Source organism: Streptomyces mayteni, assembly GCF_054783955.1.
This window is the reverse complement of the sequence record NZ_BAAGPR010000041.1, coordinates 1-56,698: the sequence shown is the minus strand read 5'-3', so window position 1 is coordinate 56,698 and position 56,698 is coordinate 1. Positions and strand designations below refer to the sequence as shown.

49 protein-coding genes, 2 tRNA genes and 2 riboswitches are annotated in these 56,698 nt (G+C 73.6%); of the genes, 17 read left to right on the top strand and 34 right to left on the bottom strand.

Features of this window, described 5'->3' with window-relative positions; all coding sequences use genetic code 11:
- Positions 1–39 precede the first annotated feature (39 nt).
- Positions 40–1,380, bottom strand: coding sequence for a UDP-glucose dehydrogenase family protein (locus ACYVPE_RS19445; protein ID WP_461034913.1), 1,341 nt, complete (start codon positions 1,378–1,380; stop codon positions 40–42).
- A 147-nt stretch (positions 1,381–1,527) separates the two neighbouring features.
- On the opposite strand from ACYVPE_RS19445, the gene ACYVPE_RS19440 reads away from it, so the two are divergent.
- Positions 1,528–2,688: an acyl-CoA dehydrogenase family protein gene (locus tag ACYVPE_RS19440; protein ID WP_461034912.1), complete on the top strand. Its 1,161-nt coding sequence runs from the start codon at positions 1,528–1,530 to the stop codon at positions 2,686–2,688.
- Between the two features lie 54 nt (positions 2,689–2,742).
- Here ACYVPE_RS19440 and ACYVPE_RS19435 read toward each other — a convergent pair whose 3' ends face one another.
- A complete protein-coding gene (locus ACYVPE_RS19435; protein ID WP_461034911.1) occupies positions 2,743–3,189 on the bottom strand; it encodes a MerR family transcriptional regulator in 447 nt (148 codons plus the stop codon).
- 39 nt (positions 3,190–3,228) lie between these two features.
- On the opposite strand from ACYVPE_RS19435, the gene ACYVPE_RS19430 reads away from it, so the two are divergent.
- Positions 3,229–3,873 (top strand): class I SAM-dependent methyltransferase, encoded by a 645-nt coding sequence (locus ACYVPE_RS19430; RefSeq protein ID WP_461034910.1) that lies wholly within the window; start codon positions 3,229–3,231, stop codon positions 3,871–3,873.
- A 49-nt stretch (positions 3,874–3,922) separates the two neighbouring features.
- Here the strand turns inward: ACYVPE_RS19430 and ACYVPE_RS19425 are convergent, their stop codons facing one another.
- Positions 3,923–4,684, bottom strand: coding sequence for a TetR/AcrR family transcriptional regulator (locus ACYVPE_RS19425; protein WP_461034909.1), 762 nt, complete (start codon positions 4,682–4,684; stop codon positions 3,923–3,925).
- A 107-nt stretch (positions 4,685–4,791) separates the two neighbouring features.
- On the opposite strand from ACYVPE_RS19425, the gene ACYVPE_RS19420 reads away from it, so the two are divergent.
- Both ACYVPE_RS19420 and ACYVPE_RS19415 read left to right on the top strand, forming a co-directional pair.
- Positions 4,792–5,769 carry an ATP-binding cassette domain-containing protein gene (locus ACYVPE_RS19420; RefSeq protein ID WP_461034908.1) on the top strand — a complete coding sequence of 326 codons (978 nt, stop codon included), beginning with the start codon at positions 4,792–4,794 and terminating at the stop codon, positions 5,767–5,769.
- Positions 5,766–6,557 (top strand): ABC transporter permease, encoded by a 792-nt coding sequence (locus ACYVPE_RS19415; protein ID WP_461034907.1) that lies wholly within the window; start codon positions 5,766–5,768, stop codon positions 6,555–6,557. The genes ACYVPE_RS19420 and ACYVPE_RS19415 overlap by 4 nt, the downstream gene beginning before the upstream one ends.
- 97 nt (positions 6,558–6,654) lie before the next feature.
- Here the strand turns inward: ACYVPE_RS19415 and ACYVPE_RS19410 are convergent, their stop codons facing one another.
- The 4 genes from ACYVPE_RS19410 to ACYVPE_RS19395 all read right to left on the bottom strand — a co-directional run bounded on the left by ACYVPE_RS19410 (position 6,655) and on the right by ACYVPE_RS19395 (position 11,069).
- Complete coding sequence (locus tag ACYVPE_RS19410) at positions 6,655–7,410, bottom strand: M23 family metallopeptidase (protein WP_461034906.1); 756 nt, start codon at positions 7,408–7,410, stop codon at positions 6,655–6,657.
- A gap of 5 nt (positions 7,411–7,415) precedes the next feature.
- A riboswitch (cyclic di-AMP (ydaO/yuaA leader) is annotated at positions 7,416–7,582 on the bottom strand.
- A 622-nt stretch (positions 7,583–8,204) separates the two neighbouring features.
- Positions 8,205–9,386, bottom strand: a complete 1,182-nt coding sequence (locus ACYVPE_RS19405; protein ID WP_461034905.1) for a dipeptidase — start codon at positions 9,384–9,386, stop codon at positions 8,205–8,207.
- The gene (gene purE / locus ACYVPE_RS19400) at positions 9,383–9,895 is read right to left on the bottom strand and encodes a 5-(carboxyamino)imidazole ribonucleotide mutase (protein ID WP_461034904.1); all 513 of its coding nucleotides are present in this window, start codon (positions 9,893–9,895) and stop codon (positions 9,383–9,385) included. The genes ACYVPE_RS19405 and purE overlap by 4 nt, the downstream gene beginning before the upstream one ends.
- A gap of 25 nt (positions 9,896–9,920) precedes the next feature.
- Positions 9,921–11,069 carry a 5-(carboxyamino)imidazole ribonucleotide synthase gene (locus tag ACYVPE_RS19395; RefSeq protein WP_461034903.1) on the bottom strand — a complete coding sequence of 383 codons (1,149 nt, stop codon included), beginning with the start codon at positions 11,067–11,069 and terminating at the stop codon, positions 9,921–9,923.
- Between the two features lie 64 nt (positions 11,070–11,133).
- On the opposite strand from ACYVPE_RS19395, the gene ACYVPE_RS19390 reads away from it, so the two are divergent.
- Complete coding sequence (locus tag ACYVPE_RS19390; RefSeq protein WP_461034902.1) at positions 11,134–11,631, top strand: GtrA family protein; 498 nt, start codon at positions 11,134–11,136, stop codon at positions 11,629–11,631.
- 103 nt (positions 11,632–11,734) lie between these two features.
- Here the strand turns inward: ACYVPE_RS19390 and ACYVPE_RS19385 are convergent, their stop codons facing one another.
- From ACYVPE_RS19385 to ACYVPE_RS19370, 4 genes are all read right to left on the bottom strand, one after another.
- On the bottom strand, positions 11,735–12,988 hold the full coding sequence (locus tag ACYVPE_RS19385) for an ATP-binding protein (protein WP_461034901.1): 1,254 nt from the start codon (positions 12,986–12,988) through the stop codon (positions 11,735–11,737).
- 15 nt (positions 12,989–13,003) lie between these two features.
- Positions 13,004–13,681: a response regulator transcription factor gene (locus ACYVPE_RS19380; protein WP_461034900.1), complete on the bottom strand. Its 678-nt coding sequence runs from the start codon at positions 13,679–13,681 to the stop codon at positions 13,004–13,006.
- Between the two features lie 58 nt (positions 13,682–13,739).
- A complete protein-coding gene (locus ACYVPE_RS19375) occupies positions 13,740–14,243 on the bottom strand; it encodes an ATP-binding protein (RefSeq protein WP_461034899.1) in 504 nt (167 codons plus the stop codon).
- 225 nt (positions 14,244–14,468) lie between these two features.
- Positions 14,469–14,849 carry an STAS domain-containing protein gene (locus ACYVPE_RS19370; protein ID WP_461034898.1) on the bottom strand — a complete coding sequence of 127 codons (381 nt, stop codon included), beginning with the start codon at positions 14,847–14,849 and terminating at the stop codon, positions 14,469–14,471.
- A 246-nt stretch (positions 14,850–15,095) separates the two neighbouring features.
- Here ACYVPE_RS19370 and ACYVPE_RS19365 point away from each other — a divergent pair, with 246 nt between their 5' ends.
- The gene (locus ACYVPE_RS19365) at positions 15,096–16,013 is read left to right on the top strand and encodes an RNA polymerase sigma factor SigF (RefSeq protein WP_461034897.1); all 918 of its coding nucleotides are present in this window, start codon (positions 15,096–15,098) and stop codon (positions 16,011–16,013) included.
- 153 nt (positions 16,014–16,166) lie between these two features.
- Positions 16,167–16,865: an MOSC domain-containing protein gene (locus ACYVPE_RS19360; RefSeq protein WP_461034896.1), complete on the top strand. Its 699-nt coding sequence runs from the start codon at positions 16,167–16,169 to the stop codon at positions 16,863–16,865.
- A gap of 13 nt (positions 16,866–16,878) precedes the next feature.
- On the opposite strand, the gene hutI is transcribed toward ACYVPE_RS19360, so the two are convergent.
- The 4 genes from hutI to hutU form a co-directional block, all read right to left on the bottom strand.
- Positions 16,879–18,066, bottom strand: a complete 1,188-nt coding sequence (gene hutI, locus ACYVPE_RS19355; protein ID WP_461034895.1) for an imidazolonepropionase — start codon at positions 18,064–18,066, stop codon at positions 16,879–16,881.
- Between the two features lie 89 nt (positions 18,067–18,155).
- Entirely contained in the window at positions 18,156–19,502 is a 1,347-nt protein-coding gene (locus ACYVPE_RS19350) for a formimidoylglutamate deiminase (RefSeq protein WP_461034918.1), read from the bottom strand.
- On the bottom strand, positions 19,499–20,683 hold the full coding sequence (locus ACYVPE_RS19345; protein WP_461034894.1) for an allantoate amidohydrolase: 1,185 nt from the start codon (positions 20,681–20,683) through the stop codon (positions 19,499–19,501). Before ACYVPE_RS19345 ends, ACYVPE_RS19350 begins: the two co-directional genes overlap by 4 nt.
- 323 nt (positions 20,684–21,006) lie before the next feature.
- Entirely contained in the window at positions 21,007–22,734 is a 1,728-nt protein-coding gene (gene hutU, locus ACYVPE_RS19340; protein WP_461034893.1) for a urocanate hydratase, read from the bottom strand.
- Between the two features lie 130 nt (positions 22,735–22,864).
- On the opposite strand from hutU, the gene ACYVPE_RS19335 reads away from it, so the two are divergent.
- On the top strand, positions 22,865–24,193 hold the full coding sequence (locus ACYVPE_RS19335) for a type III PLP-dependent enzyme domain-containing protein (protein ID WP_461034892.1): 1,329 nt from the start codon (positions 22,865–22,867) through the stop codon (positions 24,191–24,193).
- 10 nt (positions 24,194–24,203) lie between these two features.
- Here the strand turns inward: ACYVPE_RS19335 and ACYVPE_RS19330 are convergent, their stop codons facing one another.
- Both ACYVPE_RS19330 and ACYVPE_RS19325 read right to left on the bottom strand, forming a co-directional pair.
- A complete protein-coding gene (locus ACYVPE_RS19330) occupies positions 24,204–24,656 on the bottom strand; it encodes a hypothetical protein (protein ID WP_461034891.1) in 453 nt (150 codons plus the stop codon).
- A 61-nt stretch (positions 24,657–24,717) separates the two neighbouring features.
- Positions 24,718–25,569, bottom strand: coding sequence for a MurR/RpiR family transcriptional regulator (locus ACYVPE_RS19325; protein WP_461034890.1), 852 nt, complete (start codon positions 25,567–25,569; stop codon positions 24,718–24,720).
- Positions 25,570–25,690: 121 nt separating this feature from the next.
- On the opposite strand from ACYVPE_RS19325, the gene ACYVPE_RS19320 reads away from it, so the two are divergent.
- A complete protein-coding gene (locus ACYVPE_RS19320; protein WP_461034889.1) occupies positions 25,691–26,140 on the top strand; it encodes a hypothetical protein in 450 nt (149 codons plus the stop codon).
- A gap of 313 nt (positions 26,141–26,453) precedes the next feature.
- Here the strand turns inward: ACYVPE_RS19320 and ACYVPE_RS19315 are convergent, their stop codons facing one another.
- Complete coding sequence (locus ACYVPE_RS19315) at positions 26,454–27,836, bottom strand: cystathionine beta-synthase (RefSeq protein WP_461034888.1); 1,383 nt, start codon at positions 27,834–27,836, stop codon at positions 26,454–26,456.
- 137 nt (positions 27,837–27,973) lie between these two features.
- On the opposite strand from ACYVPE_RS19315, the gene ACYVPE_RS19310 reads away from it, so the two are divergent.
- From ACYVPE_RS19310 to ACYVPE_RS19295, 4 genes are all read left to right on the top strand, one after another.
- Entirely contained in the window at positions 27,974–29,008 is a 1,035-nt protein-coding gene (locus ACYVPE_RS19310) for an SGNH/GDSL hydrolase family protein (RefSeq protein WP_461034887.1), read from the top strand.
- Between the two features lie 661 nt (positions 29,009–29,669).
- Positions 29,670–30,890, top strand: coding sequence for an acetyl-CoA C-acetyltransferase (locus ACYVPE_RS19305; protein WP_461034886.1), 1,221 nt, complete (start codon positions 29,670–29,672; stop codon positions 30,888–30,890).
- A 296-nt stretch (positions 30,891–31,186) separates the two neighbouring features.
- On the top strand, positions 31,187–32,116 hold the full coding sequence (locus ACYVPE_RS19300) for a hypothetical protein (protein ID WP_461034885.1): 930 nt from the start codon (positions 31,187–31,189) through the stop codon (positions 32,114–32,116).
- 3 nt (positions 32,117–32,119) lie between these two features.
- The gene (locus ACYVPE_RS19295) at positions 32,120–32,464 is read left to right on the top strand and encodes a hypothetical protein (RefSeq protein WP_461034884.1); all 345 of its coding nucleotides are present in this window, start codon (positions 32,120–32,122) and stop codon (positions 32,462–32,464) included.
- 104 nt (positions 32,465–32,568) lie between these two features.
- Here ACYVPE_RS19295 and ACYVPE_RS19290 read toward each other — a convergent pair whose 3' ends face one another.
- Positions 32,569–33,426, bottom strand: a complete 858-nt coding sequence (locus tag ACYVPE_RS19290; RefSeq protein ID WP_461034883.1) for a Bax inhibitor-1/YccA family protein — start codon at positions 33,424–33,426, stop codon at positions 32,569–32,571.
- 448 nt (positions 33,427–33,874) lie between these two features.
- Positions 33,875–33,956, bottom strand: a tRNA-Leu gene (locus ACYVPE_RS19285).
- A 377-nt stretch (positions 33,957–34,333) separates the two neighbouring features.
- Between ACYVPE_RS19285 and ACYVPE_RS19280 the strand changes: the two genes are divergently transcribed.
- Positions 34,334–35,113, top strand: a complete 780-nt coding sequence (locus ACYVPE_RS19280; protein WP_461034882.1) for an ABC transporter ATP-binding protein — start codon at positions 34,334–34,336, stop codon at positions 35,111–35,113.
- 107 nt (positions 35,114–35,220) lie between these two features.
- Complete coding sequence (locus ACYVPE_RS19275; protein ID WP_461034881.1) at positions 35,221–37,767, top strand: ABC transporter permease; 2,547 nt, start codon at positions 35,221–35,223, stop codon at positions 37,765–37,767.
- A 3-nt stretch (positions 37,768–37,770) separates the two neighbouring features.
- Here ACYVPE_RS19275 and ACYVPE_RS19270 read toward each other — a convergent pair whose 3' ends face one another.
- The 10 genes from ACYVPE_RS19270 to ACYVPE_RS19225 form a co-directional block, all read right to left on the bottom strand.
- Positions 37,771–39,081 carry a class I SAM-dependent methyltransferase gene (locus ACYVPE_RS19270; protein WP_461034880.1) on the bottom strand — a complete coding sequence of 437 codons (1,311 nt, stop codon included), beginning with the start codon at positions 39,079–39,081 and terminating at the stop codon, positions 37,771–37,773.
- A 179-nt stretch (positions 39,082–39,260) separates the two neighbouring features.
- Positions 39,261–40,652, bottom strand: a complete 1,392-nt coding sequence (locus ACYVPE_RS19265; RefSeq protein WP_461034879.1) for an NAD(P)/FAD-dependent oxidoreductase — start codon at positions 40,650–40,652, stop codon at positions 39,261–39,263.
- Between the two features lie 344 nt (positions 40,653–40,996).
- Positions 40,997–41,968 carry a Ppx/GppA phosphatase family protein gene (locus tag ACYVPE_RS19260; RefSeq protein WP_461034878.1) on the bottom strand — a complete coding sequence of 324 codons (972 nt, stop codon included), beginning with the start codon at positions 41,966–41,968 and terminating at the stop codon, positions 40,997–40,999.
- On the bottom strand, positions 41,965–42,516 hold the full coding sequence (locus ACYVPE_RS19255; RefSeq protein ID WP_461034877.1) for a DUF501 domain-containing protein: 552 nt from the start codon (positions 42,514–42,516) through the stop codon (positions 41,965–41,967). Before ACYVPE_RS19255 ends, ACYVPE_RS19260 begins: the two co-directional genes overlap by 4 nt.
- 59 nt (positions 42,517–42,575) lie before the next feature.
- Positions 42,576–43,088 carry an FtsB family cell division protein gene (locus tag ACYVPE_RS19250; RefSeq protein ID WP_461034876.1) on the bottom strand — a complete coding sequence of 171 codons (513 nt, stop codon included), beginning with the start codon at positions 43,086–43,088 and terminating at the stop codon, positions 42,576–42,578.
- A 107-nt stretch (positions 43,089–43,195) separates the two neighbouring features.
- Positions 43,196–44,476 carry a phosphopyruvate hydratase gene (eno, locus tag ACYVPE_RS19245; protein ID WP_461034875.1) on the bottom strand — a complete coding sequence of 427 codons (1,281 nt, stop codon included), beginning with the start codon at positions 44,474–44,476 and terminating at the stop codon, positions 43,196–43,198.
- 257 nt (positions 44,477–44,733) lie between these two features.
- Positions 44,734–45,453, bottom strand: coding sequence for a transglycosylase family protein (locus ACYVPE_RS19240; RefSeq protein WP_461034874.1), 720 nt, complete (start codon positions 45,451–45,453; stop codon positions 44,734–44,736).
- 3 nt (positions 45,454–45,456) lie between these two features.
- Positions 45,457–45,591, bottom strand: a riboswitch (cyclic di-AMP (ydaO/yuaA leader).
- A 328-nt stretch (positions 45,592–45,919) separates the two neighbouring features.
- Positions 45,920–46,831 (bottom strand): transglycosylase family protein, encoded by a 912-nt coding sequence (locus ACYVPE_RS19235; protein ID WP_461034873.1) that lies wholly within the window; start codon positions 46,829–46,831, stop codon positions 45,920–45,922.
- A 218-nt stretch (positions 46,832–47,049) separates the two neighbouring features.
- Positions 47,050–48,336 (bottom strand): cytochrome P450 family protein, encoded by a 1,287-nt coding sequence (locus tag ACYVPE_RS19230; protein WP_461034872.1) that lies wholly within the window; start codon positions 48,334–48,336, stop codon positions 47,050–47,052.
- A gap of 19 nt (positions 48,337–48,355) precedes the next feature.
- Positions 48,356–49,738: a sensor histidine kinase gene (locus ACYVPE_RS19225; RefSeq protein ID WP_461034871.1), complete on the bottom strand. Its 1,383-nt coding sequence runs from the start codon at positions 49,736–49,738 to the stop codon at positions 48,356–48,358.
- Between the two features lie 154 nt (positions 49,739–49,892).
- On the opposite strand from ACYVPE_RS19225, the gene ACYVPE_RS19220 reads away from it, so the two are divergent.
- Both ACYVPE_RS19220 and ACYVPE_RS19215 read left to right on the top strand, forming a co-directional pair.
- Positions 49,893–50,738, top strand: a complete 846-nt coding sequence (locus ACYVPE_RS19220) for a hypothetical protein (RefSeq protein ID WP_461034870.1) — start codon at positions 49,893–49,895, stop codon at positions 50,736–50,738.
- 25 nt (positions 50,739–50,763) lie between these two features.
- A tRNA-Gln gene (locus tag ACYVPE_RS19215) sits at positions 50,764–50,835 on the top strand.
- A gap of 21 nt (positions 50,836–50,856) precedes the next feature.
- Here the strand turns inward: ACYVPE_RS19215 and ACYVPE_RS19210 are convergent.
- From ACYVPE_RS19210 to ACYVPE_RS19195, 4 genes are all read right to left on the bottom strand, one after another.
- Positions 50,857–52,122 (bottom strand): serine/threonine-protein kinase, encoded by a 1,266-nt coding sequence (locus ACYVPE_RS19210; RefSeq protein ID WP_461034869.1) that lies wholly within the window; start codon positions 52,120–52,122, stop codon positions 50,857–50,859.
- Positions 52,119–52,703 (bottom strand): hypothetical protein, encoded by a 585-nt coding sequence (locus tag ACYVPE_RS19205; RefSeq protein WP_461034868.1) that lies wholly within the window; start codon positions 52,701–52,703, stop codon positions 52,119–52,121. Before ACYVPE_RS19205 ends, ACYVPE_RS19210 begins: the two co-directional genes overlap by 4 nt.
- A gap of 89 nt (positions 52,704–52,792) precedes the next feature.
- Entirely contained in the window at positions 52,793–54,652 is a 1,860-nt protein-coding gene (locus ACYVPE_RS19200; protein WP_461034867.1) for an N-6 DNA methylase, read from the bottom strand.
- Positions 54,653–56,135: 1,483 nt separating this feature from the next.
- A partial coding sequence (locus tag ACYVPE_RS19195; protein ID WP_461034866.1) for a carboxyl transferase domain-containing protein occupies positions 56,136–56,698 on the bottom strand: 563 nt, incomplete at its 5' end.

Here is a 56,698-nt window from a genome sequence, read left to right as displayed (position 1 = left end):
TGAGCCGAATGCGGAATAGTTGAGGAACAATTGAGAAATTCAGGCGGTGGGTCGGCCGAGCGCGCGGTACGTCCAGCCGGCCTTGCGCCACAGCGCGGGGTCGAGCGCGTTGCGGCCGTCGAGCACCTGGCGGTCGGCGACCAGCTCGCCGAGGGCCGCCGGGTCGAGCTCGCGGAACTCCCGCCACTCGGTGAGGTGCAGCACGGCGTGGGCGCCGCGGATCGCCGCGGCGGCGGTGTCCGCGTAGCGGAGGGTGGGGAAGACGCCGCGGGCGTTGACCATCGCCTTGGGGTCGTAGACGGTGACCTCCGCGCCCTGGAGGTGGAGCTGTCCCGCGATGTTGAGCGCCGGCGAGTCGCGGACGTCGTCCGAGTCGGGCTTGAAGGCGGCGCCGAGCACGGCGACCCGCTTGCCGAGCAGCGAGCCGCCCAGCGTCTCCCTGGTCAGCTCGACCATGGCGGCGCGGCGGCGCATGTTGATGGAGTCGATCTCGCGGAGGAAGGACAGCGCCTCGGCGGCGCCCAACTCGCCGGCGCGGGCCATGAAGGCGCGGATGTCCTTGGGCAGGCAGCCGCCGCCGAAGCCGATGCCGGCGCGCAGGAACTTGCGGCCGATGCGGTCGTCGTGGCCGAGGGCCTCGGCCAGCGTGACCACGTCGCCGTCGGCCGCCTCGCAGATCTCGGCCATCGCGTTGATGAAGGAGATCTTGGTGGAGAGGAAGGCGTTGGCCGCCGTCTTGACGAGCTCGGCGGTCGGCAGGTCCGCGGAGATGAAGGGGGTGCCGGCGGCCAGCGGGGTCGCGTAGACCTCACGGAGCAGCGTCTCGGCGCGCTCGCCGGTGACGCCGACCACGATCCGGTCGGGGCGCAGGGTGTCCTCGACGGCGAAGCCCTCGCGCAGGAACTCGGGGTTCCACGCCAGCTCGGCGTCGGCGCCGGCCGGGGCCAGCTCGGCCAGCCGGCCGGCGAGCCGGGCCGCGCTGCCGACCGGCACGGTGGACTTGCCGACCACCAGGGTGGGGCGGGTGAGGTGCGGGGCCAGGGCGTCGACGGCCGCGTCGACGTAGCTCATGTCGCAGGCGTACTCGCCCGGCTTCTGCGGGGTGTTGACGCAGACGAAGTGGACGTCGCCGAAGGCGGCGACCTCGGCGGGCGACTCGGTGAACGAGAGCCGGCCGGTGGATCCCGGCAGCCCGGCGACGTGCTTGCGCAGCAGCTCGTCGAGCCCCGGCTCGTACATCGGGGCCTCGCCGCGGGCGAGCCTGGCGATCTTCTCCGGGACCACGTCGAGCCCGAGCACCTCGAAGCCGAGCTCGGCCATGGCCGCCGCATGGGTGGCGCCGAGATAACCGAGGCCGATGACCGTGATCTTCGGAGACATGCCCACGAGCATAGCCCTCGGGGGTGAAGGCCGGTTGTCGGGAAGCTCACCTGTCGGCGGCGGTCTCCCCGCCCTACGATGCGGGTACGGCTACAAGTTACTTAACAGTCATTAGCATCGTGGCTAGTCGACGAGGAGTGGGAGCACGTGGCAGGAGACGCGGATTTCGAGCTGTACCGTCCGGCTGAGGAGCACGACATGCTCCGGGAGTCCGTCCGCTCGCTGGCCGAGGCGAAGATCGCCCCGTTCGCCGCCGAGGTGGACGAGCAGGCCCGCTTCCCCCAGGAGGCCCTGGACGCGCTGGTGGCCAACGACCTGCACGCCGTGCACGTGCCGGAGGAGTTCGGCGGGGCGGGTGCCGACGCGCTGGCCACGGTGATCGTGATCGAGGAGGTGGCGCGGGTGTGCGCCTCGGCCTCGCTGATCCCGGCGGTCAACAAGCTGGGGTCGCTGCCGGTGATGCTCTCCGGCTCCAAGGAGCTGAAGGCCCACTACCTGACGCCGCTGGCCAGGGGCGACGCGATGTTCTCGTACTGCCTCTCGGAGCCGGACGCCGGCTCGGACGCGGGCGGCATGAAGACCCGGGCGGTGCGGGACGGCGACCACTACGTGCTGAACGGCGTCAAGCGGTGGATCACCAACGCGGGTGTCTCCGACTACTACACGGTGATGGCCGTGACCGACCCGGAGAAGCGCACCCGCGGCGGGATCTCGGCCTTCGTGGTGGAGAAGGCCGACGCGGGCGTCTCGTTCGGCGCGCCGGAGAAGAAGCTGGGCATCAAGGGCTCGCCGACCCGCGAGGTCTACCTCGACAACGTGCGGATCCCGGCCGACCGGATGATCGGCGCCGAGGGCACCGGCTTCGCCACGGCGATGCGCACCCTCGACCACACCCGGATCACCATCGCCGCGCAGGCGCTCGGCATCGCGCAGGGCGCGCTCGACTACGCCAAGGGGTATGTGCGGGAGCGTAAGCAGTTCGGCAAGCCGGTCGGCGACTTCCAGGGCGTGCAGTTCATGCTGGCCGACATGGCGATGAAGCTGGAGGCCGCCCGCCAGCTCACCTACGCGGCGGCCGCCAGGTCGCAGCGCGAGGACACCGACCTGACGTTCTTCGGCGCCGCGGCCAAGTGCTACGCCTCCGACGCGGCGATGGAGATCACCACCGACGCCGTCCAACTGCTCGGCGGCTACGGCTACACCCGCGACTACCCGGTGGAGCGGATGATGCGGGACGCCAAGATCACCCAGATCTACGAGGGCACGAACCAGGTCCAGCGGATCGTCATGGCGCGCAACCTGCCGTAACCGCGCCGCCGGAGGTGCGGGCCCGGGCGGGAACCGCCCGGGCGCCGCCGGCTCTCAGTGGGTGTGGGCCTCGTGGAGCGGCGCCCCGGCGAGGCGGGCGGCGAGCACGTCGGCGAAGGTGGGGCAGCCGCCGATGTGGTCGTGGGGGCAGGCGAGACCGTGGGCGACGGCGGTGCGGGCCGCCTGGGCGCGGGCGATGAGCTCGTCGAGTTCGGTGAGCTTGCGCCGGTGCAGCTCCCGCCGGGCGTCCGGTTCCTCGGCGCGGGCGGCGACGAACGCCCTGGCCTCGCGCAGCGTGAAGCCGACGTCCCTGAGCAGCAGGATCAGGCCGACCACGGCCACCGCCGAGGCCGGGTAGCGGCGTTGGCCGGCGATCCGGGCCGGGGCCGGCATGACGCCGAGCTCCTCCCAGTAGCGGAGCGCCGAGGTGGCGACCCCGGTGGCCCTGGCCAGCTCGCCGATCGTCAACCCCGCGGCGGGCGGGGCATGTTCATCAGCCATGTTGCGTTCAAGGCTACTTGAAGCCCTTGACTGGCGCCCATGACAGCGACACCGACGTCTCCCAGGCGGCGCCTCGCCGCCTCCCTCGTGCGCCAGTTCGGCCACCCGCGCGGCCCGGCCGGCCGACTGGTCGGCTGGGTCATGGCCCACCGCTCCTCCAACCGGCGGCGGAGCGAGTGGGTGGTCTCCCTGCTCGACGTCCAGCCCACCGATCGGGTGCTCGAGGTCGGCTTCGGGCCTGGCGTGGCCATCGCGGAGCTGGCCGGCCGCGCCACCCGAGGACATGTCCACGGCATCGACCACTCCGCCACCATGGTGCGCCAGGCCGCCAGAAGGAACGCCGCCGCGATCCGGGCCGGGCGGGTCACGCTGCGGCACGCCTCGGTCGACCGACTGCCGCGCCTCGACGGGCCGTTGGACGCCGTCCTCGCCGTGAACTCGCTCGGGTTCTGGCCGGACCCGGCCGAGCGGCTCGGCGAGCTGCGCGGGCTGCTCCGCGCCGGCGGGCGCATCGCGCTGGCCAGCCAGCCGCGTTGCGCGGGGGCCACCGCCGAGACCACCGCGCTGGCCGGCCGGGAGCTCCAGGATCTGCTCACCGGGGCCGGGTTCGTCGACCCCCGCCTGGAGACCCTGCCGCTGGCTCCGCCGGCCGCCTGCGTGCTGGCCACCAACCCGGCGGCCTGACCGCCCCCCTGGCCGACCGCCCTCCCGGGCACCGGTCAGCGGGCACCGGTCAGGCGGACTCGCGGACGCGCATCAGGGTCGCCGCGCCGTCGAGCACGTAGTCGACGCCGTAGGCGAAGTCGGCGTCCGGGCCGTCACTCGCCTCCTCCGTGAAGGCCCGCGCCGCCACCCTGGCCACCGTCGGGTAGCGGCCGGAGGCGGCGGCCCTGGTGAGCATCCGCCCGTAGAGGACGTTCCAGTCGGCGTACTCGACGCCGAGGCGCGGGGTGGCCCGCTCCATCGTGATCTGGAGGCGGACCTCGTTGAGCACATGGCCGCTGAGGATGGACAGCACGCCCATCATGTCGCCCTCGGTGAGCGACGTGTCCGCCATGGTGGAGAGCGCGGCCTCCATCCAGGCGAGGCTGTTGGGGCCCATCGGCGGCGCGCTGATGGGCACGTCCAGCATCCAGGTCCTGGCGAGCAGCACCTCGCGCTGGGCCTTGGCGAAGGCGGTGAGGCCGCCGCGCCAGTCGGCCGGCCAGTCGGTCGGATCGGGCACGCCCACCGCCATGTCGAACATCAGGTCGAGGAGATCGTCCTTGCTCGGCACGTAGTTGTAGAGCGACATCGTGGTGACGCCGAGCCGCTCGGCGACCCGGCGCATGGAGACGCCGGTGATCCCCTCGGCGTCGGCGATCTCCACCGCGGCCGCCACCACCCGGTCCAGGCTCAGGCTGCCGCGCGGCCCCCGGCTGCCCGGCGGCCGGGTGCGCCACAGCAGATCGATCAGATACGCCGGGTCGCGCCCACTCCCCCGCTCACCAGCCATCCCACTTCCCGTCGTCGCTTACTTCTCGTCGTCGATTGACACGATCCTAGAACCATGTACGGTGTACATACAAACTGTACGGTGTACATAGTTAGAGGGGGGCCGACATGCCCGACCACGCGATAGCGGCCGAGGGGCTGCGCAAGCGGTACGGGGGGAGTTCGGGCCATCAGGCGCTCGACGGGCTCGACCTGACCGTGCCGACCGGCACGGTCTACGGACTGCTCGGGCCGAACGGCGCCGGCAAGACGACGACGGTGCGGGCACTGGCCACGCTGCTGCGCCTGGACGCCGGCCGGGCCGTGGTCTGCGGCCACGACGTCGCCCGCGAGCCGGAGTCGGTGCGCGCCGCGATCGGCCTGACCGGCCAGTACGCGGCGGTGGACGAGCTGCTGAGCGGCCGGCAGAACCTGGTGATGTTCGGCCGGCTCTTCAAGCTCGGCCCCCGGGCGGCCCGCCGCCGCGCCGACGAGCTGCTCGAACGGTTCGGCCTGACGGAGGCGGCCGGGCGCAGCGCCGGGCAGTACTCGGGCGGCATGCGCCGCCGCCTCGACCTGGCGGCCAGCCTGATCCGCACCCCCGAGGTGCTGTTCCTCGACGAGCCGACCACCGGCCTCGACCCGCGCAGCCGCAACCAGGTCTGGGACGCGGTCCGTTCGCTGGTCGCCGGCGGCACCACGGTGCTGCTCACCACCCAGTACCTGGAGGAGGCCGACCAGTTGGCCGAGCGGATCGCGGTGATCGACGGCGGCCGGGTGGTCGCCGAGGGCACCCCTGACACGTTGAAGGGCCTGATCGGCGGCGACCGGGTGGAGGTCGTCGCCCGGCACCGGGGGCAGCTCGCCGCGGTCGCCGAGCTGGTGGCCAGGGTCGGCGAAGGACACCCGCCGGAGACCGACCCCGACACCCGGCGGGTCAGCGTCGCCGTCCGCGACCGGGTGACGGCGCTGACCGAGGTGGTGCGGGCCCTGCACGACGCGGGGATCGGCGTCGAGGACATCGGCACCCGGCGTCCCACCCTGGACGAGGCGTTCCTGCACCTCACCGGCGAGCGCGCGGCGCCCAGGGCCGAGGTGGTGGCATGAGGGCCAGGGCGGCCGTCTCGGACGGCCTGATCATGACGCGCCGCAACATGGCGCACGTGGTGCGCAGCCCCGAGGAGCTGGTCCTCTACTTCGCGCTGCCGATCATGTTCGTGCTGGTCTTCGGCTACGTCTTCGGCAGCGGCATGACCGTGCCGGACGGCGGCGGCTACCGGGAGTTCCTGCTGCCCGGCGTCTTCGCCATGACGATGCTCTACGGGATGGGCGCCACCGGAGCGTCGGTGGCCGTCGACGCGGGGCGCGGGGTGGTGGACCGGTTCCGCTCGATGCCGGTGGCGCGCACCGCGCTGCTCACCGGGCGGGGCATCGCCGACCTGCTGCGGGCGATGCTGGAGATGACGGTGCTGGTGGTCTGCGGGCTGCTGGTCGGCTGGGAGTGGCACCGCGGCCTCGGCCGGGCGCTGCTGGCCGTCGCGCTGGTGCTGGCGCTGCGGGTCGCGATCACCTGGATCGGGATCTACCTGGGCCTGGCGCTGCGCAATCCCGACACGGTGGGGGCGATCGTGTTCCCGCTGGCGTTCCCGATGACCGCGCTCTCCAACGTCTTCGTGGCGCCGGAGCTGATGCCCGGCTGGCTCGGCACCGTCTCGGAGTGGAACCCGCTGTCGGCGACGGTCACCGCGATCCGCGAGCTGTTCGGCAATCCGGGCCTCGGCGGGGGCGGTTGGGCCACCGAGCACGCGCTGGCGCTGGCCATCGCCTGGCCGGTGCTGCTGACCGCGGTCTTCGCCACGCTGGCGATCCGCTCCTACCAGCGGCTCGGCGACTGACCCGGGGTGGGAGAGGGGGGAGACAGGGCCCCGTCGGCGAGGGGGGGGAAGCGCGACGGGGCCCTGTCGTACGGGGGATGTCCTCCGGGGGTGGGCGTCAGATGGTGACGCCGTTCTCCCGCAGATAGGCGATCGGGTCGATGTCCGAGCCGTACTCGGGGCTGGTGCGCACCTCGAAGTGCAGGTGCGGGCCCGTGGAGTTGCCGGTGGAACCGGAGAGACCGATCGGGTCGCCGGCCGAGACGCTCTGCCCGACGCCGACCGAGATCGAGGACAGGTGGGCGTACTGGCTGTACCGGCCGTCGTCGTGACGGATGATGACCTCGTTGCCGTACGCGTTGACCGTGCCGGCGCTGACCACCTGGCCCGAGGTGACGGCGACGACCTCGGTGCCGGAGGCCACCGGGAAGTCGGCGCCGGTGTGGTGGCCCGAGGACCACATGGAGCCGGCCACGCCGTAGGCGGTGCCGATCCCGCCGGTGGTCGGCACGGTGAAGCCGGACGCGGCGGAGTCGGCGGCCGTCTGGTCGGCGGGGGCCGACTGGGTGGCGACGCCGGCGACGTCCAGGCTGAGCTCCTGGCCGGGCTTGATCAGGCGGGGGTTGTCGCCGATGACGTCCTGGTTGGCGGCGTAGAGCGCGCGCCAGCCACCGTCGACGTCGTGGTCGGCGGCGATGGCGACGAGGGTGTCGCCCGCCCTGACCTCGTAGGTCTCGGCCGAGGCGGCCTGCGCGGCGCTGGCGCCGAGCAGCGGCAGGGCGATGCTGGCGCCGCCGACGGTCAGCAGCAGCGTGATGCGGGATATGTGCCGGGCGCGGGCGCGCTGGCGGCGGTGACGTCCGCGTGCGGACATGGGTGAGCTCCTCCTCCACCGCCTACGAGGTGAGCTGTCGGGTTCGGGCCGGAGTCGCCCGGCCACCGACGTGGATCGACGGTGGCTTCACCCCGAGCCGGCGTGCGCGCGGCGCACGACGGCGGAAAGTGGGTCCCCCGCTCCTGCCATGCGGAAGTGGTGCTCGACCGCCGCCGGTGGCAGGACTCGGCGTTCCGACGACGGCTCGCCACGGGATTCGCGGCGCGGGCAGCACCGTAAGCCGAGGAAATCGGACAAGACAAGAAAGGTGGGGCGGGTGGGATGTGACGGACGATACGGGGCCGCTGCGCTGCGCTTTCCCGACGTCACGGAGCGCGACGGGGCCGCCGGCGCCCCCGCCCCAACCCCCGCGGGGCGCGGGCCGCTTGATGCAGCCCACCCACCCACCCCACCGGCGAAGCGGCCCCTCGCGGACGCCCCGAGTGACCTCGGTCACGGCCCGCCCCTCAGGGGCCACTATCACCCAGATCGCCCCCAATGCCGGATTAGCCCTGGCGGGCCATGCCCACCGGCCCGCCGGCGCGGGGCGCCTCCCGCCCGCGCGCGGGGCCGGATGGGCGCGGCCGCACCCGCGCTCGCGTCGGGCTTTCGCGGCGAAGCCGCGAGGCTACGCGCCTGACCACAGCGGGGCCAGTCGACAGCCCCCCGGCGCCTCACGCCGGTCCTGGCCGGCCGGGGCCCTCGCGCGGCGGAGCCGCGAGCGCACGGGCCGGGCCCGACGCCTTCGCGGCGGCCGCCAGGCCGCCCGGCAGCGCGGCGCCGCCGGTCGGGCGTTACCCGTCGATCGTGGCGATCGACGGGCCGCGGCGGGTGGCCACGGCCCGCGCCACCGCCTCCGCGTCCCGCAGGACGCGGACCGCGTTGTGCCAGGTCAGCTTGGCCAGGTCGGCCGGCGACCAGCGGCGCTCCAGCAGTTCGGCGATCAGGTTGGGGTAGCCGGCGACGCTGTCGAGGCCGTCCGGCAGGAACGCCGTGCCGTCGAAGTCGCCGCCGATGCCGAGGTGGTCGACGCCGGCGACCTCCCGCATGTGGTCCAGGTGGTCGGCCACCGTGCCGGCCGTGGCGACCGGCCGTGGGTTGGCCGCCTCGAAGGCGCGCTGCACCCGCATCCCGGCCTCGGTGCCGTCCAGCGGGTCGAGGCCGTTGGCCACCATGTTCTCGTCGGCCCGCCGGGTCCACTCCACGGCTGCCGGGAGCACGAACTTCGGCACGAACGTCACCATCGCCACCCCGCCGTTGCCCGGCAGCGCGGCCAGCACGTCGTCCGAGATGTTCCGCGGGTGGTCGCAGACGGCGCGCGCCGAGGAGTGCGAGAAGATCACCGGCGCCTCGGTGACCCGCAGCGCGTCCCGCATGGTGCTGGCGGCCACGTGCGAGAGGTCGACCAGCATGCCGAGCCGGTTCATCTCCCTGACCACCTCCGCGCCGAACGCGGTGAGGCCGCCGTGGCGCGGGGTGTCGGTGGCCGAGTCGGCCCAGTCGTTGTTCTCGTTGTGGGTGAGCGTCATGTACCGGACACCGAGCCGGTGGAAGGCACGGAGCGTGGCCAGCGAGTTGTCGATGGCGTGGCCGCCCTCGGCGCCCATCAGCGAGGCGATCACGCCGTCCCGCCTGGCCGCCTCCATCTCGTCCGCGGTGGCCGCGGCCCGCAGCCGGTCCGGGTAGCGGTCGAGCAACAGCCGTACCGCGTCGATCTGTTCGAGGCAGGCGCTGACCGCGTGGTCCCCGGCAAGCCGCCCCGGCACATAGACCGACCAGTACTGGGCGCCGACCCCGCCGGCGCGCAGCCGGGGCAGGTCGGTGTGCAGGGTGGCGCTCTGGTCGCCGGCGATGTCCCGCCGGTCCAGGTCGTAGCGGACCTGCTCGCGCAGCGCCCACGGCAGGTCGTTGTGGCCGTCGACGACGGGGTGCTCGGCGAGCAGCGCCCGCGCCTCGGCCAGCCGCTCCGCGCTCACGCGTCCCCCTCGGCGACCAGGGCCCGCAGCCGGCGGCCCTTCGCGGTGGCCTGTTCGTTCAGCCCGCGCTGGAACTCCCGCATCCGCTCCAGCAGTTCCGGTTCGTGGGCGGCGAGGACGCGCACCGCGAGCAGCCCGGCGTTGCGGGCGCCCGCCACCGACACGGTGGCCACCGGCACGCCGGCCGGCATCTGCACGATGGACAGCAGCGAGTCCATCCCGTCCAGGTGCTTCAGCGGCACCGGCACCCCGATCACCGGGAGCGGGGTCAGCGAGGCGAGCATGCCAGGCAGGTGGGCCGCGCCGCCGGCGCCGGCGATGATCGCCTTCAGGCCGCGGCCGGCCGCGGCCTCGCCGTAGGCCACCATCTCGTGCGGCATCCGGTGCGCGGAGACGACGTCGACCTCGTGCGGGACGTCGAACTCGGCGAGGGCCTCGGCGGCGCCGCGCATCACCGGCCAGTCGGAGTCGGAGCCCATCACGATGCCGACCACGGGGGCGCCGCTCATTCGGCGCTGCTCATTCGGCGCTGCTTCATTCTGTGATGACTCCTCGCAGGTAGTCGGCGGCGTGCCTGGCCCGCTCGCGCACGTCGGCCAGGTCGTCGCCGTAGGTGTTGACGTGGCCGACCTTGCGGCCCGGCTTGACGTCCTTGCCGTACATGTGGATCTTCAGCCGCGGGTCGCGGGCCATGCAGTGCAGGTAGGCCGGGTACATGTCGGGGAAGTCGCCGCCGAGCACGTTGGCCATCACCGTCCAGGGGGCGCGCGGCCTCGGGTCGCCGAGCGGGAGGTCGAGCACGGCCCGGACGTGGTTGGCGAACTGGGAGGTGACCGCGCCGTCCTGGGTCCAGTGGCCCGAGTTGTGCGGCCGCATCGCCAGCTCGTTGACCAGCACCCGGCCGTCCACCGTCTCGAACAGCTCCACCGCCAGGTGGCCGACGACGCCCAGCTCCTTCGCCACGCGCAGCGCCAGCTGCTGCGCGGCCAGGCCGAGCTCGTCGGGGAGGCCGGGCGCGGGGGCGATCACCGTGTCGCAGACGCCGTCCACCTGGATGGACTCGACGACCGGGTAGGCGACGGCCTGGCCGTGCGGGGAGCGGACCACGTTGGCGGCCAGCTCGCGGGTGAAGGCGACCTTCTCCTCGGCGAGCACCGCCACCCCGGCCCGGAAGGGACCGGTGGTGGCCGCGGCCTCGGCGGCCGAGCCGACCACCCAGACGCCCTTGCCGTCGTAGCCGCCGCGCACCGTCTTCAGCACCACGGGGAAGCCGCCGACCTCGGCGGCGAACCGCTCGACGTCGGCCGGGTCGGCCACGATCCGGTGGCGCGGGCAGGGCACGCCGAGCTCGGTCAGCCGGGCCCGCATCACGCCCTTGTCCTGCGCGTGCACCAGCGCGTCGGGGCCGGGCCTGACCGCGATCCCCTCCGCCTCCAGCGCCCGGAGATGTTCGGTGGGCACGTGTTCGTGATCGAACGTGATCACGTCGCAACCGCGAGCGAAACCACGGAGCGTGTCCAGGTCGCGGTAGTCGCCCACCACGACGTCCTGGACCACCTGAGCGGCCGAGTCCTGCGGAGTGTCACTGAGCAGCTTGAATCTGATGCCGAGCGGGATGCCCGCCTCATGGGTCATACGGGCGAGCTGACCGCCTCCGACCATGCCGACCACGGGAAAAGTCACACACCCAGCGTATCCGCCGTCCCCCTGGCGAGAGAGCCAGGGAGCGGCTGGCTACGATGCAACCATGAGCGACGGGCTCACGCTCCGCGACCGCCTGGGCGGCGTCGCCCACGAGGTCGTCAAGTTCGGCACCGTGGGTGCGCTCGGCGTTCTCGTGAACGTGATCGTGTTCAACCTGTGTACCCAGGGCGCGGGCCTGGCCCCGGTGCGCTCCGGGGTCATAGCCACCTCGGCCGCGATCCTCACCAACTACGTGGGCAACCGCCACTGGACCTACCGGGACCGGGACAAGAGCGGGCGGAGCCGGGAGGCCAGCCTCTTCCTGCTGTTCAGCGGGGTGGGCATGGTGATCGAGAACGGGGTGCTCGCGCTCTCGCACTACGGCTTCGGCTTCACCTCGGGGCTGGCCGACAACCTGGCCAAGAACGTCATCGGGCTCGGCCTCGGCTCGCTCTTCCGCTTCTGGTCCTACCGCACCTGGGTGTTCCGGGTGGCGGAGGAGACGGCGGAGGAGACGGCGGCGAAGCCTGACCCGCTGGACCGGCCGTTACGGGCCCGCTGAGGGCTATCCCTCGGCCTCCCGGGCCTCCGCGCCCCGCGACTCCGCGCCCCGCGACTCCGCTTCGCGGCTCAGGCCCCTCCCTATGACTGATCCGCTTCGCGGCTCAGGCCCCTCCGTATGACTGATCCGCTTCGCGGCTCAGGAAGAGCGCGAACACCGGCGGCCTCCCCTGCAACAGTTCGAGCCGGCCGCCGTCCGCCTCCGCCAGGTCACGGGCGACGGCCAGGCCGAGCCCCGTCGAGTTGCGCCCGCTGACGGTGCGCTCGAAGACCCTGGCGCCCAGCTCGGTCGGCACCCCAGGGCCCTGGTCGGTGACCTCGATGACCACCTGGTTGCCCGCGGTCCTGGTGCGCAGCGCGACCGTGCCGGTGCCGTGCATCAGCGCGTTCTCCACCAGGCAGGCCAGCACCTGGGAGACCGCGCCCGGGGTGCCGACCGCCCGCAGCCCCGGCTTGCCCGAGTGCACGATGGCGCGGCCCGCGCTGCGGTAGGCGGGGCGCCACTCGTCGATCTGCTGCGCCACGACCTCGTCCAGGTCGAAGCCGACGGCCGAGCCGAGCCGCGGGTCGCGGGAGTTGGTGAGCAGCCGCTGCACGACGTCGGTCAGCCGCTCCACCTGGGTGAGCGCGATGGACGCCTCCTCCTGGACGGTGTCCCGGTCCTCGGTGGCGATGATCTCCTCGAGCCGCATGGAGAGCGCGGTCAGCGGGGTGCGGAGCTGGTGCGAGGCGTCGGCGGCCAGCCGGCGCTCGGCGGTGAGCATCCTGGCGATGCGCTCGGCGCTGGCGTCGAGCACGTCGGCCACCCGGTCGAGCTCGGGGACGCCGTAGCGGCGGTGCCGGGGGCGCGGGTCGCCCGAGCCGAGCCGCTCGGCCGTCTCGGCCAGGTCGAGCAGCGGGGCCGCGACACGGTGCGCCTGCCGGACGGCGAGCAGCAGCGCGGCGGCGACCGCCAACAGCGAGACCACCAGGATGAGGGTGAGCATCCGGTTGACCTCGTCGGTCACGATGGAGCGCGGCTGCTCCACGACGACGGTCTCGCCGTGGGCGCCGGCCTCCTGGGAGCGCATCACGGCGCCGTCGATGGGCTGGCCGATTCTGATCGGTTCGGTGTCGGGCCGGTGGATCACCACGAAGCGGTCGGCGGGCACCGAGGCCCGCAGCGCCTCGGCGGTGATCTCGTCGCCGTTGGCGATGCGGCTCTCGACGTCGGCGAGCAGCCTGGCGGTCTCGGAGTCGAGCCGGTCGCTGGCGCTCGACTCGATCGACCTGGCCTCGATGGTGAACAGGGACACGCCGAAGACCGCGATGACGACGAGCACCACGGCGAGCGTGGAGTTGATCAGTCGACGGCGCACGGAGCAGGCCCCGGCTCAGCTCTTCTCGAAACGGAAACCGACGCCGCGGACCGTCGCGATGTAACGGGGGTTGGCGGCGTCGTCGCCCAGCTTCTTGCGCAGCCAGGAGATGTGCATGTCCAGGGTCTTGGTGGAGGACCACCAGGTGGTGTCCCAGACCTCGCGCATCAGCTGCTCCCGGGTGACGACCCGGCCCGCGTCCCGCACCAGCACCCGCAGCAGGTCGAACTCCTTTGCGGTGAGGTGTAGTTCCTCCTCGCCCATCCAGGCGCGGTGGGACTCGACGTCGATCCGGATGCCGTGCACGGCGGGGGCCGGCGCGGCCTCCGCGGTGCCGCGCCGCAGCAGGGCGCGGACCCGGGCCAGCAGCTCGGCCAGCCGGAACGGCTTGGTGACGTAGTCGTCGGCGCCGGCGTCGAGACCGACCACGGTGTCCACCTCGTCGGCGCGGGCGGTCAGCACCAGCACGGGCAGGGTGAGCCCCTCGGTGCGCAGCCGGCGGCAGACCTCGAGCCCGTCCATGCCGGGCAGCCCCAGGTCGAGCACCACCAGGTCGATGTCCCCGCCGAGCCCGGCACGCAGCGCGGCGGGGCCGTCCTCCCGAACCTCTACCTCGTATCCCTCGCGGCGCAGCGCTCTGGCCAGTGGTTCCGAGATGGACGCGTCGTCCTCTGCGAGCAGTACTCGGGTCATGGTGGTGATGGTAGACGCCCGAGGGTGACCGGACGGGAACAACCGAACAGCTGCCCCGTTACTCTCGGCCATCACCGCAGGCGGGGGGTGCGGCGAGTTCGGCCCAGACCGTCTTGCCCGGCGCTGCCGGCTCCCGGAGCACGCCCCAGTCGAGGCAGAGCCGCTCGACGATGAACATGCCGTGGCCGCCGGGCCGGCCCGCCCGGCGGGTGGTGGCCAGGGCCGGGGTGCCGAGCCCGCGGTCGACCACCTCGACGCGGAGCAGCTTGGGTCCGTGGCCGAGGCGCAGTTCCTCGGGGCCGCCGGCGTGCAGGCAGGCGTTGGTGACCAGTTCCGAGACGACCAGCAGCGCGTCCTCGGCGCAGGCCCGCTGCTCGGCGGTGGCGGCGGGCAGCCAGCCCCAGTCGTGGAGGGCGATCCTGGCGAACTCGCGGGCCCTGGACACGACGCCGGCCGTGCCGACCAGCCGCAGCCTGCGCACCTGGCGGACCAACTCCTCGGGCGGCTCCTCGGCCGGCCCTCGGCCCGGGTCGCCTGCCGGGTACGGTCGGGTGGACCCCATGCACGCTCCCCTCACCGCATCGCCGCGCTGTCGCGTCGTTGGTCTCCTCGGCGCGTTCTCGCCCCTCGAGCGCGCCCGCTCACGCGCCGGTCGTGGTTCCCTCGATCCGGCGCGTGTGGTCTTCTGCCCTGCCGGACGACGGGCACACCCACCAGGTTCCGGCAATCCGAACGCCTCAGTCTGACGCCCCTCACGGCCCGCCGTACAGCGGGCCCCCGGAGCCGGTCAGTCCGCCGGGAGCGCGGCCAGCGCCTCGGCCAGGGTTTCGTGCACGGAGAAGACGGCGCCGGCGCCCGTTATCTCCAGCACCCGGGCGACAATGGGCCGCATTCCCGACAAATGCACCTGCCCGCCGGCGGCCTCGGCCTCGAGGCGTGTGGCGAGAAGCACATTGAGCCCGGTGGAGTCACAGAACTCGAGGCCTGAGCAGTCGATAACGATGCGGTAACGGCCACTGGCGACGCAACCGTGCAGCGACTCGCGAAGCCGCTCGGCGGAGTGGTGATCGAGCTCACCGGCGGGAGTCACCACCGCACCCGCCCCCAGGTGGCGCACATCGACCGTCAGCTGGCGCCGGTGCGAACTGTCCGGCATCGCGCGGTCCATGCAGCCCCCTTCAGTTCGGAGCGCGTTGTTGGCTAGGTTCGAAACCATAGCCGCTGGGCGGCCTGCCCAACACCCGAACAGGACGGACGTACCGCTCAATTCGGGCGTAGCAGACTTGCCATGGCGGCCATAGGACCGATAGGCGTAGAGGGCACACGTTTCCCACGCCGGCTTTGGAGGCGCCGCACTCGCAGTGCACGTCATGGCTTCGGCAGCCATATGCCGAGACGACTACGGAGGACACTTATGTCACCCGCCCCTCGAACCCAACGACCGCATACCGGGGACCCCGCCCCCACGGACGCCGGCCACGCGCCGGAGCCGGCGGCGGAGTCGACCCCGGCGTCGGCTGAGGACGTACTCGCGTCGCTCCCCGACATCCCGCGTTTCGACGAGGTGGCGCCGCTGGACGCGCGCGCGCTCTCCAAGAGCCTCTTCGCGCGGCTGCGGATCCTCGAAGAGGGCACGCACGAGTACGCGTACGTACGCAACACCCTGGTCGAGCTCAACCTCGCCCTGGTCAAGTTCGCCGCCTCCCGGTTCCGCTCCAGGAGCGAGCCGATGGAGGACATCATCCAGGTCGGCACGATCGGCCTGATCAAGGCGATCGACCGCTTCGAGGCCGACCGCGGGGTCGAGTTCCCGACCTTCGCGATGCCGACCATCATCGGTGAGATCAAGCGGTTCTTCCGGGACACCTCCTGGTCGGTGCGGGTCCCGCGCCGGCTCCAGGAGCTCCGCCTCGACCTGGCCAAGGCGGGCGACGAGCTGGCGCAGCAGCTGGACCGCGCGCCGACCGTCGCCGAACTGGCCGAACGACTCCACCTCAGCGAGGAGGAGATCGTCGAGGGCATGGCGGCGTCGAACGCCTACACCGCCAGCTCGCTCGACGCCCAGCCCGAGGAGGACGAGTCCGAGGGCGCGCTCGCCGACCGGATCGGCTACGAGGACCACGGTCTGGAGGGCATCGAGTACATCGAGTCCCTGAAGCCGCTGATCGCCGACCTCTCGCCGCGCGACCGCCGCATCCTCTCGCTGCGGTTCGTCGCCAACATGACCCAGTCGGAGATCGGCGAGGAACTGGGCATCTCGCAGATGCACGTCTCGCGGCTGCTGGCCCGCACGCTCGGCAGGCTGCGCAGAGGACTGATGATCGAGGAGTAGAGCCGGTCGAGAAGTCCGGTGGGTGAGGCGCGCGGCATGCCGCGCGCCTCACCCGTTCCCGCGCGCTTTCCCGGTTTCCGCCGGCTTCTTCCGTGCCCTCGCGAGCCGTTCCGAGCCCGGTGCGGCGGGCCCGCCCGGGGCTATCGTGACGGCATGCCGAGCGACGTTCCCCCCGCCCCGTCCCGAGCCACCGTGCTCTCCGTCAACGTCGGCCGGGCGAGCCGGGCCGCCAGGACGGACACGCCAGGCGGCCTGACCGGCATCGACAAGCGACCGACCGAGGACCCCGTGCTGGTGACGGCGCCAGGACCGATGGGGGTCGGCGGCAGCGGCCTCGCCGGGGACACCATCTGCGACCTGCGCCACCACGGCGGGGACGACCAGGCCGTCTACGCCTACGCCAGGGAGGACCTCGACCGGTGGGCGGAGCGGCTCGGCCGGGAACTGCCGAACGGCGTCTTCGGCGAGAACCTGACCACCTCAGGGGTGGAAGTCAGCGAGGTCCGGATCGGCGAACGGTGGCGCGTCGGCCGGGAGTTGGTGCTCGAAGCCACCTCGCCCCGGGTGCCGTGCAGCACCTTCGCCGACTGGCTGGGCGAGCGTGGCTGGGTGAAGAGCTTCACGGCCGAGGCCGCGCCCGGCGTCTACCTCCGGGTGATCACGCCGGGCGAGGTCCGCGCCGGGGACGGCGTGGAGGTGCTGCACCGGCCCGACCACGAGGTGTCGGTGGCGTTCCTGTTCCGGGCCAGGATGACGGCGCCCGAGCTGCGGCCCCGGGTGCTGGTCGCGGGCGAGGCGCTGTCCGCGGAGTGGCTGGCCAGGGCCAGGACCTGGGCCGCGAAGGCCGGTTAGCGGGGCGAACGGGTCAGCCGCGCGGGCCGACCACCCGGCGGCCCGCCCGCCAGACCTCGGCGACCAGCGGCACGCCGGGGCGGTAGGCGAGGTGGACGGGCGACGGCGCGTCGAGCAGCACCAGGTCGGCGCGGGCGCCGGGGGCCAGCCGGCCGACGTCGGTGCGATCGAGCGCGGCGGCGCCGCCCGCGGTGGCCGACCAGACGGCCTCGTCCGGGGTCATGCCCATCTCGCGGACGGCCACGGCGACGCAGAACGGCATCGAACTGGTGAAACTGGAACCGGGGTTGCAGTCGGTGGCGAGGGCGACGACGGCTCCCGCGTCCAGCAGCCGGCGGGCGTCCGGATAGGGCGCGCGGGTGGAGAACTCGCAGCCAGGGAGCAGGGTTGCCACGGTTCCGCCCTGGCTGGCGGCGAGCGCGTCGACGTCGGCGTCGGTGAGGTGGGTGCAGTGGTCGGCGGAGCTGGCCCCCAGCTCGACGGCCAGCCTGACCCCCGGGCCCGCGGTCAACTGGTTGGCGTGCACCCGGAGTCGGAGCCCGCGCTCGCGGCCGGCCAGCAGGATGGCCCTGGCCTGGTCGCCGTCGAAGGCGCCGCGCTCGCAGAAGACGTCGATCCAGCGGGCGTGCGGGGCGCAGGCGTCCAGCATCGGCCCCGTCACCAGGGCGACGTAGTCCTCGGGGGCGTCCGCGTACTCGGGGGGCACCACGTGGGCGCCGAGATAGGTGACCTCGGCCAGCTCCGCGCTGGCGATCCGCAGCGCCCGTGACTCCAGCGAGACGGTCAGGCCGTAGCCGGACTTGGTCTCGACGGTGGTGGTGCCCTGGCGGAGCATCTCCCGCAGGTAGCCGGCGAGTCGGGCGGTGAGCTCGGCGTCGGTGGCCCGGCGGGTGGCCGCCACGGTGGTGCGGATGCCGCCCGCGGTGTAGGGGCGGCCGGACATCCGGGCGTTGAACTCCTCGGTGCGGTCGCCGGCGTGCAGCAGGTGGGAGTGGGAGTCGACGAAGCCGGGGACGACGGCCCGACCGCCCGCGTCGTGGTGACTGTCAGTGGCGGGTGCTCTACTTGACGTGCCGACCCAGGCGACGCGTTCCCCCTCGACGACGAGCGCGGCGTCCTGGATCGGCCCGAGTGGGCCGGGGCCGAGGGAGGGATCGTTGGTGACCAGGGTGCCGATGTTGGTGATGGCGTGGCTCGGCATGGTGCGGCGCCTCCGGGGGCTTGGCTGGTTCCGTGGAGTGCGGTGCGGCGGCGGGCCGGCCACCGCGGGGGCCGGCCCGCCGCCCCACCTCAGTCGCCGTCCCGCAGCGCCTGGATGGCCTGGTGCAGTCGGCTCGGCACCTCGTGCACCAGTTGGTGCTCGCCGTCCCGCACGATGTGCCGGCCGCCGACCACCGTGTGCCGCACGTCGGCGTTGGTCGCGGCGAACACCGCCGCCTCCAGGGCCAGTTCGTGCGGCGGCCCGGCGGTGCGTACCGAGTCGAGCGCCACCGTGGTCAGGTCGGCGAGCCAGCCAGGCTCGATCCGCCCGGCCTCCGGCCAGCCGAGGGCGGCGTGGCCGTGCTCGGCGGCGGCCCGCACCAGCTGCCCGGCGGTGAAGTGGCCGCGGGCGCGTGAGCGCAGCCGCTCGTCGAGTTCCAGGGCGCGGGCCTCCTCGAGCAGGTCGATCACGGCGTGGCTGTCGCTGCCCAGGCAGAGCGGGCTGCCGGCGGCCCGCAGCCGGGCGGCCGGGCCGATGCCGTCGGCGAGGTCCCGCTCGGTGGTGGGGCAGACGCAGACCCGGGTGTCGGAGCGGCCGATGAGTTCGATGTCCTCGTCGGTGAGATGGGTGGCGTGCACGGCGGTGGTGGAGGGCCCGAGCACGCCGTGGTCGGCGAGCAGCCTGGCGGGGGTGCGGCCGTGGGCGCGTTGGCAGTCCTCGTTCTCGCCCGGCTGTTCCGAGAGGTGGAGGTGGAGCGGGGCGCGCCGCTCGGCGGCCCAGCCGGCCACGGTGCCGAGCGCGTCCGTCGGCACGGCGCGCACCGAGTGGATGGCGGCGCCGATCCTGGCGTGGGTGCCGGGGCGCAGCCCGGCGGCCCGCTCGGCCCAGCGCTCCGCGGTGCCGTCGGAGAAGCGCCGCTGCTGGGCGGTGACGGGTTGGCCGAAGCCGGAGGAGAGATAGCAGGTGTCGAGGAGGGTGATCCGGATGCCGGCCGCCGCGGCGGCGGCGATCAGCGCCTCGCCCATGGCGTTGGGCTCGCGGTAGGGGGTGCCGTCCTGGTTGTGGTGCACGTAGTGGAACTCGCCGACGCAGGTGACGCCGGCCATGGCCATCTCGGCGTAGACGGCGGTGGCGAGGGCGAGGTAGTTCTCGGGGGTGAGCCGGGCGGCCAGGTCGTACATGCCGCTGCGCCAGGTCCAGAAGGTGCCGCCGCCGATCTGCGCGGCGCCGCGCAGCGCGCGGTGGAAGGCGTGGCTGTGGGCGTTGGCCAGCCCCGGCAGGGTCAGGCCGCGCAGGGTCACGGCGCCGACCGGCGGCTCCGTGACCCCCGGGCGGACGGCGGTGATGTGGCCGGTGTCGGCGGTGTCGATCACGACACCCGGCTCGACGACGCCGTTGAGCCAGGCGCGCTCCGTCCAGTAGAGCTGTGCGGTCAGGGACACACCAGGTCCTCCAGTACGTCGGTCAGCGCGGCGATCCCGGCGCGGCAGTCGCTCTCGTCGGCGTGCTCGGCGGGTGCGTGGGACACCCCGGTGGGATTGCGTACGTACAGCATGGCCGTGGGCACGGCCCCGGAGAGGATTCCCGCGTCGTGTCCCGCGCCGGTCGGCAGTACCGGGGCCCCGCCGAGGAGGGTGGCGGCGCGGTCGCGCAGCCCGGCGTCGAAGGCGACGGCGGCCGTGTGGGACTCGCGGGTCACCCTCACGGACACGCCGTCCCTGGTGCCACGTTCGGCGGCGGTCCGCTCGATGCCGGCCACGAGTTCGGCCAGCGTGTCGGCGTCGGCGGCCCGGGAGTCGAGCCAGCCGCTGACCAGCGAGGGCACGGCGTTGACCCCGTTGGGCTCGACGGCCACCCGGCCGAAGGTGGCCAGCGCGCCGGCCAGCCTGGCCCGCTTGCGGGCGGCGAGCACGGTGTGCGCGTAGGTCAGCATCGGATCGCGCCGATCCGCCAGCCGGGTGGTGCCCGCGTGGTTGGCCTCGCCGGCGAAGTCGAACCGCCAGCGGCCGTGCGGCCAGATCACCGAGCCCACGCCGACCGGCCGGCCGAGGTCGACCAGGCCCCGCCCCTGTTCGATGTGGCACTCGACGAAGGCGCCGATCCCGGCCAGCCGTTCGGGGTCAGGGCCGATGCCGGCCGGGTCGTGCCCGGCCCGCTCCATGGCCGCCGCGAGGGTGACGCCGTCCGGGTCGCGCAGCGCCCTGGCCCGGTCAGGGTCGAGCAGCCCGCAGGCCAGCCGGGAGCCGACGCAGGCCACGCCGAACCTGGCGCCCTCCTCGTCGGCGAACGCCACCACGCCGAGCGGGCGGCGCGGCCGCACCCCCCTGGCCAGCAGCTCGTCCACCGCGGCGAACGCGGAGACCACACCGAGCGGCCCGTCGAAGGCGCCGCCGCCCGGCACGGAGTCCAGGTGCGAGCCGGTGACCACGGCGTCCCCCTGGCCCCGATCGCCGAGCCACGCCCACTGGTTGCCGTTCCGATCCACCTCGTAGGTCAGGCCGCGGGCCGCGGCCTCACCACGGAACCACTCCCGCAGCTCGCCATCCACCGCCGTCCAGGCGAACCGCCGGTAGCCCCCGGCGGCGTCCCGGCCGATAGGCGCGAGCTCCCCCCACATCGCACGAAAGTCACGCCCCGGCCGCCAGGCCGGCGTCCCGGCCACGGGCTCGGCACCCGGCGCCACCGCCCGCTCCGCGGCGTGAGACGCGGCCGTCCGCCGCGTATCTTCCGGTCCCCGCTCGCCGCGAGGCACGCCCATGGCGACCGCCGGCGCGTCCCTGGCGGCGGCCGCCTCTTCGGCCTGCGGCGCCGGCCTGTGCTCCGCGCCGTCCGCCGACGCCGCCCCCTCGAACCGCGGTGCGGGCCCCCGCTCCGGACCGCCCGGCGCCCGCTCGGCGCGGGACGTGCCCGCCGGTCCCGGCCGGCCGCGGGACGCGGCCGTCACCGGTCACCGTCCCGCTCGGCGCGGCCGCCGTCGGCGGCCGGGCCGCCGTGGCCCGGTGCGGCCCCCCGCGAGGGGCCCCGTAGGGGGATCCGGAGGCCGCGTTCCTCGGCCACCGTCTCGGCCTCCGGGTAGCCCGCGTCCACGTGGCGGATGACGCCCGTGCCCGGGTCGTTGGTCAGCACGCGGTGGATCTTCTCGCCGGCCAGCGCGCTGCCGTCCGCGACCGTGACCTGCCCGGCGTGCAGCGAGCGGCCGATGCCGACGCCGCCGCCGTGGTGGATGGAGACCCAGGACGCGCCGGAGGCGACGTTGACCATCGCGTTGAGCAGCGGCCAGTCCGCGATCGCGTCCGAGCCGTCCCGCATGCCCTCGGTCTCCCGGTAGGGCGAGGCGACCGAGCCGCAGTCCAGGTGGTCGCGGCCGATGACGACCGGCGCCGCCAGCTCGCCGGAGGCCACCATCGCGTTGAACCGCTCCCCGGCCAGCTCCCGTTCGCCGTAGCCGAGCCAGCAGATCCGGGCCGGCAGCCCCTGGAACCTGACCCGCTCGCCGGCCAGCGAGATCCAGCGGCGCAGCGGCTCGTTCTCCGGGAAGAGGTCGAGGATCGCCCGGTCGGTGGCGGCGATGTCGCGCGGGTCCCCGCTGAGCGCCGCCCAGCGGAACGGGCCCTTGCCCTCGCAGAACAGCGGCCTGATGTAGGCCGGCACGAAGCCGGGGAAGTCGAAGGCCCGGTCGTAGCCGGCGAGCCTGGCCTCGCCGCGGATCGAGTTGCCGTAGTCGAACACCTCGGCCCCGGCGTCCTGGAAGCCGACCATCGCCTCGACGTGGCGGGCCATCGACTCCCGCGCCCGCCGGGTGAACTCGGCCGGCCGCTCGGCGGCCAGGTCGGCCATGTCGGCGAGGTCCACGCCGAGCGGCAGGTAGGCCAGCGGGTCGTGGGCGCTGGTCTGGTCGGTGACGACGTCGATCGGCGCGCCCCGCGCCAGCAGCGCCGGCACCACCTCGGCGGCGTTGCCGAGCACCCCGACGGAGAGCGCCCGCCGCTCACCGCGCGCCCGCTCGGCGAGCGCCAGCGCCTCGTCGAGCGAGTCGGCGGCCACGTCCAGGTAGCCGTGCTCGATGCGGCGGGCGATCGCCCGTGGGTCGCAGTCCACGCAGAGCGCCACGCCGCCGTTCATGGTCACGGCGAGCGGCTGGGCGCCGCCCATCCCGCCGAGGCCCGCGGTCAGCGTGACGGTGCCGGCGAGCGAGCCGCCGAACCGCTTGGCCGCCACCGCCGCGAACGTCTCGTAGGTGCCCTGGAGGATCCCCTGGGTGCCGATGTAGATCCAGGAGCCGGCCGTCATCTGGCCGTACATGGTGAGCCCGAGCGCTTCGAGACGCCGGAACTCCTCCCAGGTGGCCCAGTCCCCCACCAGGTTGGAGTTGGCGATCAGCACCCGGGGCGCCCACTCATGGGTGGTCAGCACCCCGACCGGCCGCCCGGACTGCACCAGCATCGTCTCGTCGGGCCCGAGGTCGCGCAGCGTGGCGACCATCGCGTCGAACGAGCGCCAGTCCCTGGCCGCCTTCCCCGACCCGCCGTAGACCACGAGCCGTTCGGGGTGCTCGGCCACCTCCGGGTCCAGGTTGTTCTGGAGCATCCGCAGGGCCGCCTCCTGGGGCCACCCTCGGGCGGTCAACCCACCGCCGCGCGGCGCTCGTACGGTCCGGGGTCCTGTCATGGCCTGCCTCCCCGCTGAGGTTCGGACGACGCCGGTTGTGACGATCGCTATTCATACCTTCCAGGCTCTGAATAATTTCAGTCAACGCCCCATCTCCGTTCCGCCGGGAAAGCGTGCTTCGCTGTCGCACATGGTTGTTCCTCCCGACGCCACCGAAGCCGCCGCCCGGCGGGACCTTGCCGTCCGGGCCGCGCTGGCCCAGCACCCGCTCACCGACGAGCGGCCGCTCGTCGCCCTGCTCGACCTGGACGGCGTCCAGCGGACGGCCGCCGCACTCCATGCTGCCTTCGCCGAGGTCGCCGCGCCCGGCCAACACGTGCTCCACACCTTCGCCGTCAAGGCCGGCACCCTGGTCCCGCTGCTCCGGCTGCTCGACGGCCTCGGCATCGGCTGCGAGGTCGCCAGCCCGGGCGAGCTGGCCCTCGCCCGCGCCGCCGGCGTGGCCGCCGACCGCGTCGTCCTCGACTCCCCCGCCAAGACCCGCGCCGAGCTGCGCGAGGCGCTGGCCCTCGGCATCGCGCTCAACGTCGACAGCCGGCAGGAGCTCGACCGCCTCGACGCGCTGCGCGCCGAGGCGCCCGCGCACGGGCCGCTCGGCCTGCGGATCAACCCCCAGCTCGGCGGCGGCGCCATCGACGCGATGAGCACCGCCACCGCCACGTCCAAGTTCGGCGTCGCGCTCGCCGACCAGGGGGCGCGCGACTGGGTGCTGCGCGCCTATCTGGACCGGCCCTGGCTCACCCGGCTGCACTGCCACGTCGGCTCCCAGGGCGTCCCGCTCGACCGGATGGCCGCCGGGGCGCGCGCCACCTACGAGCTCGCCGAGGAGATCAACGCGGCGGCCGGCCGCCGGCAGGTCGACAGCCTGGACATCGGCGGCGGTCTGCCGGTGAACTTCGCCTCCGACGAGGTCACCCCCACCTTCCGCGAGTACGCTGGCCTGCTGCGCGAGGCCGTCCCCGGGCTCTTCGACGGCCGCTACGGCCTGGTCACCGAGTTCGGCCGGGCACTGCTCGCCAAGTCCGGGCTGATCCTGGCCCGCGTCGAGTACACCAAGTCGGCCGGCGGCCGCCCCGTCGCCCTCACCCACGCGGGCGCCCAGGTCGCCGTCCGCACCGCCTTCGCGCCCGAGTCCTGGCCGCTCAGGATCGCCGCCTACGACGCGACCGGCGCGCCGCGGTCGGGACCGCTGGTGCGTCAGGACGTCGCAGGACCCTGCTGCTTCGCCGGCGACCTGACCGCCCGCGACCGGCCCCTCCCACGGCTCGTGCCCGGCGACGTCGTCGGGCTGCTCGACACCGGCGCCTACTACTTCTCGACGCACTTCGCCTACAACGCCCTGCCACGCCCCGCCGTCCACGGCTTCTCCGTCTCCGAGGACGGCGCCGTCGCCTTCACCACGCTGCGGCACGCGCAGTCGCTCGCCGAGCTGGTGGCCGAGCACGGCGGCGGCCTGTGAGGCGTCGAGCTCAGGCCGACGAGCCGTCCACCGACAGGACGAGCACGGCGGTCCCGGCGTCGAGGTCCACCGAGACGAGGTCCACGCTCAGCGAGCCGAAGCCCAGCGTGCTGCCCTCGCTGCCGCTGCCGGAACCCGTGGCGGTGGAGCCGTCGTAGGAGTCCAGAGTCACCGAGGGGCTGCCGAAGTACGGGTCGGGCCCGATGTCCGTCACCACCAGCCCGGTGAGGCCGAGCGCCGCGTCCAGCGGCAGCTCCGTGCCCACGCGGACGTCGACCTCGCACGTGCCGTCGAAGCAGGGGTCGTCGGCGCCGGGGGGCGTCGGCGTAGGAGTTGGCGTAGGAGTCGGCGTGGGCGTCGGTGTCGGCGTGCTGAGCGGTCCTGACGAGTCGCAGCCGGTCGTGGTCAGGGCGAGCGCGGCCGCCGCGGCGACGGTCAGGCTCCGGATCCCGGTCTTCCTCATGGGCCCGTTACTACCGGGCGCGGCTCGGCAGGGGTCCCGAACCGCCCCCGCCGTCGAGCCCTCAGTCGAGAAAGAGTCCGCGCGCCGCCGCCCTGGTGTCGAAGGCGTCGAGGCGCGCCTGCGCGTCGGGCAGCGCGTCGCACATCGCCTCCAGGACGGTGCGGCCGAGCAGGGTCGGCGCGCAGGCGGTGTCGAAGGAGAGCGCCGTGCTGACCGGGGCGGCCAGCAGCAGGTCGTCGGGGTGCGCCACCGGCGTGAGCGCGCTGTCGGTGACCATGACCACCCGCAGGCCGGCGGCCCGCGCCGCGTCGAGCGCCTCCGCGACCTCGCGCGGATAGCGCGGCAGCACGAAGCAGAGCAGCGCGCTGGCCCCGGCCGCCACCGCCGCGTCCAGCCGGTCGGCCAGCATCGAGCCGCCCTCGTCGAGCAGCCGCACCTCCGGGTGGACCTTGGCGGCGAAGTAGGCGAAGCCGCGCGCCTCGGCGGCCGCGGCCCGCAGCCCGAGCACCGGCAGCGGCCGGGAGGCGGCCAGCCGACGTCCCGCCTCCTCGATCCGCGTCGGGTCGGACAGTTCGGCCGCCAGCCGGCGCAGTTGCTCGATCTCGGCGAGCACCGCCCGCTGGTACACGTTGCCGCGCCGGTCGGCCGGCTCGCCCGCCTCCCGCGCGCGCTCCCGCAGCCGCCGCCGCAGCGCGGGGTAGCCGTCGAAGCCGAGCGCGACCGCGAACCGGGTGACGGACGGCTGACTGACGCCGGCCAACTCGGCCAGCTCGACGCTGGAGAGGAACGGCGCCTCCTCGGCCCGCCGGACCAGGCAGTGCGCGATCCGCCGCTGGGTCGGGGTCAGCCGGTGTCCCTCGAAGAGCCGCAGCAGCTCGCTGCTCGCCCCGCCCGGCTCGCTCGTCCGCCTCACCCGCGCCATCCTATGCAGTCGCCCCCGACGCCCACCCCGACCCGAGTTCGGGTAAGCCCCGAGCCGATATGGGGGCTATCCCTACTGCCAGGCGCGGGCGGGCGGTCGTACCGTGGGCGGCATGACGAGCTCCGGTGACCGCGAACTGAACCACGACGCCGACCTCAGGGGCGACCTGGAGGCCGCCGTGCAGACGCGCAGGGAGCTCGGCGACGGCTACGAGGCCGAGCTGATCGACTCGTTCCTCGCCAAGGTGGAGCAGCGCATCGACACCACCGTGGACAAGCGGGTGCGGCGGCAGCTCGCGGAGCAGCAGATGGTGGTGGCGCGCGGCGGCCGTTCGTCGGCGGCGCCGCAGGTCGAGTCGCAGGGCCCAGGCGTGGCCTTCGGCCTGGCCGCGCTGTCGCTGGTGCTTGCCATCCCGCTGTCGGCGATAGCCGCCGCACAGGGCGGGGTGTCCGGGCTGCTGCTGTGCTGGGTCGGGATCGTCGGCGTCAACGCCTGCTACGTGGCCCAGGTCGCGCTCCGCAGGGACGAGCCGAGGCGGCGGCGCGACGACGACTGGGACTGAGCGCTGCCGGAGGAAGTGTGTTGGCGGGGACCGCCGCACCCCGGTGTTGCCACCAGGGGCGGGACGACGGCGGTCCCCGCGGGGACGCGGGCCGGGTCGGGGCCTCGCGTCCGGGCGACCAGGGAGGTCCGGGAGCCGCTCCGGAGGTCCTTGGTGCCGACATCCAGAACTCTGCCGGACGGGTGTTAACGACGCGTTGCCCGGCCGTGACACTTCGGGTTCTGTTGGCTGTCTCCGCGAAAGCCGGCCCGTCGTGCGACGGAACCCGGCACCGACGGTGGGGGGTCGGCGCTCGTCGGTCAGCGGCGGAGTGTCAGCGGTCGGCGGCCAGGAAGGTCAGCAGGTCCTGCCGGCTGACCACGCCCGTCGGCTTCCCCTCGACGAGCACCACCGCCGCGTCCGCCTCCCTGAGCACGGCCATCAGGTCGGCCACCGGCTCCCCCGAGCCGACGTGCGGCAGCGGCGGGCTCAGGTGCTTCTCCAGCGGGTCGCTGAGCGCCGCCCGCCGCGCGAACAGCGCGTCGAGCAGCTCCCGTTCGACGACCGAGCCGACGATCTCGGCCGCCATCACGTCCGGATGCCCGGCGCCCGGCTTCACCACCGGCATCTGCGAGACGCCGTACTCGCGCAGCACCTCGATGGCCTGCTCGACCGTCTCCTCCGGGTGCATGTGCACCAGCGAGGGCAGGGCGCCCTCCTTGCCGCGCAGCACGTCGCCGACCCGGAGTTCGGGCTCGCCGCCCTCCAGGAAGCCGTAGTCGGCCATCCACTCGTCGTTGAAGATCTTGCTCAGATAGCCGCGGCCGCTGTCCGGGAGCAGCACCACCACCACGTCGTCCTGGCCAAGACCCCTGGCCGCCTCCAGCGCGGCGACCACGGCCATCCCGCAGGAGCCGCCGACCAGCAGGCCCTCCTCGCGGGCGAGCCGCCTGGTCATCTGGAAGGAGTCCTTGTCCGAGACGGCGATGATCTCGTCGGCCACCTCGGCGTCGTAGGCGGTGGGCCAGAAGTCCTCGCCGACGCCCTCGGTCAGGTAGGGCCGCCCGGAGCCGCCGGAGTAGACCGAGCCCTCGGGGTCGGCGCCGATCACCCGCACCCGGCCGCCGCTGACGTCCTTGAGGTAGCGGCCGGTGCCCGAGATGGTGCCGCCGGTGCCGACGCCGGCCACGAAGTGGGTGATCCGCCCCTCGGTCTGCTTCCACAGCTCGGGACCGGTGGTCTCGTAGTGCGAGCGCGGGTTCTCCGGGTTGCTGTACTGGTCGGGCTTCCAGGCGCCCGGCGTCTCGCGGACCAGCCGGTCGGAGACGTTGTAGTACGAGTCGGGGTGCTCGGGGTCGACGGCGGTGGGGCAGACGACGACCTCGGCGCCGTAGGCACGGAGCACGTTGATCTTGTCGGTGGAGACCTTGTCCGGGCAGACGAAGACGCAGCGGTAGCCCTTGCGCTGGGCCACGATGGCGAGGCCGACGCCGGTGTTGCCCGAGGTCGGCTCGATGATCACGCCGCCGGGCCGCAGGGCGCCCGAGTCCTCGGCGGCCTCGATCATCCGCAGCGCGATCCGGTCCTTCACCGACCCGCCGGGGTTGAAGTACTCCACCTTGGCCAGGACCGTGGCCCTGATCCCGGTGGTCACTCGGCTGAGCTTCACCAGCGGGGTGTTGCCGACAAGGTCGATGATCGACTCGTGATACTGCACCTGGGTCTCCGCATATCCGGGACGGATCGGTGGCGGTTCCGTCCGCCCACCGGACATCACCCTATTGCGTTGCGCGGCCCGCCGCGCTGGGCAGCACATGTGGGGAGAGACGCGATGGACGGATGTGGGAGGCGGCCATGTCAAGGGCGAGGGTGGCACGCAGGATCGCGACCGCGGCCGCCTACGGCGGCGGCGGTCTCAGCGTGCTGGGCGGCGCCGCGGCGGGCCTGCTGCTGACCGAGGTGCAGTACGCGCGGCGCCGGCTCGGCGCCGGCTGGGACGACGAACCGCCGGTCTCCGACGGCCTGTACGGCGCGGCGTTCGCCCCCACCCACGGGGTGCCGTGGCGGCTGGCGATACTGGGCGACTCCACGGCCGCCGGCTACGGCGTGCACCGCGCGGGCCAGACGCCCGGCGCGCTGCTGGCCTCGGGGCTCGCGGCCGTCTCCGAGCGGGCGGTGGAACTGCACAACGTCGCGTTGACGGGGGCCAGGTCGTCGGACCTGGAACGGCAGGTCTCGCTGCTGCTCACCGAGCCTGGCCGGGCGCCGGTCCCCGACGTCTGCGTGATCATGATCGGCGCCAACGACATCACCGGCCGGGTGACGCCCGCGCGTTCGGTGAAGTACCTCTCGGAGGCGGTGGCCAGGCTCCGCACCGCCGGCAGCCAGGTGATCGTGGGCACCTGCCCCGACCTGGGCTCCGTCGAGCCGGTGGCACAGCCGCTGCGCTGGATCGCCAGGCGGCTCTGCCACCAGCTGGCCGCGGCGCAGACCATCGCGGTGGTGGAACTCGGCGGGCGCACGGTCTCGCTCGGCGCCCTCCTCGGCCCCGAGTTCGCCGCGCACCCACGCGAGTTGTTCGGCCCTGACCGCTACCACCCGTCGGCCGAGGGATACGCGGCGGCGGCGATGGCGATGCTGCCGACACTCTGCGACGCGGTCGGCGTCTGGCCCGCCGAGGCGGCCCGCCGCGAACGACTGCTCCCGGTGGCCGACGCGGCGGTCAGCGCCGTCACCGAGGAGGGCACCGAGGTCAGCGCCGCCGAGAGCGGCGGCCGCCGCATCCCCTGGGCCCTGGTCAAACGCCGCCGGGGCCGCCTGCCGGCCTACGAATCCGAAGGCCCACCCCCCGAACTCCACACCAGCACCGGCCCCCCACCACGCCCCTGACCTGGGGGCCGAAGGCCCCTCGGAACCCCCGGGGTACGGGGCGCAGCCCCGCACCACAGCAGCCGCCCCAAAGGGGCGAACCCGGGGGCGAAGCCCCGCACCACCCCAGGCCCGGCGGGCCGGAGGTCCGGGTGCCGGGGCTTTGGCCTGGGCGCAGCCCCGGGCCACACCAGGCCCAAGCGCGCCGGGGCGGAACCCCAGGCCCCCGGGGGAACGGGGCGCAGCCCCGTACCGGGCCCGGCAGCCGTGCCCAGCGCCAGGCCCGGGGGCATCGGGGCAGAGCCCCGCACCGTGCCGGCCGCAGCCCCGCACCGCGCCAGCCCGCAGGCCCAGGCACCGGGAACCCCGGGGGCGCAGCCCCGAACAGGGCCAAGCCCAGAGGTCAGGGGGTGTCGGGGCGAAGCCCCGCACCCGGCCGGGGCCCGAGGCCCGGGTCCGCACCACGCCCGGGGCCCGGGCCGGCCGGCGGCCGGCGTCGTGGCGGGGCGCAGCCCCGAGGCAGTGGCAGGCCGCAGCCAAGCGGAGGCTCAGGGCCAGGAGCCGTACCCACGGGTCGTCGGTACCGGTAGGCCGGCAGGCCGTACAGGTGACAGCCCCACCTACCTGTCGGTAACTTCGTATCGAGGGCGGGTGCCAGCCCGCCACCCCGTCGGGAGGAACCATGCCGGAAGCCGTCATCGTCGCCGCCGCCCGCTCGCCGATCGGTCGTGCCTTCAAGGGGTCGCTCAAGGAGCTGCGCCCGGACGACCTGACCGCCACCATCATCCGGGCCGCGCTCGACCAGGTGCCCGCGCTCGACCCGACGGAGATCGACGACCTGATGCTCGGCTGCGGCCTGCCGGGCGGCGAGCAGGGGTACAACCTGGGCCGGGTGGTGGCCGTCCAGCTCGGTCTCGACCGGCTGCCGGCCTGTACGGTCACCCGCTACTGCGCCTCCTCGCTCCAGACCACCAGGATGGCGTTCCACGCGATCAAGGCCGGCGAGGGCGACGTGTTCGTGTCGGCCGGCGTGGAGATGGTGTCCCGCTCGGTCAAGGGCTCGTCCGACAGCCTGCCCGACACCCGCAACCCGCTGTTCGCCGAGGCCGAGGCCCGCAGCGCGCACCGCGCCGAGCACGGCGGCGAGGGCTGGCACGATCCGCGCGAGGACGGCATGTTCCCCGACGTGTACGTGGCCATGGGCCAGACCGCCGAGAACCTGGCCCGGCTGAAGGGCGTGACCAGGGCGGAGATGGACGAGTTCGGGGTGCGCTCGCAGAACCTGGCGGAGAAGGCACTCGCCGACGGCTTCTGGCAGCGCGAGATCACCCCGGTGACCACGCCGGACGGCACGGTCGTGGCGGCCGACGACGGCCCGCGGCCCGGCGTCACGATGGAGGGCGTGGCGGGGCTCAAGCCGGCCTTCCGCCCGGACGGCCTGGTCACGGCCGGCAACTGCTGCCCGCTGAACGACGGCGCCGCCGCGCTGGTGATCATGTCCGACCGCAAGGCCCGCGAGCTCGGCCTCACGCCGCTGGCCAGGATCGTCTCCACCGGGGTCTCGGCGCTGTCGCCCGAGATCATGGGCCTCGGCCCGGTGGAGGCCAGCCGGCGGGCGCTCTCCCTGGCGGGCCTCACGATCGACGACATCGACCTGGTCGAGATCAACGAGGCGTTCGCCGCCCAGGTGATCCCCTCCTACCGCGACCTCGGCATCGACCTGGACCGGCTCAACGTCAACGGCGGCGCGATCGCCGTCGGCCACCCCTTCGGCATGACCGGCGCCCGGATCACCGGCACCCTGATCAACTCGCTCCGCTGGCACGACAAGCGGCTGGGCCTGGAGACCATGTGTGTGGGCGGCGGCCAGGGCATGGCCATGGTGCTGGAACGCCTGAGCTGAGCGCGTCAGCGCGTCACGCGGGCCGGGCGACGCTCCCCCCGGCCCGCGCGCCCCTCGGCCCCCTTTATACCGGCGAGACCGAAGCGGACCCGTGATGTGATCCACGCCGGGCTCCACGGAGAAAGCGCAGCTCAGCGGAGTGGCGGGGGAACGTTTCGGACCAAAGACCTGTCCAGTTCATGACGTTTCGCACTGCACGGCGTGGCCGCGAACCGGAAACCTGGGATAAGAAGTCTGGAGGTACCTGCCGGGCCGCCAGGCCCGGGGAAGGACCAAGACCTTCTGGGAGCGAGTCCGTGAGCGCCATATCCGTGATCCTGCTGGTGACCGCAGGCAGCTGCGTCGCCTCCGCCGCCTTCGGCGCGCTTGCCCTGCGCACCGCGCTCGGCCTGCGCCGCGAGCTCGGCGAGCTGCGCGCGGAGCTGGCCCGTCCCACGCTGCCGGCCGCCCGGCCCGTCCCGCCCGAGGAGATCCGCACGGCCGTGGCGGCCGCGCTCGCCGACGAGCGGGAGCGCGAGCTGGCCGAGGCCCGCGCCTACTGGGCCGAGCAGGACGCCAGGGAGAACGAGGGCGCCGGCGGGCTGCTCGGCGGCCGTGGCCTCGGCTACGAGGTGGCGGACGCCGACGAGGAGATCCTGGACGCGCTGCTCGAGCGCTATCTGCTCAGCGACTCCGGCTACCTCCCCGCCCCGCCCCGGGCCGTCCGCGAGGGCGCCGCGTTCCTCCCCCGCCAGGCCGACGACGAGCCGGCCGACGGCGAGGACGAGCTCCGCGACCAGTCGGAAGGCCAGGACGACGCCGGTTCGACCGAGTCCGCCGAGCTGGCCGCCGCCCGGCGGCGGCACCCCTCGCACCCCGGCTTCACGCTCACCGGCGAGGCCGCGGACCGCGGCACCGGCGAGCGCTCGGCCCGCGAGGAGCAGCGGCACACCGCCGACCAGCTCTCGCTGCTCGCCGAGTCCCGCACGCCGCTCGCCGACGTCCGGCAGGGCCCGATGGGCACGCTCGACCTGCTGCTGTTCGAGGACGGCACCACGCTCTGCCTCACCCCGAGCCACCAGGAGGCCGCCGAGCAGCTGGCCGAGGCGGTGCGGACGGGCGAACACCCGGTGCTGATGGGCGGCTCAGGCGTCTCCGGCGCCTACGCGCTGACCTTCGCCTGCGGGGCCGAGAGCGTGTACCTGCTGGCGGACCGCGTGGTCGCCTCCACCTACCGGAACGATTGAGGCATGGCGCGATCCGACACCACTCCCCCCGCCCCGACCCGTGACGAGCTGTACGAGGCGGTGGACGCGGCGGCCGACCGGCTGCGCACCCTGCCGGAGAGCCGGTTGCGGCGCGGCGCGGCGGCCGAGGGTCTGGCGCTGGCCCGCGAGCTGACCAACCGCGCGCAGCGCCTCGAGACACCCTTCGGCGGGCAGCGCCGGCTGCCCGAGGTCGGCATCTACGCGGTGGGCGACCAGGTGGCCGTCGCCGGCTACGACCTGGCGTGGGCCGTCACGGACGCCGGTGACGACCCGGCCGCCGAGCGGGCGCTGGCCGAGGCGCTCGACCTGCTGAGCCGCCACCGCTGACCACCGCTTGCCACCGCCGACGACGGAACAGCGGAGGGGCCCGGCGAGACGGTGTCTCGCCGGGCCCCTCACGTCAGCTCAGCTCGATCTCAGCCGACCTGCCGTCAGTCGCCCTGCAGGATGGCGATCAGGCGCAGGAACTCCAGGTAGATCCAGACCAGGGTCAGGGTCAGGCCGAAGGCGGCCAGCCACGACTCCTTCTCCGGGGCACCGTAGGCGATGCCGTCCTCGACCTGCTTGAAGTCCAGGGCGAGGAAGCAGGCGCCGAGCACGATGCCGGCGATGCCGAACAGAACGCCCATGAAGCCGTCACGCAGGCCGAGGCCGTTGCCCCCGCCGATCATGGCCACGATCAGGTTGACCGCGGAGAGCAGCACGAAGCCGAGGGCCGCGGCCAGCACGAACTGGGTGAAGCGCTGGGTGACGCGGATGATCCGCTGCTTGTACATGAACAGCACGCCGGCGAAGACCGCCATGGTGCCGATGACGGCCTGCATGGCCGCGCCCGGCGCCACCGCGTTGATCGCGTTGCTGATGGTGCCGAGGAAGAGGCCCTCGGCCACGGCGTAGGCGAGGATCAGCGCGGGGGAAGCCTCGCGCTTGAACGACTGCCACAGGCCGAGACCCAGCGCCACGAGGGCGAAGAGCACCCCGGCGCCGAGCGGCATGTCGGTGATCCAGGCGGCCGCCGCGGCGACGACGACGGTGCCCAGGGTGATGGCGGTGCGGGAGACGACGCTGTCGATCGTCATCACACCGGCGCGAGTGGGGGCGGGCGGCACGTATCCGCCGTCGGGGCCCACCTGCGGCTGCGCGTACGGGTTACCCGGCTGCGCGTAGGGGTTGGACGGGCTACCCGCGTACGGATTCCCGGTCTGCAGCTGCGGCCCGGCGTTGAAGCCGGCGTAGCCACCGTCCCGACTGAACCCCCGACGCGTGAAGACCGGGTTGCTGCTCCTCATCTCACTCCTCCATGGCCGCACGGCACGACCTTGACTACCAGAGTAATGCGTTAGCAAAGACTGCACGGTAGTGCAGTCGGAGAAACGAGCGAAAGGGGTTTGAAGGTTCCCGTACCGGACCGTAATCCCACCGTCTCCGGCCGCGGCCCGAGGTGGTTGGCGGCGTGGCGCCCACGTCAGACGCGGCGCCGCCGGACCGGCTCCGGCGCGCGGTCTTTCGTGGCGGTGGGGCTGCCGCAGCGGAGGCACACGCCGCGCGGGCCAGGGGTGTGGCTGGCGGCGGTTTCGCCTGTCCAGTCCAGGCACGGCGAATCGACGGCGGGCGGGGAGGGGGAGCCGACCGGCCGGGCGGGGCGGGGCGGTGAGCCGACACGGGGCCCCGGAACTCGCGTGGTTCCAGGGGCTGTCAGTGGTCGCCCTTGCTGGTCAGGCGGCGTGGCGCCTGGTGTGCCCGGAGCCGGACTTGAACCGGCACGACCCGAAGGCCAGCGAGTTTTAAGCTCACCGTGTCTGCATTCCACCATCCGGGCACAGATCCCAAGCCGTTCCGAGCGCCGTGCGCGCCTGAGGCGTCTACTGAGCTTAACTGGCAGATTCGCCCGAACACCGGTGCCCCAGGCCGATGTTGTCTGATTTTATGAGCCCCTGATGACTCATCAGACACTGACGACCCGGCCACAGGCCGCTTCGGTCTCCACCCCACCCACCCCACCGCGGCGAGGATTGACGCAAATCAACCCTCCGCATCCTTCCGGGCACTCAGGGATGATCTCCTCCTCAGGTATGACACGCGGCCGTCGGCTGTCCCTCTGAAGAACTCGCCAGAACCGGTATGGAGGCTGATCCGCGCCGGGGCGCGATGGCTCAGGATGGAAGGTGCCTGCCCCCGTCCCGACAGGAGAACCTCGTGTCCAGCACCGTCGCCGCCCCGTACACCGCGTCCACCGGAGCGGTAGCGGCCCAAGCCAGGGACCTCACCAAGGTCTATGGAGAGGGAGAGACCAGGGTCGTGGCCCTGGACCACGTCTCCGTGGACTTCAGGCAGGCGGAGTTCACCGCGATCATGGGGCCCTCGGGCTCCGGCAAGTCCACCCTGATGCACTGCATGGCCGGCCTCGACTCGATCTCGGCGGGCTCGGCCCGCATCGGGGACACGGAGCTCGCCGGCCTCAAGGACAAGAAGCTCACCCAACTCCGGCGCGACCGGATCGGTTTCATCTTCCAGGCGTTCAACCTGCTGCCCACGCTCAGCGCCCTGGAGAACATCACGCTGCCCATGTCCATCGCCGGCCGCAAGCCCGACAAGCAGTGGCTGGACCGGGTGGTGTCCACCGTGGGCCTCGCCGACCGCCTCAGGCACCGGCCCGGCCAGCTCTCCGGCGGCCAGCAGCAACGCGTCGCGGTGGCCCGGGCGTTGGCCGCCCGGCCGGAGATCATCTTCGGCGACGAGCCCACCGGCAACCTCGACTCCCGCGCCGGCGCCGAGATCCTCGGCTTCCTGCGGAACTCGGTGCGTGAGCTCGGCCAGACCGTGGTCATGGTCACCCACGACCCGGTGGCCGCCGCCTACGCGGACCGCGTCATATTCCTCGCGGACGGCCGGATCGTCGACGACATGCCGGAGCCGACCGCCGAGCGGGTCCTGGAGCACATGAAGCGGTTCGACGCCAAGGGCCGCACCAGCTGACGGCAGCCGTCGGGCCGCTCACACCCCACCACCCACACCGTCCGTCACGTCCCCGGCCAGGGCAGCCGCCCTCGGAGCCGGCGGGCGACCACCTCCCGGGATTCCCCATGCTCCGAACAGCCCTGCGCAATGTGCTCGCGCACAAGGCCCGGCTGCTGATGACCACCCTCGCCGTGCTGCTCGGCGTCGCCTTCGTCTCCGGCACCCTCGTCTTCACCTCCACCATCTCCGAGGCGTTCCAGCGCAGTTCGGAGCGCTCCCTGAGCCATGTCGACATAGCCATCCAGCCCGACGGGGACAGCGAGGCCGCCGAGGCCGCGCCGGGCGGCGCCGCCAACCTCGACCAGGCGCTGCTCGACGAGGTCGGCGCGCTGCCCGGCGTCGCCGAGGCCATCGGCGACGTCAGCGGCTTCGCCGCGCTGGCCGACAAGGAGGGCGACCTGGTCGGCTCCGGCTGGGACACCCGCGGCGCCAACTACTACGCCGGCCAGGGCGGCACCGGCACGGACTCCCGCTACCCGATGGCCGAGGGCCGGGCGCCCAGCGCGGCCGGCGAGATCGCCATCGACGCGCACACCGCCGAGCGCACCGGCTACCAGGTGGGCGACACCGCCCGCGTCTCGGTGGACGGCCCGGTCCGCGAGGAGACCATCACCGGCGTCTTCACCACCGAGGAGGGCAGCGTCGCCGCCGGCGGCTCGCTGGTCCTCTACGACACCGCCACCGCCCAGGAGCTGTTCGCCGGTCCTGGCGAGTACACCAGGATCACCCTCGCCGCCGCGGCCGGCACCTCGCAGACCCAGCTCGACGAGGCGGTCCAGCCGCTGCTGCCGGCCGACGCCGAGGCCCTCACCGGGCAGCAGCTCGCGGACGACCAGGCCGAGATGATCCAGGCCCAGACCAGCGGCATGCGCACCGGGCTGCTGGCCTTCGCCGGCATCTCCCTGTTCGTCGGCATCTTCATCATCGCCAACACCTTCACCATGCTGGTCGCCCAGCGCACCAAGGAGCTGGCGCTGCTGCGCGCCGTCGGCGCCAGCCGCCGCCAGGTCACCAGGTCGGTGCTCATCGAGGCGCTCCTGGTGGGCTGCGTCGCCGGCCTCGCCGGCTTCGCCGCCGGCGTCGGCATCGCCGCCGGGCTCCGCTCCCTGATGGAGTCCATCGAGTTCACCATCCCGGAGGGCCCGCTGGTCGTCTCCGGCTCCACCGTGCTCGCCTCGGTGCTCGTCGCGGTCGTCGTCACCATGCTCGCCGCCTACCTGCCGGCCAGGCGGGCCGCGAAGATCCCGCCGGTCGCCGCCATGAACAGCGTGCACGCCGCACCCACCACCCGCGGCCTGCTGGTCCGCAACACCATCGGCGCGCTCTTCGCCGCCGCCGGCGCCGCCCTGGTGGTGGCCGGCATCAACCGCGACGACTCCGGCGCCACCATGGGCCTCGGCGCCGGGCTGCTGGTGATCGGCGTCTTCGTCCTCACCCCGCTGCTCTCCCGCCCGGTCATCGCCCTGGCCAGCCCGCTGCTGCGCATCTTCGGGGTCTCCGGCAAGCTCGCCAGGCTCAACGCGGTGCGCAACCCGCGCCGCACCGCCGCCACCGCCTCCGCGCTGATGATCGGCCTCACCCTGATCACCGGCCTGACCGTGATAGCCGGCACCCTCTCCAACGCCATCGAGAAGATGGCCGCCCAGGCCATCAGCTCCGACTACGTGGTCTCGATGGCGAACTTCGCGCCGCTCAACCCCGAGGTCGCCGAGACCCTGGCCGAGCAGCCGGGCGTCACCGGCGTCAGCGGGCTGCGCGCCTCGCCCGCCCTGGTGGCCGACCGCACCGACAGCGACTCGCTGACCGGCGTCAACGGCGAGGCCATCGACCGGCTGATGAGCCCCGACTTCGTCGCGGGCTCCTTCGAGGGCCTCAGCGGCGACAACGCGGTGATCGACACCGCCACCGCGGAGGACCTCGGCCTCGCCCTCGGCCAGTCCTTCGACGTCACCTACGAGGACGGCCAGTCCGGGCGGCTGACGGTCACCGGCATCTACGAGGACAGCGAGGTGATGCGCGGCATCCTCCTGGACGACGCCACGCTCGACCCGCACATGACCCGGATCCAGGACTTCCAGGTGATGGTGGCCACCGAGAGCGGCGCCAGCGACGAGGCCAAGCAGGCCCTGGAGGCGGCCCTCGGCGACAACCCGGCGATCCTCGTCCAGGACGAGGCCGACATCGCCGAGGACATCGCCTACGTCTTCACGCTGATGCTCAACATGCTCTACGGCCTGCTGGCCATGGCCGTCATCGTGGCCGTGCTCGGCGTCATCAACACCCTGGCGATGTCGGTCTTCGAGCGCCGCCAGGAGATCGGGATGCTGCGCGCCATCGGCCTCGACCGGCGGTCCACCAAGCGCATGGTGCGCCTGGAGTCCATCGTGATCGCGCTGTTCGGCGGGGTGCTCGGCGTCGGCCTCGGCGTGTTCTTCGGCTGGGCCGTCGGCGAGATGATGCGGGGCTCGCTCGCCACCTACGAGCTGATCCTCCCCTGGGACCGGATAGCCGTCTTCCTGGCCCTGGCCGGCCTGGTCGGCGTGCTGGCCGCCCTGTGGCCGGCCAGGCGCGCCGCCAGGCTCAACATGCTCGACAGCATCAAGGCGGACTAGCCGCTAGGCGGCCAGTTCTCGTCGCTCGCCGGCCGCCGGCCGCCACTCCCGGGTGCGCAACGGCAGCCCGGAGGCCCCGGAGGCCGGCGGGCGCACGGCGAGGATCTGGTTGACCCCGATGTGGGCCCGCTCGAAGGACAGGGCCGAGGCCGCCATGTAGAGCCGCCAGACCCGGGCCCGGCCCGGGCTGGTGAGCCGCACCGCCTCGTCCCAGCGGGCCTCCAGGTTCCGCACCCAGCTCCGCAGCGTCAGGGCGTAGTGCTCCCGCAGCGACTCCAGGTCCCTGACCTCGAAGCCGGCCCGCTCCAGCAGGGTCACCGTCCGCCCCACCGGTGCGAGTTCGCCGTCCGGGAAGACGTAGGCGTCGATGAACGGATCGACGTGGTAGCCGGTCTCGTCCTTCCTGGGGCGGCGGGCGATCTGGTGGTTGAGCAGCCGGCCGCCCTCCGCGAGCAGCCCGAACAGCTGGCCCGCGTACTCGCGGTAGCGCGCCGCGCCCACGTGCTCGGCCATGCCGACCGAGGAGATCGCGTCGAAGGGCCCGTCGTCGGTCTCCCGGTAGTCCTGGACCCGGATCTCCACCCGGTCCTCAAGACCCTCCTTGACCACCTGCTCCCGCGCGTACTCCGCCTGCTCCTTCGAGAGCGTGATGCCGACCACCCGCGCGCCGTACTCGCGGGCCGCGTGCCTGGCCAGGGAACCCCAGCCGCAGCCCACGTCCAGCAGCCGCTGCCCCTCGCGCAGGTCCAGCTTGCGGCAGATCAGGTCCACCTTGGCGGCCTGGGCCGCCTCCAGGCTGTCCCCCGGGGAGCCGAACACGGCACACGAGTACACCATCGAGGGCCCGAGCACGAGCCCGTAGAAGTCGTTGCCCACGTCGTAGTGGTGGCTGATGGCCTGGCGGTCGCGGCGCAGCGAGTGCAGCGGCCCGGAGCGGCGCCGCACCTCCTCGCGGGGCGGCGACGGTGGCACCGGCACAGGACCGACGAGCGCCAGCAGCTCCCGGCCGGCCGCCAGCAGGTCGCGGCCGGCCGCCGCCGCGCCGTCCGGCCGGTTCCACACCAGGTCGGAGATCAGCTCGAGCACCGGATAGAGCTCGCCCTCGACGTCGAGCTCGCCGGCCACCCAGGCTCTGGCCAGGCCGAGTTCACCCGGCCGGAACAGCAGTCGGCGCAGCGCTCTCGGGTGTCTGACGACCACGACGGGCGCGTCCGGTGGGCCCGCGACGCTGCCGTCCCAGCCCCGGATCCGGACGGGGGGCGGCGCGCCGAGCAGCCGTTCGACGAGGGTGGCGATTCGCGGTGCAACGCTCATTCGGGACACACCTCCAGGGATGGGGCGGAGTGGCACCCCGCCCACCTTGGCACCGAGACCCTTCCGAAACGCCCTTACCGCACCGTCCATTCCGCAGTTCACCCCCTCGGCCACCCCGGAAAAGGCCGAAGGGGCGGCCGGCCGAAGCCGTCCGCCCCCTCAGGGGTGAAGTCTCGCGGTCAGCCCGCGGCCTTGGCCTTGGGCTGCTCCTCGACCTTCCTGGTCGCGGCCGCCGTGACCGGCGCCGCCGCCTCGTAGAACTCCTCGCGCGGGTGCTCCATGGCGCCGAGCGAGACCACCTCGCGCTTGAGGAACAGGCCCAGGGTCCAGTCGGCGAACACCCGGATCTTGCGGTTCCAGGTCGGCACCGCCATGCCGTGGTAGCCGCGGTGCAGGTACCAGCCGAGCCGGCCGCGGAAGCGGAACGTCAGCTTGCCCAGCTTGATCATGGCCACGCCCTTGCGGAGCCCGAGCCCGGCCACCGCGCCCATGCTGGCGTGCTTGTACTCCTGCTGCGGGAAGCCGCGCATCCCGGAGATGACGTTGTCGCCGAGCACCTTGGCCTGCCGCAGCGCGTGCTGCGCGTTCGGCGGGCACCAGGCGTTCTCCACGCCGGCGGCGCGCGCCGCCAGGTCGGGCACCTGGGCGTTGTCGCCGGCCGACCAGATGTAGTCGGTGCCGGCCACCTGGAGGGTGGGCCGGGTGTCCACGTGACCGCGCGGGCCGAGCGGCAGGCCGTAGCGGGCCAGCGCCGGGTTGGGCTTGACGCCCGCGGTCCACACGATGGTGTGGGAGTCGGCCACCACGTCGTTGCTGAGCTCGACGTGCCCGTCCACGCAGGACTTCAGCGAGGTCTTCAGGTGCACCTCGATGCCGCGCGCCTTCAGGTGCTCGAGACCCCACTCGCCGAGCTTGGGCCCGACCTCGGGGAGGATCCGCTCGGCCACGTCCACCAGGACGAAGCGCATGTCCTCGCGCTTGACGGAGGGGTAGTACTTGGTGGCGTCCCGCGCCATGTCCTCGACCTCGCCGATCGTCTCGGCGCCGGCGAAGCCACCGCCCACGAAGACGAAGGTGAGCGCCTTGCGGCGGACGGCCTCGTCGGTGGTGGAGTCGGCCTTGTCCAGCTGCTCGAGCACGTGGTTGCGGAGGCCGATGGCCTCCTCCACGCCCTTCATGCCGATGCCCTGCTCGGCGAGGCCGGGGATCGGGAAGGTGCGGGAGACCGCGCCGAGCGCGACCACCAGGTAGTCGAAGGGGACCTCGTACGGCTGGCCGACGAGGGGCGCCACCGTGGCGACCCTGCGGTCCTGGTCGATGGAGGTGACGCGGCCGGTGAGGACCTCGGCCTTGGGGAGCACTCGCCGCAGCGGCACCACGACGTGACGCGGGGAGATGCTCCCGGCCGCGGCCTCGGGGAGGAACGGCTGGTAGGTCATGTACGAGCGCGGGTCGACGACGGTGACGGTGGCTTCGCCGTAACGCATCTTCTTGAGGATGCGGCGGGCCGCGTACATGCCGACGTACCCACCACCTACGACGAGGATTCGGGGACGCTCCGTGGTGCTCATGCCATCGAGTATCCACCCGACCTCCCCACCCCCCTCGTGAGGGGCTTCACAAGCTTGCTCGGGTGTTCTGCTACACTGCGCGGCCCTTTGCGCCGCTTGCCGCCCGCCGGCCCCCGCCCCGACGGCGAAGCCGCTCCTCAGCGGCCCTTTCGACCGCCAGGCGACCGCCAGGCGACCGCCAGGCGACCGCCAGGCGGCGCCGTCGGACGCCGATCGCGGCCGGCCGCCGATGGCCCATCGCCGGGGCGCGAACCGGCGGTTGGCGGACAATCCGGCCCCGAACGCCCCCAGCGGGGTGGATTCGGGGCCGATCCCCATGTGAAAAACTTCACGAGCCGAGAACGTCAGGAGGCTTCCGGCCGGCGCCCTTCCAGGGCGTGCCAGACGATGCCGTCCAGGATGTCGTGCTCGCTGACCAGCACTTCCCGGGCCCCGGTCCGCTCCATGACCTTGAGCAGCACCAACGCCCCGGCGCCGATCACGTCGACCCGGCCCGGGTGCATCACCGGGATCGCGGCCCGCTCCGCGTGGCTGGCGGCGAGCAGCCGCTCCGTGATCTCCCGCACCCGCTCCACCGGGATCCGCGCGTGGTGGATGGCGGCCGAGTCGTAGCCCGGCAGGCCGAGGGCGATCGCGGCCACCGTGGTGACCGAGCCGGCGAGCCCCACCAGGGTGTGGGTCTCGGTCAACGGCACCCGCTCGGCGGCCAGTTCGAGCGCGGCGTCGATGTCGGCCGCGATGGCGTCGACCAGCTCGGGCCCCGGAGGATCGACGATCCCGCCCTCGCGCAGCAGGTGCCGCTCGGTCAGCCGCACGCAGCCGATGTCCACGCTGCGGGCGGCCCGCACCGCCTCGTCGCCGAGCACGAACTCGGTGGAGCCGCCGCCGATGTCCACTACCAGGTAGGGCGGGGTGAGCCCGGGCAGACCGGTCAGCTCCCGGGTGGCGCCGGTGAACGACAGCGCGGCCTCCACGTCCCCGGTGACCACTTCGGGGGCGACGCCCAGGATCTTCTCGACGCCGCCGGTGAATTCGTCCCGGTTGGCGGCGTCCCTGGTGGCCGAGGTGGCGACGAACCGCACCCGGTCGGGCGTGATGCCGTGCGCCTCGATCGCGGCCGCGTACTCGCGGCAGGCCGCGAAGGTGCGCTCCAGCGCGTCGGCGGCGAGCCGCCTGGTGCGGTCCACGCCCTGGCCGAGCCGGACGATCTCCATCCGCCGGTCGAGGTCGGTGAGCCGGCCGGTCGCCGGGTCGGCGTCGGCGATCAGCAGCCGGATGGAGTTGGTGCCACAGTCGATGGCGGCGGCCGTCGTCATGGCGCCTCCTCCCTCTCGAAGACCGTCTGGGACGTCGGCTCGGCCGGCCTGGCCACGCAGGGCCCCTTCCGCCACCACTCGGGCAGCATGGAAAGGGCCTCGTCCCCCAGCGGGTTCACCCCGGGGCCGGCCGTCAGCGCGTGCGCGACCAGCACGTGCAGGCACTTGACCCGGTCCGGCATGCCGCCGGCGCTCGGGAAGCCGGGCAGCACCTCGATGGCGTCCCGGCGCGCCAGGTAGTCCTGGTGCGCGGCCCGGTAGGCGGCGGCCAGCTCCGGGTCCTCCGCCAGCCGGGCCGTCATCTCCTTCATCACGCCGTCGGCCTCCAGGGTGCCGATGGCGGAGGCGGCGCGCGGGCACGTCAGGTAGTAGGTGGTGGGGAACGGCGTGCCGTCCGGCAGCCGGGGCGCGGTCTCCACCACGTCGGGGTTGCCGCACGGGCAGCGGTGCGCCACGGCGCGCAGCCCGCGCGGCGGACGGCCGAGCTGTGCCTGGACGGTGGCGGCGTCGGTCGGGGTCGGGGGCGTGGTCGGGGGCGTGGGGTCCATGCTGGTCGCTGTCGCCTCGTCGGCTCGTAAGGGCGGGTCGCGGCGGGGCGGAGGGGAACTCAGCGGTCCCGGCCCACCGCGTCGGCGCGGTCGACGCCGTCCCACAGATTCTCGTACCAGGGCCGGACGGCCGGCGTCGCACCCCGGGGGCGCGGGCGGTCGCCGTCGGTCGCGGCGCCGTCGGCCGAGGGGTCGGCCGGCAGCACGTAGCCGGTCTCGCCGGGCAGCAGGTACCGCAGCCGCTCACGCGCCTGCCGCCGCACATAGGCGTCGTCCTGCCATCTGGCCTTCTCGTCCCGCAGCTCCTCGACCCGGCGCTCGGCCTCCTCGGCCAGCCGGCGCTGGTCGTCGATCTCGGAGCGCTGCTGGACGTACTGGCGCAGCGGATACGCCAGCGCGACGATCAGCGTGCAGACCACCAGGGCGAGCACCGCGGCCCGCCCGGTGAGCCGGCCACGGCGCGGCTTGGCCTCGAGACGGCGGCTCTGCGCACGGTAGACGCGCTCCGCCGCCTGTTCGCCGAGCAACCTGAGCCTGGTGGCGGTGGAGAACCGGTCCCGGTCCGCGGCCACGTCGCCTCCCTCTTCGGCCTGCCGTTGCGGCCCCGCGGGGCCGAGTAAGCGTGTCCCCGCCACCGTAAGGGACGGATGGCGGGGACGGGTGTACGACGAACGGCGGGTCAGTCGCGGAAGCGCGGGAAGGCGCTGCGGCCGGCGTAGACGGCGGCGTCGTCCAGGATCTCCTCGATCCGCATCAACTGGTTGTACTTGGCGACCCGCTCGGACCTGGCCGGGGCGCCGGTCTTGATCTGGCCGCAGTTGGTGGCGACGGCCAGGTCCGCGATGGTGACGTCCTCGGTCTCGCCGCTGCGGTGGGACATCATGCACTTGAAGCCGTTGCGCTGGGCCAGCTCGACGGCGTCCAGGGTCTCGGTGAGGGAGCCGATCTGGTTGACCTTCACCAGCAGCGCGTTGGCCGCGGCGGAGTCGATGCCGCGCTGCAGCCGCTCGGGGTTGGTGACGAACAGGTCGTCGCCGACGATCTGCACCTTGTCGCCGAGGGCGGCGGTCAGGGTCCCCCAGCCCTCCCAGTCCTCCTCGCTCAGCGGGTCCTCGATGGACACCAGCGGGTAGTCGCGCACCAGCTCGGTGTAGTACGCGGTCAGCTCCTCGGCGGTGTGCGCCTTGCCCTCCAGCGTGTAGACGCCGTCCGAGTAGAGCTCGGTGGCGGCCACGTCGAGCGCCAGCGCGATGTCCTGGCCCGGGGTGTAGCCGGCCTTCTGGATGGCCTCGACGATCAGGTCGAGCGCCTCGCGGTTGGACTCCAGGTTCGGCGCGAAGCCGCCCTCGTCGCCCAGGCCGGTGCCCAGGCCGCGCTCCTTCAGGACCTTCTTGAGGGTGTGGTACGTCTCGGCGCCCCAGCGGACCGCCTCGGAGAACGACTCGGCGCCGATCGGCGCGATCATGAACTCCTGGATGTCCACGTTGGAGTCGGCGTGCGCGCCGCCGTTGAGGATGTTCATCATCGGCACCGGCAGCAGGTGCGCGTTCGGGCCGCCGAGGTAGCGGAAGAGCGGCAGGTCGCGGGACTCGGACGCGGCGTGCGCGACGGCCAGCGAGACGCCGAGGATGGCGTTGGCGCCGAGCGACGACTTGTCGGCGGTGGCGTCCAGGTCGAACATGGCCTGGTCGATCAGCCGCTGCTCGGTGGCGTCGTAGCCGACCAGCTCGGGGCCGATCTGCTCGATGACGGCGAGCACGGCCTTCTCCACGCCCTTGCCGAGGTAGCGGCTCTGGTCCCCGTCCCGCAGCTCAAGGGCCTCGAAGGCGCCGGTGGAGGCGCCGGAGGGCACCGCCGCGCGGCCGGTGCTGCCGTCGTCGAGGCCGACCTCGACCTCGACCGTGGGGTTGCCTCGCGAGTCGAGGATCTCGCGCGCTACGACGACATCGATGGACGGCACGGGGGGTCTCCTTCGGTCAAAGGATCGTCTTTACGTCTTCAGCTGTCTTCAGCCCCCTGAGCCTAACCGGCTCGTGGTGCGGGACCGTCCTCCAGCCCGCCACAGTCTCCCCACATCGGCATGAACGCGCAGCTCAGAGGGGATGGCATCTTTTTGTTTACAAGGTGAAGAAAATCCCCGCGCGACCCCGGAACGAGACGGGCCCCGGCACGCGCGACGCGCGTGCCGGGGCCCGTGCCCTGAGCGGTCGGCAGCCGTTACAGGGTGAGCTTCTGGCCCGGGAGGATCAGGTCGGGGTCGTCGCCGATGACGGACCCGTTGTCGCCGAAGATCTCGCGCCAGGTGGTGTCGTGCGCCTCGGCGATGGCCCAGAGGGTGTCGCCGGCCTTGACGGTGTAGCTGGAGCCGTCACCCTCGACCTCGACCTCGGCGGAGAGCGGAGCGCCCTCCTCAACGACTGGGGCTTCGACGGCCGGGGCCTCGGGAGCCGGCTGCTCCTCGGGCGCGGCGGGGGCCTCGGGAGCGGGGGCCTCGGGGGCCGGGGCGACCTCTTCGGCGCCCGAGCCCGAGGCGTTCGGGTCGACGGAGGGCGACTCGCCGCCGGCGGAGAGGCCGGCCTGGGCGCCGCAGACGGGCCAGGCGCCGGGGCCCTGCATGGAGAGCAGCACCTCGGCGGCGGCGATCTGCTGGTCCTTGGTGGCGAGGTCGGCGCGCTCGGCGTACTGGGTGCCGCCGGCGGCCGCCCAGCTGGACGCGGAGAACTGGAGGCCACCGTAGTAGCCGTTGCCGGTGTTGATGGCCCAGTCGCCGCCGGACTCGCACTGGGCGACGGCGTCCCAGGTGTCGACGGAGGCGGCGCTCGCGCCGGTGGCGGAGAGCATCGGGATGGCGACGGCGGCGCCGGTGACGCCGGCCGCGGTGGCTATGCGGGTCGGCCGGGACGGACGACGGTGACGACCATTGCCCCTGAACAGCATGAGGTTCCTTCTCACCGACGCCTACGAGGTGAGCTGTCGGGTTCGGGCGTGGTGAGTTGCCCGGCCTCGGGGAGCGCTGGCCCCCCGCGACTTCACCCCGAGTCGGTCCGGCCCGCGAGGGCACGGCGCGACGGCCACGGCCCGGCCACGGTGGCCGCCGGGCGTGGTGGGTCCCCCGCTCCTGCCTGCGGTGGTGCGCGATGGTGGTCCCCCAGGCCGGCGGCAGGATTCGGCGTTACGGCCTCGGTGCCCGACGCGAAAGCCGAGCGGGGGACACTAAACACACCCCGCCTAACGATTCAAGAACGATGAAGATCGCGCGCTCGCGAGCACTTGACAGCGGGAACGCTCAACTCCCGCAGGTCACAAGAGAATCGGGCAGTTCGGGGCAGGCTGACACGCGTGGGGCGAAAGAGACGATGGTCACATCCGATGCCCGGGTGAAGTCACCGTGGGGCGACCCGCCTTAACGGCCGGTGGAGCTCAAGTCGCCCTGCTGGTCGCCGAGAATGTCGCCGACGGTATCGTCGACATTGTCGGTAATGCCCGATTGGCTGGAGCGGTAGAGATCGACCCAACTGCCGGAGATGCCGCCGCTGTCGCCCGGAATGTCCAACAGCGAGGGGCCCTTGGTGCCGGCGCCCGACGAGCCGGCGCCACCGGTCGCCTCCGGAGCCCCGGTCGACTCGGTGGCCTCCGGGGCCTCGGCGCTCCCGGTCGACTCGGTGGCCTCCGGGGCCCGCGGGGTCTGGGTGGCGCCTGAGGACTCGGCCCCGGCCCGCTCCTCGTCGCCTGGCCGGGGCACGTCGAGGTCCCGCAGCCGCTTCAACAGCTCCCTGATCCGGGCCGTGTCGGAGTCGTGCTCCGCCCGCTCGGTCGCCGTGTCGCCCGACGCCCCGCCCTCGCGGGACCCCTCGGCCGACTCACCGGCGCCCGGCCCACCCGACTCGGCGGGGCCGCTCGGGTCGGCCGGGACGGTCGGCGTGGCCGACGCGTCGGGCGTGGCGGTGGCGTCGTCCGACGGCGCGGTCGTCGAGTCCTCGGGGCCGCCGATCTCCTCCTCGGCCTGGGCCTCCTCGGCCTCCTCCGCCCAGTCGATGTCGTCGCCCGGCTCGTCGCGGAACTCCGGCCACAGGCCGGTCAGCACCGCGCAGCCGGGGAACGCCTGCTCGCCGCGGTCCGCGAGCATCCGGCCGGCGACCGTGATCTGCTGGAACCGGCTCGCCAGGTCGGGGCGCATGGCGAACTCGCGGCCGCCGTACCGCTCCCAGTCGTCCAGGGTGAGCTGGAGCCCGCCGTACCGGCCGTTGCCCTGGTTGGCGCTCCACACGCCACCGCTCTCGCACTGCGCGGCGCTGTCCCACGTCTCGTCACTCACGGCGTTGGCTGCCCCGGCGCCCAAGAGCGGCAGGGCTATGCCCGCGCCGGTGACCCCGGCAGCGACGACAAAGGCCGGAGCCTGTCGCGGGCGACGATGACGACCAGTCCCGGAGCGCATCTGAAGGGCCTCCCAAAACGAACATTGATGCGGTTGAGGGGAACCTAGCTCCCCCTGCCACACGATCACAAGTCAATCCCACCAAGATCACGTGTGGATCACATCGCTGACGCTCCGTCACGGCCCACCATCGGCTCGGCGGTGAACGCCACCGGCAGTTCGCGCAGCCCACGCATGATCAGCCCACCCCGCCACCGGAGTTCGACCACGTCCGCCGCCAACCGCAGATCCGGCAGCCTGGACAACAACTCCCCGAGCGCCGCCCGCGCCTCCAGACGCGCCAACGGCGCCCCCAGGCAGTAGTGGATCCCATGGCCGTACCCCAGATGCGGATTCCGCGTCCGCCCCAGGTCGAGCCGGTCCGGCTCGGGAAACCGCGCCGGATCCCGGTCGGCCGCCGCCAACACCACGAGCACCGGATCGCCGCGCTCCACCCGCCGCCCGCCCAACGTCAGCGACTCACTCGCGAACCGCCAGGTCGCCAGCTCCACGGGCCCGTCGTAACGCAGCAACTCCTCGACGGCCACCGCCAACCGCTCCTCGTCCCCGGCCGCCACCCAGGCCCGCATCCTGGCCAGCTCCGCCGGATGCCGCAGCAGCGCGAGCACCCCGTTCCCGATCAGGTTCACCGTCGTCTCGAAGCCGGCGAACAGCAGGATGAACGCCATCGCCGCCGCCTCCTCCTCGGTCAACTGCTCACCGTGGTCCGAGGCCCGGATCAGATCCGAGATCAGGTCGTCGCCGAGATCCCCCCGCTTGCGGTGGATCAACTCCCCCAGATACCCGCGCATCCCCCGCACCGCGCGCCCCACCCCCCCGCGCTTCCCCGAGGTGTGCAGCATCATCCCCGCCCACCGCCGGAAGTCCTCCTGGTCGGCCGCCGGCACCCCCAGCAGATCGCAGATCGCGTAGATCGGCAGCGGGAACGCGAACTCCCCGATCAGATCCGCCGAGCCGCGCCCCGCGAAACCGTCCACCAACCGCCCGGTCAGCTCCCGCACCCGCGGCTCGAACCCCGCCACCCGACGCGGCGTGAACGCCGCCGACACCAACCGCCGCAGCCGCGTGTGGTCCGGCGGATCGATGTTCAACAGGTGCGTCATCACGTTCGCGCCGCGCTCCCCAGGGATCCCCACCCGCCCCTCGGCGTGCTCGGCCGCGCTGTGCCGCCCCGGATTCTTGCTCAGCCTGGGATCCGCCAGCGCCCGCCTGGCGTCCGCGTACCGGGTCACCAGCCACGCCTCGACACCGCTCGGCAGCACCGCCCGGTGCACCGGCGCGTGCTCGCGCAGCCAGGCGTACGCCGGATACGGATCCGCGGCGAACGCCCGATCGAACAGCCCGGGACCGACGGTCTCCGCCGGCCCATCGGGCCCCTCGGACACCTCAGGCCCCGCCGGCACCTCAGGCACCGGCCGCCGCCACCGAACGGGCCGGGATCACCGCCGAGACCCGGAACCCACCGGCCGACGTCGGCCCCGAGACGAACCCGCCACCCAACGCCGTCACCCGCTCCCGCATCCCGAGCAGCCCGTTCCCCCCGCTCGGCAGCCGGGCCCCGTCACCCGCGGCCGCGCCACCCGCCGGCGCCTCGTTCTGCACCAGCACCGCCACCTCGTCCTCCCGGTGCGCCACCCGCACCCGGGCCGCCGCACCGGCCGCGTGCTTGTGCACGTTGGTCAGCGCCTCCTGAACCACCCGGTACGCCGTCGCCTCCACCTGCGCCGGATAGTCCCGCGGCTCGCCCTCGACATCGAGATCCACCGTCATCCCGGCCGCCCGCGACTGGTCCACCAGCACCGCCACCTCGCCGAGCACCGGACCGGGACCCGACTCCTCCCGCGCCCCCCGCTCACCACCGGCCGCCACCGCCAGCTCGGCCAGCCTGGACGACGCCTCGACCGCGCCGTCCGCGGCGGCGGCACCGTTGACCCCCGAGACGCCGTCCGGGCTCCCGGTAGCCGAACCGCTGCGCAGCACGCCGAGCATCGTCCGCAGCTCCGTCAGCGCCTGCCGACCCATGTCCCCGATCAGCCCCGCGTTCCGCTCCGCCTTCTCCGGGTCCTTCACCGCCACCGCCTGCAACGCCGCCGCGTGCACCACCATCAGGCTCACCCGGTGCGCCACCACGTCGTGCATCTCCCGCGCGATCCGCCGCCGCTCCTCGCCCCGCGCCCACTCGGCCCGCTCCTCGGCCCGCTCGGCCAGCAGCGCGAGCTCCCGCTCCAGGCCGAAGGCCCGGTCCCGCAGCGACTCCACCAGCCGCCGCCGCGCCCGCACGTAGAGCCCGAGCAACACCGGCGGCACCGCCGACACCACGCCGAACACGGTGGCCACCAGCGGCGGGAACCAGGCCGGCATCGGCTGCGCGCGCAGGCCGGCGTCCTGGTCCATCAGGAGGTAGAAGACGATGCCGGTGCCGAGGCCCTGCATCGCGGTCAGCACCCCGATGACGCGCCGCGGCGCGTCCGTGGTGGCCAACGTGTAGAGCGCGACCAGCGCCATGGTGGTGCCGGGGCTGGCCGGCAGCATCGAGATGGACACCAGGATCACGGCCACCGGATAGCGGCGCCGCAGCACCACCGAGCCGCCGGCGACCGCCAGCGGCACCACGACGAGCGCCGCCGGCAGCCCGGTCGTGGTGGCGAAGCCGAAGCCGCGCACGATGCACTCCCCCATGGAGATCAGCGCGATCGCCACATCCACCACGACGCTCCGGCGCCGCGTCCACCACCACAGCCGAAACCCCCCGGCCGTGGTGGTACTGCCCGCCCCCGTCTCATTCATAGCGACCAGCCTAAGCGCCGGATCCCGTCGATTCGGGTGGGCGGGCACGCCCGGCCGCACACCGACGATCACATCATCCGAACAAGCACTCGAACTAGTGAATCGATCGAGGTTTCGACCACCCGAGCGGCCCAAGCTGCCGAGACTGCCGACCATGGACCGCCACCCAGAACAGCCACGGGCAGAGCTTCGGGAACACGCCATCGCACTACGCCGAGCCGGCCTGAGCAGACGCGAGATCGGCCAGCGGCTCGACGTCACCAACAACCGGGCCCTCACCGAACTCCTCGTCGGCGAACCACCGCCGGAGTGGACCAGACGCCCGAACGCCAAGGACGACCTCCGCGCCAGGGCCCGGGAACTGCGCGAGGCCGGCCGGACGTACGACGAGATCGTCGCGGAGCTCGGCGTCTCCAAGAGCTCGGTGTCCCTGTGGGTCCGGGACCTGCCCAAGCCAGCCACTCCGCCCGAGCGGCTCCGGCGAATGTCGGAGGCGCGTTGGGAGCCGTACCGGCGGACGCGAGACCTCGCTCGTCGCGGTGTGAAGCTGGCCGCACAGGAGGACATCGGCCATCTCTCGGATCGCGAGCTGTTCCTGGTGGGCGTGGGTCTGTACTGGGCCGAAGGCTCCAAGAGTAAGTCGTACAGCGTCCGCGAGCGTGTCACCTTCGTCAACAGCGACCCCGAGATGATCAAGGTCTACCTCGCTTGGCTGCGGCTCCTCGAGATCACATCAGAACGTCTCCGTTTTCAGCTTCAGATCCACGAAACCGCGGACGACATGGCGGCGATGCGCTTCTGGCAGGAGATCGTCTCCGCGGGCCCCGACCGATTCACCAAGACGACGCTGAAGAGGCACAACCCCAGGACCAACAGGAAGAACATGGGAGAGGGCTATCGAGGCTGCCTCAGCATCCGAGTGCTGGACGGTGCTGATCTCTACTGTCGCATCGAGGGATGGTGGGCTGGCATAGTGTTGGGCACGGGTTCAACGGTCTGACCAAGAGGCCATTCTGCCCGATTTTTCCCCTGTGGTGTAATTGGCAACACATGCGGTTTTGGTCCGTATTTTCCAGGTTCGAGTCCTGGCAGGGGAGCCTTCTGGTCAGATCGGGACCTCAGCGCGGCTGGTGCAACTGCCGCAGGCAGAGCTGCTCGTCGGCGCGGAGTTGCAGGACCACCTGGTCGTAGGGGCCGCGTTCGGCCGTGAACTCGTGGGTCAGGCGTTGGATCTCGGGCAGTGCCCTCGCGTACTGGCCCGTGTCGAGCAGCGTCGCCGCGTACTGCTTCCGCAGGCTCCGCACGATCGTCGAGCTCTCGCCGTACCGGACGGCCGCCAACGGCAGGGTGCGGCTGAGGAGTTCGGCGACCTGGTGGTAACGGCCCAGCGACAGCAGGCGTTTGACCTCGTCGAGTGCCGTGCCCAGGTCGGGGTCGCGGGGGCCGGTGCGCGGGGGCCAGGGGGCCATCGGGTGCCAGAAGGGGCGGGTCGGGTCCATCGGGATGGCCGGTGGGGCGGACGGCCCCGGCTGGGGCAGCAGCGGCGCGAGGACCGTGAAGACGTGGCCGGTGTCGGTCGGCCTGGCGGCCGGGTCCCTGGCGAGCAGTTGGTGGATGAGGGCGGCGAGTTGCGGCGGCGCGTCCGGCCGTAGCCGCTGCACCGGGATCGGTTCCTCGTGCAGCTTCTTGTAGAGCAGCCCGGCCGCGTTGGGCGCGGTGAACGGGGCCTGGCCGGCGAGGAGTTCGTAGCCGATGGCGCCGAGCGCGTACAGGTCGGCCGGGGTTCCGACCGGGTGGTCGCCGACGGCCTGTTCCGGGGCCATGTAGACGGGCGTGCCGACCATGGCGCCGGTACGGGTGAGCCGGGTGTCCTCGCCGTCGCCGCGGACGGCGGCGACGCCGAGGTCGAGGATGGTGGCGCGGCCGTCGTGGCGGATCATGATGTTGCCCGGCTTGAGGTCGCGGTGGACGATCGCGACGGCGTGCACGGCGGCGAGCGCGGAGCAGAGCTGGGCGAGCACGGCGACGGCCCATGGCCAGGGGTAGGGGTCGTGCTCTGCGAGGTGGTCGGCGAGGTCGGAGCCCTCGATGAGCTGCATGACGAGGAAGAGTTCCTCGCCGTCCCGGCCGGCGTCGTGGATGGCCACCAGGCCCGGGTGGTCGACGCGGGCCGTGGCGCGGCACTCGCGGAGGAAGCGGCGGCGCAGTTCGTCGGGGTCGGTGGTGCCGGAGAGCGAGGCGAGGCGTTCGGCGTGCAGCAGTTTGACGGCGACGCGGCGGCCGCCGAGCGCGACGTCGCGGCCCGACCAGACCTCGCCCATGCCGCCCTTGCCGAGGGGTTCGGTGAGTTCGTAGCGTCCGGCGAGGAGTCGGCCGCCGGTCACGGGCGGTCCAGGCCCGGGTCGTCGGAGCGGCGCAGGTACTCGCCGAGTTCGTCGAGTTCGGAGGCGACCTGGCGCATCCGCGGTGAGGTGCTCGGTTCGACGGGCCCCGGGTGCGGCGGGGGCGCGGCGGCCGTCATGGGGTAGCCGGCGGCGGGCTGGGGCGGCGGGTAGCCGTAGCCGGTGGTGGTGGGGTAGGGGGGCGGCCAGTGTCCGGTGGGCCGGTCGGCGCGGGGGAAGCGGTCGGCCTGGACGGCGTGGATGGTGGCGCCGATGAAGTAGGCGAAGCAGTAGAAGCCCACGAAGGCGCTGAGGTTGTCGTCCACGTCGTCGGGGGTGTAGGCGACGAGGATGATCTCGGCGGCCGTGAGCGAGCAGAAGAGGCCGAAGACGGCCCAGTCGATGCTCCGGCGGCGGATCAGGGCGAAGCGGAGCGAGGGCAGCCAGGCGAGCAGTCCGAGCGACAGGGTCGGGATGGTGGCGAAGGCCACGCGCACGGCGATGGCCTTCGCGCCGGGGCCGCCGGAGCCGGCTGGGCCGGCGGGGCGGGGTGGTTCTGGCGACACGGGTGGCGGGCCGTACATCGTCACTCCCCCTCGGCGGCTGCGGCAGGATCATATAACCGGTCCCCCGGCGGCGGTTCGGCTTCGGGGCGGCGGTTCGGTGCGGTGGTTCAGTGTCCTGGCGGCAGGGTGCCCTCGGTGAGCCCGTCGATGGTGCCCTGGGTGAGCCGCCTGCCGAGCTCCCCCGCGCGGTGCAGGGCGGTCTCGAACGCGGCGAGTTCGGCGAAGCGGCGGCCGTAGCGGCGTTGGGTGGCGAGCGGGAGCCTGGGCACCCGGAGGCGGCGGACGTCGACGCGGGTGGCGCTCGACGCGTAGCTGCTGGCCTGTCGGGTGTTGGCGGTGCCGCGCAGGAAGCCGGCGAGGAACCAGGGGTTGAGGGCGTCCGGGTCGGGCCTGAGCAGGCAGGTGTGCCGGTCGGGGGCGATGCCGCCCTCGTTCTCGGCGACGACGCGGGCGGCCCGTTCGCCGTCGAGGAGCGGGACGAGGACGTCGCCTGGGCGGGCGGGTGGCGGCGGGTCGCCGGCGGCGGTGGCGAGGTGGAGTTCGAGGGCGCCGGTGCGGGCGAGTTCGCCGACGGTGACGGTGGACCAGTGGGGTCCTGGCGCGGCCTCGCCGCCGGCCGGGAGTCCTGGCGCGAGGTCCTGGCCGCGGCGCAGGGTGGCGTTGAGCTCGCGGTGCAGGGCGGCGAGGGCGTTGGTGCCGCTGGTCTGGGCGGGCGGCGGCAGGTGGCGGGCGGGTGCGAGGTCGACCTCGTCGTCGAGCAGGTCGATGACGGGCAGCGCGCGGTGGACGCCTGGACGCTCGGGCAGGTCGCCGTGGCGGTCGAAGTCGTGCCAGGCGTCGAGGACGGTATGGCGCAGGGTCGGCCAGTCGAGGCCGACGCGGGCCTGGGCGCGGTGGGCGGTGGCGGTGTCGACGAGCAGCAGGCGGGGGGCCGGGGTGGCGGTCGCGGTGGCGGCCGGCCTGCGGAGGACCCAGAGGTGGAGGGGGAGGCTGTGTGGTGGGGCGGCGCCGGCGGGCAGGGCGATGACGGCGCGCAGCGCGCCGCGGCGCAGCAGGGTGGCGCGGACCCGGCGGCCCGTGCGGCGGGACGCGGCGGCGGGCGGCATCAGGAGCACGCCGGTGCCGCCCGGGCGGAGTTTGGCCAACGCGTGCTGGACCCAGGCGAGTTCGGATTCGGCGCGGGCGGGGAGGCCGTACTCCCAGCGGGGGTCGTAGGTGAGTTCGTCGTGGCCCCAGTTGCGTTCGTTGAACGGTGGGTGGCAGAGCACGGCGTCGACGGAGAGGCGGGGGAAGGCGTCGGCGAGCAGGCTGTCGCCGGCCCTGATGTGGACGGTGGCGGTGCCGCGCAGGGCGAGGCGGAGGCCGCCGAGGCGGGCGAGTGCGTGGTCGGTCTCCTGGCCGTAGAGCTCGACCGGCCAGCTGCCGTCGGCGTGGGCGCGGGCGGCGGCGAGCAGGGTGCAGGGGCCGCAGGCGGGGTCGAGCACGGAGTCCGCGGGGCCCGCGATGGCGGCCATCAGGGCGGCGGTTTCGGGTGGGGTGAGGGTGAGCTGGCGGGCGGCGGCGTCGAGGTGGCGGCCGAGGAGGAACTCGTAGGCGCCGTCGGGGCCGAGTTCGGTGGCGAGGGCGGCGGTGGCCACGGCCTGGTCGCCGGCGCCCGCGGGGGTGGCCGGGGTGGCGTCGCCGTGGGCGAGGAGTTGTTCGCCGGCCCTGGCGACGGCGTCGGCCGGGCCGACGCGGTCGGACTCGACGAGCTGCCAGAGGCGTTCCCTGACCGGGATCTCGGCCAGCTTGCCCTGGTCGCGCAGCCAGTGCTCGACGGCGTCGAGCGGGAAGGTGGGACTGGCCTCGCTGCCGCCGACCGGGCGTGGAAAGTTCTCGTAGCGGCGTCGCCAGTTGCTGACGGCGGCGCGGCCGACGCCGGCCAGTCTGGCGATCCCCGCGGCGGTGACCTCGTTGTTCTCCCCCACCTGACAGCTCCTATCGCTCCCCGGGCGTTCCCCTGACCTTACCCAGGCCGGGCGTCCACATCGAGATTTGCGCGAGGTCGATTGCGATCGTCGATTTGCGTGTTGACTCGATTCACAGCCTATGGTCTGATTGCCTTACCGGCCCACAGGGACCGGTCGGACGTCCGGCACCGTTGAGGGGTTACGGTGCCGGCGTTCGACCGTAACGGGGGCCGAACAGGGGCCGCACGTCCGCTCGGCCGACCAACGGGGGTGCCGAGCGGGCGATCAGCGGCGCGGGGTTCGCGGCGCGGGGTTCGCGGCGCTGGCTCGACCGCCCCGTGCCGATCGGCGACCGCGTCGCCGCTGTCCCGCGGCTCCGCGTTCACGCGGGATCCCGCCGCCAGCCTGTGTACCGAGCACCGGCTGCGGCGTACGGCCTCACCGACATCAGGTGGGATGAGCGCCGCGATCGTGGACGGGCGCGCCGTGGTCGGCCCGGACGGCGACCACCCGCCGTTCACCTTCCGCCCCACGCAGCGCGTCCAGCCGACGCGCCGGACCGCATGCCCGACCCGCCGCCTACCGGCGGGGCCCGCGCGGCGGGCGGGGGCCCGCACCAGCGCCCAAGCCCACACGTCGCAAGTAGCCGAACCCCACGATCCACGCCAGCAGACCACCCAGCGGGACGCCGGACCCGCGCAGCGGGGCCGGACCGCCCCCGCACAGCGGGGACAACGTGCCGCCGCCTACCGGCGGGGCCCCCACGCGGCCCGCGTGTGCACCAGCCGGTCGGCGCCCTGCGGAGGTCCGCCCTGCGTCGCGGGGCCATGCTCCACGCCCGTGGGCCTGCCCGCGCAGCGGGCGGGGGCCCGCACCAGCGCCCACGCCCACACGTCGCAAGTAGCCAAGCCCCGCCATCCACGCCAGCAGACCACCCAGCGGGACGCCGGACCCGCACAGCGGGGACAACGTGCCGCCGCCTACCGGCGGGGCCAGCCGCGCCCGACCACTCGTCGGCGGTCGCATCCGCGTACCGCCCGCGCCCGCGGACCACCCGACGGGACCCGAGCGGATGCTCCGCCCTCCCGGCGGCCTGGGCCCGCTCGCCCGGGGGCCGCACCCCCGCGCAGCGGGCCAGCCGCGCCGGGCCGTTCGCCGGTGGTCGCGCCCGCACGCCGCGTCAGCGGAACCCCGGCGGCACGCCGGACCCGCACTCCGGCCCCCTGGTGGGCCTGGCCCCACGCGCAGCAGGCAGGACGCCCCGCGCAGCGGCGCGCTCCGCGTCAGCGCAACCCCGCAGCCGACCTGCGGCCCGCGCTCCGCACCATCCGCCCCTCGGTGGGCGTGGGCCCGCTCGCCCGGGGGACGCGCCCCCGCGCGGCTGCGCACTCCGCGCGAGCGGACCGCCCGGCGGGACGCCGAGCCCGCACCCCCGCCCCTGGCGGGCATCGGCTCCGCGCCCCGCGCGCTCCGCAGACGACGGTGGGGGCCCCTCGGCCGGTCAGGCCGGTCGTACGATGCCGCGGACCACGCCCAGTTCGACCAGGTCCTGGGGGCGAAGGCGGAGTTCGTCCGCGGTGGTCTCGGCGGCGCCCGGCGGGCGTTTGAGGATGGCGGCCGCGGCCTCGGGGTTGATGACGGCGAAGTAGCTGTCGGGGGTGGCCCAGGTGTTGCCCGGCGCGGCCAGCGCCAACGCGCCGCCCGAGCCGCCCTCGCCGATCAGCAGCGAGGTGACCGGCACCGGCGAGGTGGCCACGGCCGCGAACAGGTCGGCGATGGCCGGCCCGGCGCCGGCCCGTTCGGCCGCCGCGTCGTTGGCGGCGCCCGGCGTGTCGACGAGGGTCAGCACCGGGTGGCCGAGCCGGCCGGCGAGCCGGATCAGCCGGGCCGCGGTGCGGTAGCCGGCGGGCGTCGTCCGGGTGCCGAGCTGGGCCGCGTAGCCGACGGTGCGGCCCGCGCGCCGCCCGAAGCCGGCGAGCAGCCCTTCGTCCACGCCGCCGCAGCGGTCGCCGCTGATCGGCTCCCGGCTCTCGAAGTACGCGTCCAGGTAGGCCGTCGCGCGCG

Bases quoted from the DNA above. Each gene is read 5' to 3' on its own strand.
- ACYVPE_RS19445 (WP_461034913.1), bottom strand. From the start codon at position 1,380: ATGTCTCCGAAGATCACGGTCATCGGCCTCGGTTATCTCGGCGCCACC.
- ACYVPE_RS19435 (WP_461034911.1), bottom strand. From the start codon at position 3,189: ATGGCTGATGAACATGCCCCGCCCGCCGCGGGGTTGACGATCGGCGAG.
- ACYVPE_RS19430 (WP_461034910.1), top strand. From the start codon at position 3,229: ATGACAGCGACACCGACGTCTCCCAGGCGGCGCCTCGCCGCCTCCCTC.
- ACYVPE_RS19425 (WP_461034909.1), bottom strand. From the start codon at position 4,684: ATGGCTGGTGAGCGGGGGAGTGGGCGCGACCCGGCGTATCTGATCGAT.
- ACYVPE_RS19420 (WP_461034908.1), top strand. From the start codon at position 4,792: ATGCCCGACCACGCGATAGCGGCCGAGGGGCTGCGCAAGCGGTACGGG.
- ACYVPE_RS19415 (WP_461034907.1), top strand. From the start codon at position 5,766: ATGAGGGCCAGGGCGGCCGTCTCGGACGGCCTGATCATGACGCGCCGC.
- ACYVPE_RS19410 (WP_461034906.1), bottom strand. From the start codon at position 7,410: ATGTCCGCACGCGGACGTCACCGCCGCCAGCGCGCCCGCGCCCGGCAC.
- purE (WP_461034904.1), bottom strand. From the start codon at position 9,895: ATGAGCGGCGCCCCCGTGGTCGGCATCGTGATGGGCTCCGACTCCGAC.
- ACYVPE_RS19390 (WP_461034902.1), top strand. From the start codon at position 11,134: ATGAGCGACGGGCTCACGCTCCGCGACCGCCTGGGCGGCGTCGCCCAC.
- ACYVPE_RS19380 (WP_461034900.1), bottom strand. From the start codon at position 13,681: ATGACCCGAGTACTGCTCGCAGAGGACGACGCGTCCATCTCGGAACCA.
- ACYVPE_RS19375 (WP_461034899.1), bottom strand. From the start codon at position 14,243: ATGGGGTCCACCCGACCGTACCCGGCAGGCGACCCGGGCCGAGGGCCG.
- ACYVPE_RS19370 (WP_461034898.1), bottom strand. From the start codon at position 14,849: ATGGACCGCGCGATGCCGGACAGTTCGCACCGGCGCCAGCTGACGGTC.
- ACYVPE_RS19365 (WP_461034897.1), top strand. From the start codon at position 15,096: ATGTCACCCGCCCCTCGAACCCAACGACCGCATACCGGGGACCCCGCC.
- ACYVPE_RS19360 (WP_461034896.1), top strand. From the start codon at position 16,167: ATGCCGAGCGACGTTCCCCCCGCCCCGTCCCGAGCCACCGTGCTCTCC.
- hutI (WP_461034895.1), bottom strand. From the start codon at position 18,066: ATGCCGAGCCACGCCATCACCAACATCGGCACCCTGGTCACCAACGAT.
- ACYVPE_RS19345 (WP_461034894.1), bottom strand. From the start codon at position 20,683: ATGTGGGGGGAGCTCGCGCCTATCGGCCGGGACGCCGCCGGGGGCTAC.
- hutU (WP_461034893.1), bottom strand. From the start codon at position 22,734: ATGACAGGACCCCGGACCGTACGAGCGCCGCGCGGCGGTGGGTTGACC.
- ACYVPE_RS19335 (WP_461034892.1), top strand. From the start codon at position 22,865: ATGGTTGTTCCTCCCGACGCCACCGAAGCCGCCGCCCGGCGGGACCTT.
- ACYVPE_RS19330 (WP_461034891.1), bottom strand. From the start codon at position 24,656: ATGAGGAAGACCGGGATCCGGAGCCTGACCGTCGCCGCGGCGGCCGCG.
- ACYVPE_RS19320 (WP_461034889.1), top strand. From the start codon at position 25,691: ATGACGAGCTCCGGTGACCGCGAACTGAACCACGACGCCGACCTCAGG.
- ACYVPE_RS19310 (WP_461034887.1), top strand. From the start codon at position 27,974: ATGTCAAGGGCGAGGGTGGCACGCAGGATCGCGACCGCGGCCGCCTAC.
- ACYVPE_RS19305 (WP_461034886.1), top strand. From the start codon at position 29,670: ATGCCGGAAGCCGTCATCGTCGCCGCCGCCCGCTCGCCGATCGGTCGT.
- ACYVPE_RS19295 (WP_461034884.1), top strand. From the start codon at position 32,120: ATGGCGCGATCCGACACCACTCCCCCCGCCCCGACCCGTGACGAGCTG.
- ACYVPE_RS19290 (WP_461034883.1), bottom strand. From the start codon at position 33,426: ATGAGGAGCAGCAACCCGGTCTTCACGCGTCGGGGGTTCAGTCGGGAC.
- ACYVPE_RS19275 (WP_461034881.1), top strand. From the start codon at position 35,221: ATGCTCCGAACAGCCCTGCGCAATGTGCTCGCGCACAAGGCCCGGCTG.
- ACYVPE_RS19270 (WP_461034880.1), bottom strand. From the start codon at position 39,081: ATGAGCGTTGCACCGCGAATCGCCACCCTCGTCGAACGGCTGCTCGGC.
- ACYVPE_RS19265 (WP_461034879.1), bottom strand. From the start codon at position 40,652: ATGAGCACCACGGAGCGTCCCCGAATCCTCGTCGTAGGTGGTGGGTAC.
- ACYVPE_RS19260 (WP_461034878.1), bottom strand. From the start codon at position 41,968: ATGACGACGGCCGCCGCCATCGACTGTGGCACCAACTCCATCCGGCTG.
- ACYVPE_RS19255 (WP_461034877.1), bottom strand. From the start codon at position 42,516: ATGGACCCCACGCCCCCGACCACGCCCCCGACCCCGACCGACGCCGCC.
- ACYVPE_RS19240 (WP_461034874.1), bottom strand. From the start codon at position 45,453: ATGCTGTTCAGGGGCAATGGTCGTCACCGTCGTCCGTCCCGGCCGACC.
- ACYVPE_RS19225 (WP_461034871.1), bottom strand. From the start codon at position 49,738: ATGAATGAGACGGGGGCGGGCAGTACCACCACGGCCGGGGGGTTTCGG.
- ACYVPE_RS19220 (WP_461034870.1), top strand. From the start codon at position 49,893: ATGGACCGCCACCCAGAACAGCCACGGGCAGAGCTTCGGGAACACGCC.
- ACYVPE_RS19205 (WP_461034868.1), bottom strand. From the start codon at position 52,703: ATGTACGGCCCGCCACCCGTGTCGCCAGAACCACCCCGCCCCGCCGGC.